This is a genomic window from Pseudomonas simiae (genome assembly GCF_900111895.1).
Lineage (GTDB): Bacteria > Pseudomonadota > Gammaproteobacteria > Pseudomonadales > Pseudomonadaceae > Aquipseudomonas > Aquipseudomonas simiae.
Map to the genome: position 1 here is coordinate 1 of NZ_FOKB01000006.1, position 57,671 is coordinate 57,671.

The 57,671-nt window shown below is 60.7% G+C and carries 40 protein-coding genes and 1 rRNA gene (1 of these 41 running past the window's edge); 32 read left to right on the forward strand and 9 right to left on the reverse strand.

The window, feature by feature from the left end; translation table 11 throughout:
* Together rrf and BMZ57_RS18860 are read left to right on the forward strand one after the other, a co-directional pair.
* A 5S ribosomal RNA gene (gene rrf / locus BMZ57_RS18855) occupies positions 1–93 on the forward strand; the annotation flags it as partial.
* Positions 94–377: 284 nt separating this feature from the next.
* Positions 378–2,258 carry a methyl-accepting chemotaxis protein gene (locus BMZ57_RS18860; RefSeq protein WP_010214278.1) on the forward strand — a complete coding sequence of 627 codons (1,881 nt, stop codon included), beginning with the start codon at positions 378–380 and terminating at the stop codon, positions 2,256–2,258.
* A 45-nt stretch (positions 2,259–2,303) separates the two neighbouring features.
* On the opposite strand, the gene BMZ57_RS18865 is transcribed toward BMZ57_RS18860, so the two are convergent.
* The 5 genes from BMZ57_RS18865 to BMZ57_RS18885 all read right to left on the reverse strand — a co-directional run bounded on the left by BMZ57_RS18865 (position 2,304) and on the right by BMZ57_RS18885 (position 8,898).
* Positions 2,304–2,762 carry an SRPBCC family protein gene (locus BMZ57_RS18865; RefSeq protein ID WP_045791453.1) on the reverse strand — a complete coding sequence of 153 codons (459 nt, stop codon included), beginning with the start codon at positions 2,760–2,762 and terminating at the stop codon, positions 2,304–2,306.
* Between the two features lie 18 nt (positions 2,763–2,780).
* A complete protein-coding gene (locus BMZ57_RS18870; RefSeq protein ID WP_069672888.1) occupies positions 2,781–6,158 on the reverse strand; it encodes an amino acid adenylation domain-containing protein in 3,378 nt (1,125 codons plus the stop codon).
* Positions 6,155–7,102 carry a diiron oxygenase gene (locus BMZ57_RS18875; protein WP_069672887.1) on the reverse strand — a complete coding sequence of 316 codons (948 nt, stop codon included), beginning with the start codon at positions 7,100–7,102 and terminating at the stop codon, positions 6,155–6,157. The genes BMZ57_RS18870 and BMZ57_RS18875 overlap by 4 nt, the downstream gene beginning before the upstream one ends.
* The gene (locus tag BMZ57_RS18880) at positions 7,099–7,857 is read right to left on the reverse strand and encodes a DUF3050 domain-containing protein (RefSeq protein WP_029529282.1); all 759 of its coding nucleotides are present in this window, start codon (positions 7,855–7,857) and stop codon (positions 7,099–7,101) included. Before BMZ57_RS18880 ends, BMZ57_RS18875 begins: the two co-directional genes overlap by 4 nt.
* A gap of 330 nt (positions 7,858–8,187) precedes the next feature.
* A complete protein-coding gene (locus BMZ57_RS18885; protein ID WP_010214271.1) occupies positions 8,188–8,898 on the reverse strand; it encodes a GntR family transcriptional regulator in 711 nt (236 codons plus the stop codon).
* Between the two features lie 366 nt (positions 8,899–9,264).
* On the opposite strand from BMZ57_RS18885, the gene BMZ57_RS18890 reads away from it, so the two are divergent.
* The 12 genes from BMZ57_RS18890 to BMZ57_RS18945 all read left to right on the forward strand — a co-directional run bounded on the left by BMZ57_RS18890 (position 9,265) and on the right by BMZ57_RS18945 (position 22,841).
* On the forward strand, positions 9,265–10,158 hold the full coding sequence (locus tag BMZ57_RS18890) for a TauD/TfdA dioxygenase family protein (protein ID WP_021491675.1): 894 nt from the start codon (positions 9,265–9,267) through the stop codon (positions 10,156–10,158).
* Between the two features lie 14 nt (positions 10,159–10,172).
* Positions 10,173–11,198 carry an ABC transporter substrate-binding protein gene (locus BMZ57_RS18895; protein WP_069672886.1) on the forward strand — a complete coding sequence of 342 codons (1,026 nt, stop codon included), beginning with the start codon at positions 10,173–10,175 and terminating at the stop codon, positions 11,196–11,198.
* Between the two features lies 1 nt (position 11,199).
* Positions 11,200–12,051, forward strand: coding sequence for an ABC transporter ATP-binding protein (locus tag BMZ57_RS18900; RefSeq protein ID WP_069672885.1), 852 nt, complete (start codon positions 11,200–11,202; stop codon positions 12,049–12,051).
* Positions 12,052–12,062: 11 nt separating this feature from the next.
* Positions 12,063–12,911: an ABC transporter permease gene (locus tag BMZ57_RS18905; protein ID WP_010214267.1), complete on the forward strand. Its 849-nt coding sequence runs from the start codon at positions 12,063–12,065 to the stop codon at positions 12,909–12,911.
* A gap of 99 nt (positions 12,912–13,010) precedes the next feature.
* Complete coding sequence (locus tag BMZ57_RS18910) at positions 13,011–13,637, forward strand: TonB family protein (protein WP_069672884.1); 627 nt, start codon at positions 13,011–13,013, stop codon at positions 13,635–13,637.
* 52 nt (positions 13,638–13,689) lie between these two features.
* Positions 13,690–14,610 (forward strand): LysR family transcriptional regulator, encoded by a 921-nt coding sequence (locus tag BMZ57_RS18915; protein WP_010214263.1) that lies wholly within the window; start codon positions 13,690–13,692, stop codon positions 14,608–14,610.
* A 102-nt stretch (positions 14,611–14,712) separates the two neighbouring features.
* Positions 14,713–16,248, forward strand: a complete 1,536-nt coding sequence (locus BMZ57_RS18920; RefSeq protein WP_010214262.1) for an MFS transporter — start codon at positions 14,713–14,715, stop codon at positions 16,246–16,248.
* A 15-nt stretch (positions 16,249–16,263) separates the two neighbouring features.
* Positions 16,264–17,322 (forward strand): HlyD family secretion protein, encoded by a 1,059-nt coding sequence (locus BMZ57_RS18925; RefSeq protein WP_010214261.1) that lies wholly within the window; start codon positions 16,264–16,266, stop codon positions 17,320–17,322.
* Positions 17,319–18,764 (forward strand): efflux transporter outer membrane subunit, encoded by a 1,446-nt coding sequence (locus BMZ57_RS18930; RefSeq protein ID WP_010214260.1) that lies wholly within the window; start codon positions 17,319–17,321, stop codon positions 18,762–18,764. The genes BMZ57_RS18925 and BMZ57_RS18930 overlap by 4 nt, the downstream gene beginning before the upstream one ends.
* Positions 18,765–18,838: 74 nt before the next feature.
* The gene (locus tag BMZ57_RS18935) at positions 18,839–19,348 is read left to right on the forward strand and encodes a sigma-70 family RNA polymerase sigma factor (RefSeq protein ID WP_069672883.1); all 510 of its coding nucleotides are present in this window, start codon (positions 18,839–18,841) and stop codon (positions 19,346–19,348) included.
* Complete coding sequence (locus BMZ57_RS18940; protein WP_069672882.1) at positions 19,345–20,295, forward strand: FecR domain-containing protein; 951 nt, start codon at positions 19,345–19,347, stop codon at positions 20,293–20,295. The genes BMZ57_RS18935 and BMZ57_RS18940 overlap by 4 nt, the downstream gene beginning before the upstream one ends.
* A gap of 92 nt (positions 20,296–20,387) precedes the next feature.
* The gene (locus tag BMZ57_RS18945) at positions 20,388–22,841 is read left to right on the forward strand and encodes a TonB-dependent siderophore receptor (protein WP_069672881.1); all 2,454 of its coding nucleotides are present in this window, start codon (positions 20,388–20,390) and stop codon (positions 22,839–22,841) included.
* A 130-nt stretch (positions 22,842–22,971) separates the two neighbouring features.
* On the opposite strand, the gene BMZ57_RS18950 is transcribed toward BMZ57_RS18945, so the two are convergent.
* Both BMZ57_RS18950 and BMZ57_RS18955 read right to left on the reverse strand, forming a co-directional pair.
* Entirely contained in the window at positions 22,972–23,676 is a 705-nt protein-coding gene (locus BMZ57_RS18950; RefSeq protein WP_045791445.1) for a DUF3142 domain-containing protein, read from the reverse strand.
* Positions 23,673–25,841, reverse strand: a complete 2,169-nt coding sequence (locus BMZ57_RS18955; RefSeq protein ID WP_069672880.1) for a PA5441 family protein — start codon at positions 25,839–25,841, stop codon at positions 23,673–23,675. The genes BMZ57_RS18950 and BMZ57_RS18955 overlap by 4 nt, the downstream gene beginning before the upstream one ends.
* Before the next feature lie 168 nt (positions 25,842–26,009).
* Between BMZ57_RS18955 and BMZ57_RS18960 the strand changes: the two genes are divergently transcribed.
* From BMZ57_RS18960 to BMZ57_RS19040, 16 genes are all read left to right on the forward strand, one after another.
* A complete protein-coding gene (locus BMZ57_RS18960; RefSeq protein WP_044286430.1) occupies positions 26,010–27,614 on the forward strand; it encodes a glycosyltransferase family 39 protein in 1,605 nt (534 codons plus the stop codon).
* Positions 27,615–27,647: 33 nt separating this feature from the next.
* On the forward strand, positions 27,648–27,893 hold the full coding sequence (locus tag BMZ57_RS18965) for a DUF2789 domain-containing protein (RefSeq protein WP_010214250.1): 246 nt from the start codon (positions 27,648–27,650) through the stop codon (positions 27,891–27,893).
* A 237-nt stretch (positions 27,894–28,130) separates the two neighbouring features.
* On the forward strand, positions 28,131–28,541 hold the full coding sequence (locus tag BMZ57_RS18970; protein ID WP_010214249.1) for a MarR family winged helix-turn-helix transcriptional regulator: 411 nt from the start codon (positions 28,131–28,133) through the stop codon (positions 28,539–28,541).
* Positions 28,538–30,616 carry an FUSC family protein gene (locus BMZ57_RS18975; RefSeq protein ID WP_010214248.1) on the forward strand — a complete coding sequence of 693 codons (2,079 nt, stop codon included), beginning with the start codon at positions 28,538–28,540 and terminating at the stop codon, positions 30,614–30,616. The genes BMZ57_RS18970 and BMZ57_RS18975 overlap by 4 nt, the downstream gene beginning before the upstream one ends.
* On the forward strand, positions 30,613–30,822 hold the full coding sequence (locus tag BMZ57_RS18980) for a DUF1656 domain-containing protein (protein ID WP_010214247.1): 210 nt from the start codon (positions 30,613–30,615) through the stop codon (positions 30,820–30,822). Before BMZ57_RS18975 ends, BMZ57_RS18980 begins: the two co-directional genes overlap by 4 nt.
* Positions 30,819–31,709 carry an efflux RND transporter periplasmic adaptor subunit gene (locus BMZ57_RS18985; RefSeq protein WP_010214245.1) on the forward strand — a complete coding sequence of 297 codons (891 nt, stop codon included), beginning with the start codon at positions 30,819–30,821 and terminating at the stop codon, positions 31,707–31,709. Before BMZ57_RS18980 ends, BMZ57_RS18985 begins: the two co-directional genes overlap by 4 nt.
* Positions 31,706–33,148, forward strand: a complete 1,443-nt coding sequence (locus tag BMZ57_RS18990; protein ID WP_010214243.1) for an efflux transporter outer membrane subunit — start codon at positions 31,706–31,708, stop codon at positions 33,146–33,148. Before BMZ57_RS18985 ends, BMZ57_RS18990 begins: the two co-directional genes overlap by 4 nt.
* Before the next feature lie 81 nt (positions 33,149–33,229).
* On the forward strand, positions 33,230–33,862 hold the full coding sequence (locus tag BMZ57_RS18995) for a hypothetical protein (protein WP_010214242.1): 633 nt from the start codon (positions 33,230–33,232) through the stop codon (positions 33,860–33,862).
* 147 nt (positions 33,863–34,009) lie between these two features.
* Positions 34,010–35,506: a YdgA family protein gene (locus BMZ57_RS19000; RefSeq protein ID WP_010214241.1), complete on the forward strand. Its 1,497-nt coding sequence runs from the start codon at positions 34,010–34,012 to the stop codon at positions 35,504–35,506.
* A 300-nt stretch (positions 35,507–35,806) separates the two neighbouring features.
* Positions 35,807–38,287 (forward strand): poly-beta-1,6 N-acetyl-D-glucosamine export porin PgaA, encoded by a 2,481-nt coding sequence (gene pgaA / locus BMZ57_RS19005; RefSeq protein WP_069672879.1) that lies wholly within the window; start codon positions 35,807–35,809, stop codon positions 38,285–38,287.
* A 12-nt stretch (positions 38,288–38,299) separates the two neighbouring features.
* Positions 38,300–40,297 carry a poly-beta-1,6-N-acetyl-D-glucosamine N-deacetylase PgaB gene (pgaB, locus tag BMZ57_RS19010; protein WP_069672878.1) on the forward strand — a complete coding sequence of 666 codons (1,998 nt, stop codon included), beginning with the start codon at positions 38,300–38,302 and terminating at the stop codon, positions 40,295–40,297.
* A 2-nt stretch (positions 40,298–40,299) separates the two neighbouring features.
* Positions 40,300–41,640: a poly-beta-1,6-N-acetyl-D-glucosamine synthase gene (gene pgaC, locus BMZ57_RS19015; protein WP_010214237.1), complete on the forward strand. Its 1,341-nt coding sequence runs from the start codon at positions 40,300–40,302 to the stop codon at positions 41,638–41,640.
* 2 nt (positions 41,641–41,642) lie between these two features.
* Complete coding sequence (gene pgaD / locus BMZ57_RS19020) at positions 41,643–42,125, forward strand: poly-beta-1,6-N-acetyl-D-glucosamine biosynthesis protein PgaD (protein WP_010214236.1); 483 nt, start codon at positions 41,643–41,645, stop codon at positions 42,123–42,125.
* Positions 42,126–42,491: 366 nt separating this feature from the next.
* Entirely contained in the window at positions 42,492–44,213 is a 1,722-nt protein-coding gene (locus BMZ57_RS19025) for a ShlB/FhaC/HecB family hemolysin secretion/activation protein (RefSeq protein ID WP_044286434.1), read from the forward strand.
* A gap of 31 nt (positions 44,214–44,244) precedes the next feature.
* Positions 44,245–51,513 (forward strand): two-partner secretion domain-containing protein, encoded by a 7,269-nt coding sequence (locus BMZ57_RS19030; RefSeq protein WP_069672877.1) that lies wholly within the window; start codon positions 44,245–44,247, stop codon positions 51,511–51,513.
* A gap of 904 nt (positions 51,514–52,417) precedes the next feature.
* The gene (locus BMZ57_RS19040) at positions 52,418–55,006 is read left to right on the forward strand and encodes an autotransporter family protein (protein WP_069672876.1); all 2,589 of its coding nucleotides are present in this window, start codon (positions 52,418–52,420) and stop codon (positions 55,004–55,006) included.
* Between the two features lie 63 nt (positions 55,007–55,069).
* On the opposite strand, the gene BMZ57_RS19045 is transcribed toward BMZ57_RS19040, so the two are convergent.
* Together BMZ57_RS19045 and BMZ57_RS19050 are read right to left on the reverse strand one after the other, a co-directional pair.
* Positions 55,070–55,657, reverse strand: coding sequence for a hypothetical protein (locus BMZ57_RS19045; RefSeq protein WP_021491656.1), 588 nt, complete (start codon positions 55,655–55,657; stop codon positions 55,070–55,072).
* 15 nt (positions 55,658–55,672) lie between these two features.
* Positions 55,673–56,284: a hypothetical protein gene (locus tag BMZ57_RS19050; protein ID WP_069672875.1), complete on the reverse strand. Its 612-nt coding sequence runs from the start codon at positions 56,282–56,284 to the stop codon at positions 55,673–55,675.
* Between the two features lie 272 nt (positions 56,285–56,556).
* On the opposite strand from BMZ57_RS19050, the gene BMZ57_RS19055 reads away from it, so the two are divergent.
* Entirely contained in the window at positions 56,557–57,138 is a 582-nt protein-coding gene (locus BMZ57_RS19055) for a hypothetical protein (RefSeq protein WP_010214229.1), read from the forward strand.
* A gap of 40 nt (positions 57,139–57,178) precedes the next feature.
* Positions 57,179–57,671, forward strand: partial view of a CsgG/HfaB family protein gene (locus BMZ57_RS19060; protein WP_069672874.1) — the 5' portion only. Its footprint extends 188 nt past the window's final position; the window shows 493 of its 681 coding nt (coding positions 1–493); its start codon is at positions 57,179–57,181; the stop codon falls past the right edge of the window.

Sequence of the window (57,671 nt, forward strand, 5' to 3'; positions counted from 1 at the left end):
ACCACCTGATCCCATCCCGAACTCAGCAGTGAAACGATGCATCGCCGATGGTAGTGTGGGGTTTCCCCATGTGAGAGTAGGTCATCGTCAAGATTGAATTCCGAAACCCCTGTCTGCTAACGCAGACAGGGGTTTTGTCGTTTAGGGCCTTAAATCACCACGTTTCGTAACCCCCATCGCCTAGGTGTACCGCTGGTCTGTTTCCCACATAAAAACAGGAAATACCTCACAAATTCCTAAGATTTGCCAAGCGTTGGCCGAAAGCCTGACGAGCCATGCGTGCACCGAAATAGAGCGGCCGGAGAAGCTGCCTATACCGCTACATGGAATGTTCCACTCGGCACGCTCACCCCCCTTTGGCAAAAGAAGTCGATGAAATGAATCTTAAGTTCAGTCATAAAATTCTGTTGGCCGCGTCAGGCGTCGTGGTTTTGGCCTTCGCGTTGTTCACCCTCTATAACGACTACCTGCAACGCAGCACCATCAAGCAGAACCTGGAATCGTCCATCCAGCAATCCGGTGAGCTCACCGCCAGCAGTGTGCAGAACTGGCTCAGTGGGCGAATACTGGTACTCGAAAGCCTCACGCAAAACGTAGCCCACCAGGGCAGTGGTGCTGACCTTCCAGGTCTGGTCGATCAACCGGCATTCACCTCGAACTTCCAGTTCACCTACGTTGGCCAAACCAACGGCGTTTTCACTCAGCGTCCGGACGCAAAAATGCCCGATGGTTATGACCCTCGTCAGCGTCCCTGGTACAAGCAGGCAGTAGCCGCGGACAAACCCATGCTTACCCCGCCCTACATGGCCGCAGTAGGCGGGCAGATCGTGACCATCGCCATGCCGGTGAAGAAGAATGGTGAATTGCTCGGTGTAGTCGGTGGCGACCTGAGCCTGCAGACCCTGGTGAAGATTATCAATTCGGTGGACTTCGGCGGTATCGGCCATGCGTTCCTGGTCAGTAGCGACGGGCAAGTCATCGTCAGTCCTGAACAGGACCAGGTGATGAAGAACCTCAAGGACATCTACCCTGGCACCCAGGTGCGTATCGAGAAGGTCAGCCAGGATGTCGTCCTCAACGGTCAGGACCGCATCCTGTCCTTTACCCCTATCAGTGGCTTACCCGGCGCAGATTGGTATATCGGTCTGTCGATTGATAAAGACAAAGCCTACGCACCGCTGGGCAAGTTCCGTACTTCCGCCTTGATTGCCATGTTGATCGCCGTAGTCGCGATTGCGGTGCTCCTGAGCCTGTTGATTCAGGTCTTGCTGCGACCCCTCACCACCATGGGCGTGGCGATGCAGGACATTGCCCAAGGCGAAGGTGACCTAACCCGCCGCCTCGTTGTGACCAGCAAGGACGAGTTCGGCGAAGTCGGTAGCGCGTTCAATCAGTTTGTAGAACGTATCCACGCCTCGATTTCGGAGGTGTCTTCGGCAACCCGACAGGTGCACGATCTCTCCCAGCGTGTAATGGCCTCGTCCAATGCCTCTATCATCGGTTCCGATGAGCAAAGCGCGCGTACCAACAGCGTGGCAGCAGCGATCAACGAACTGGGCGCTGCTACCCAGGAAATCGCACGTAACGCCGCCGATGCTTCACAGCACGCCAGCGGCGCCAGTGAACAAGCCGACGATGGGCGCAAGGTGGTGGAGCAAACCATCCTTGCAATGTCGGAACTGTCGCAGAAGATCAGCCTGTCCTGCACTCAGATCGAGACCCTCAACGCCAGCACCGACAACATCGGCCACATTCTCGATGTGATCAAAGGCATCTCCCAGCAAACCAATCTGCTGGCACTCAACGCCGCCATCGAAGCGGCACGTGCTGGTGAGGCCGGTCGAGGCTTTGCAGTGGTCGCCGATGAGGTGCGTAACCTGGCTCACCGCACTCAGGAGTCGGCCGAAGAGATCCACAAAATGATCACGTCTCTGCAAGTGGGCTCGCGTGAAGCGGTGACCACCATGAACGCCAGCCAAACCTCCAGCGAAGAAAGTGTTGAGGTCGCGAACCAGGCTGGTGAGCGCTTGGTCAGCGTAACGCAGCGGATTGTCGAGATCGACGGCATGAACCAGTCCGTCGCCGCAGCCACAGAAGAACAGACGGCGGTGGTAGAAACGCTCAACGTCGACATCAATCAGATCAACCTGCTGAACCAGCAAGGCGTGGCCAATCTCAACGAAACCCTGAAGGATTGCGACGCGCTGTCGCAGCAGGCCAATCGATTGAAACAACTGGTCGATAGTTTCAAGATCTGACCCGCTGATTGATCGGGCAGGAGCGAGCCCTCTCGCCCCTGCCGCTTAGCCGACTATCCGACGAACATTTTCCAAGGCGCTATCGGCGAAGCTCTGCACAAATTGTTCAAATCCTGTGTTTGCACGGTCGATGGGCTCGGCAATGATCGTCCATGTTGCTTTGGAACAGTCTGCGCCAAGGGCCTCCACACGGATCGCCGCCCACAGCCTGGCTACACCGAGGGTGTTGTAGATTGTGGTCCAGGTCATGTGCATGGCCTGTTCGTCGCGGCTATTGAGTTGCTCCACCACACAATTACCATCGCGGAAGAATTTTGTTCGCAAGGCGCCCACGCCTGTGCCCGTCATTTCGATATGTGTCAGGTCAGGAATGAACGCATCGAAGCCTGCGAATTGCCCCACTATGTCCCACAGGCGAGTGGCATGGCAGTCGACCAAAACAGACGCAACTATCGGCCGGCCATTCGGGTTGCAAATCAATGTATCGGGTTGCAGCAGTTTCATAAGGTTATCCTGAGGCATTCAAAGAAAGCCGGTGGCCTTGAGGTAGTCGCAGCCTTTACTCAACAGCGCCGGGTCCTTTTCGGGGTACTGTGCGCCCATTTGCTGGACAGCCTGTCGCGCGTTGTCGTAGCGAATCATCGAGGTGTCGCCGATGTCTTCGTCGAGACGGCCGAGATAAAAACCCAGTACGCCAAACAGTGCATTGTCATGGCTGATCGTGTGTAGCGACTGTTGCCACTGCTCAACGCTGACCCGCTCGAAACGGTGACCCGCCTGGCTGAAGCCATCCAAGTAGTGGGCCCAGCTCAACGGCTGCGGATTGTGCAGGTTGAACACACTGCTACCGGCTTGAAAGCGGGTGCAGTGGAACGCGATGAAGCGCGCCAGGAAGTCCACCGGCATCAGGTCGAAGTTCAACGCCAACTTCGGGAGCAGGCCCATTTGCAGTGACCCCTTGAGCATCAGCATCAGCCGATTCTTTTGCGGCTGGCAAACGCCCGTGAGGCTGTTGAAACTGATGTTGCCGGGTCGATGGATATTCACCCAGGCCCCACGTTCCACCGCACGCGCCAGTTGCCGTTCGGCGACCCACTTGGACAAGTTGTAGCCATTCTTGATGTACAGCGGCAGCGTGGCCGCGGCGGGCGCTTCTAGGACATAGCCTTGAGTATCGACACTGCTCGACGCGGAGAGCGTCGAGACAAAATTGAGGACCTTCTTGCAGTGCGTCTCACACAGGCGTAGGCATTCGAGTACGGGGTCAACGTTGTCCCTGGTCAGCGACGCATAGTCCAATACATGGTTGACCCTGGCGGCGTTATGTACCAGCACACCGAACTCTTTGGCGAGGGTCTCATAGGCATTGCTGGTCAAACCCAGGCGAGGCAGGCTGACATCTGCGGCGAATACCTGCACCCGGCTCAGGTCCAGATGCTCCAGGCGATACTCGCGCAGCGCTTGGGTAAATCGCGCCATCGCCGACTGCCCCGGCTTCTCGCGCACCAGGCATGCTACTGCTGTAGCACCCTTGGCCAGCAGTGCCTCGACAATATGGACCCCTACAAAGCTGTTGGCCCCTGTAACGATCACTTTGTGCGGATCGCCCACGCAGTTTTCGGGGAGTGTGTTGTATATCCGCTCCCGATGCGCATCACGAACCGCTTGGCTGGCGGATGTATCGGGTCGTTCTCCTTGTTCCACCAATGTTGCGAGCGTACGAATCGTCGGCGCCTCGATGAAGTGGTTCAGCGAGAAACTACGGCCGAATTGTTCGCGAAAACGCAGCAAGAGGGTCGACAGCAAAATCGAATGGCCGCCGAGGTCGAAGAAGCTTTCATCGATAGACAACTCACCCGTGGGCAACGCCAGCAGTTCGATCCACAAGTGGGTCAATTGAGTCTGAAGCGGGGTTTGTGCCGCGCTGCAGGCTGTCGGCAACGTGGGCTGGATCGGCACTGCCAGCAACGCCGCACGGTCGATTTTGCCGTTGCTGGAACACGGTATGCGTGGCAGCTCATCCCAGACGCCGGGCTGCATGTAGTCCGGTAGCCACTGCCGTGCATGGTGTTGCAGCGCCGTCATGCTTGCTCCCGGTTCGGGTTGCGCGACAAAGCCACGGATCCTGCGATCACGGTCGATCACCACTGCCACCTGTCGATACAGCCGACTGCTGCGCAGGCACTGCTCAATCTCCAGGGGCTCTACCCGAAAACCACGGATCTTCACCTGATCATCTCGCCGTCCTCCCAGCACGATCCCGTCGGCAGTCCACTGCGCCAGGTCGCCAGTGCGATAGGCCCGCAGCGGCAGTTCGCCTGGCACTGCCAGCTCCACGAAAGAACTGGAAGCCTGTGATAGTGCGTTCACGTACCCCAGGCTCACTCCGGGGCCGACGATATACACCTCACCCATCACCCCTTCATCCACCGGTTGCAGGTGTTCATCGAGGATCAGCACCTGGCTGTTGGCGATGGGGCGGCCGACGTTGCGATTGCTGTCATTGGGGCGCAGCATCCGATGGGTGACCAACACCGTGGCCTCCGTCGGTCCATAGAGGTTATGGAACTGGCACTGCGTTGAAAGGCGTTCGATCACATGGGGTTCGCACACATCTCCACCGGTCAGCAGATGCGTGAGGCCCAGCGGTTGATCGAGCGGCAGGATACTCAGCAGCGCAGGCGGAAGAAAGGCATGGGTGATGCGTTGCCGGTGAAGCAGGTCCAGTAGCTGTTGAGGGTCTTGTCGTTGCTCTGTGCTGGGGACGATCAACTGAGCACCCGCTACCAAGGCGGGGAAAATATCGATCAGCGATGAATCGAAGCTCAATGGCGAGAACTGCAAGACGCGGCTCTGTTCATCCAGGTTTACACAGGACCTGAACCAGGCCGTGAAATGCGCCAGGTTGGCTTGGCTGAGCAACACGCCTTTGGGTTGCCCGGTGGTGCCCGAGGTAAAGAGCATCAGGCAGGGCGCATCGGCATGACGGTGGAGGCGCGCCAACGGCTGTGTGAGGTCGACGTCGTGTAGAGCGTGGTCGCTGACATCCAATGAGCTGAAACACGCTCTTAATGGATGCTGACCGGCGTCCAGCAATACCTGGGCTCCTGCGCTTTCGAGCATGGCCCGATGGCAGTGAGGCGGGTGGTCCGGATCCAACGGCAGGTACACCGCTCCACTGCCCAGCACGGCAAGGATACTGGCGTACAAGCCGATTGTTTTTTCCAGGCAGATCCCGACGACTGCGGGCGTTTGCCCCGTTACCAACAAGGGGTGCAAGCGCTGCTGGATTGCCAATGCTTGAGCATGCAGCTGACGATAGGTCACTTCGCTGGCACCGATATGCAATGCGGGCCGGTCGGCAAATGTATGAAAGCTTGCCTGCAACCGATTGATCAGTGGCACTCGGGCTGCCTCTATCACGTCAGGGTCGGCGGAGCGGTTGAACCGGTGGGTGAATGCCAGCGCCTCAAGCGCATCCAGGCAGTGTTCGGGCCAGCCATTGGCGACCGCATTCAATTCGAAGTATCCAGGGTCTCGCGAGAAGCCGCTGATGTGCAGCGCGGTCCATTCCACCAATTCGCGGATGACTCGCCGGCGCAGTCGTTGACCGTTACCACTGGGCTCGTCGGCGATGTCCAGTACGGCCAACAGCTTTCGGTCTGGCCTATAGGCGCGCAGTTGCAGCGCGGGCAACCCGTAGTCGGTGATTGGGCCGACGCCCAGGCGCAGGCTCAATGTTGGAATCGGGCGTGCGTTGCCCTGCACCGACTGATCGCCGTCATCGATGCACAGGTCGACGCCCTCGTTGCCCGTGATATGCCCATACTGTTCCAGTTCTTGCCTGACCGCCTCCAAGGCGCTGCTGGCGCCGGAAAATCCAATGCTCAGCCGCCTCATGTCACCCTCCCGGACACTGGCAGGTAATCGTTCAACGCATGCGCCACGCTCGGCGTTTGCAGCAAACCGCTGTGTTGCAGAAAGCCAAGGATATTGCCCATCAATGGATGTTGGCGGGTGATAGGGAAGGCCTGTGCCGCCACTTCAGCGCGTAACGCACCGCGTAGGCTGGCGCTGATGTCGAGGTGTTGGATCAAGTTCAAGTCGAAGTTTTTTTGCAGGTCGTTCGTCAGGTACTGAGCCAGGAAAACCGGCAGCACCTTGGCGATTTCATTGCGGTCCCCCTCGCTCGCGGTTTGCCAATACAGGCGTACGAGCCGTATCCAGAACTGGGCGTGGCGGCCCTCATCAAACAGGTGGTCGGCCATCAAGCCACGGATGGAAGCTTTCACGCTGGTGTCCTTGGAGAATGCCGCCACATCCTGGGTCACGGTGTTTTCAGCGATTGCCACGCCAATCAGCGCGACAGCATCGCGTAGATGAGCGGGCGCCAACGCCTGTGCCATGGGCAGCGCACGGCTCAGCTCTATTTCTGTGGGCAGTTCCAGCGGTTGTATGCCGGTCATGGCCACGGTTTGCTGCAGGAAATCCAGCGCAACCAATGCGTGGTAATCCTCGTCCACGACGACGGTCATCGCATCCACGCGGCAGGTCAGCGGGAAGGGCACAGCGAAGCGATTTTTGGCGATGCTGCGTGCAGTCTTGTCGACGATCTCGGTCTCGAATATCACCACGTCGTTGATGAACTTGTAAAAGCTCTGCACCAGTACAAAATCGCGCCACTGAGGGCAGTGCTCAAGAAATGCCGCGCAGAGCACCAGGGGCTGACGGCACAGCGGGTAGATCAGTTTGTCATCGCTCTCCAGCAAGCGCCGAGGCCGTGTGCGGATGGTTGCGCGGCGCTCCCAGTCATCGGCGATGGCTTGGTAGTCGCCGGTGTTCATGGGTGCACCTCTTGCAGCGAGGCCCGAAGCTCATCCCAGAACGCGACACGGCTGTGCATGGCCGCGAGTGCGGCGTCGTGGGCCTGTTGCGGATACGTAGGGTCTGCGCTGACCAGGCGATTGAGTAACTGCTCCGCCGCTGGCCCGTGTTCCTTGGCGTCCAATTCGATGTGGCGCTTGAGGTAAGCGCACAAGGTAGGCGCTTGACGATGAATGAACTCATCAGATTGCAGGATGCGTTCGAACATCCCCGGGATGACATGCTCGCGACCGTACAGGAATGTGGCCGCCACACAATGGGTAGGCGCATTCAATGCAAGGTGCAAGGTGGCGTTGACGAAGCGGCTCACGCCGGGAGGAGCCTCGACCTGGTGCAAGGCTGCCGTGGCTCCCAGGCCTTGGCGTAGCAGCGCAACAAAGTGGCTGATGGCCGAGGTGCTGGCGCCCACTTCCGCCATGGCTTCCAAATACAGTTCGAAATGGCTGCAATAGCCTTGCACGGGGTGTTCGTCTGACTCCTCACCCAGAATGATCTCATTGATCAGCCGCGCTGCCTGCGGGTCTTCAGCGGGTAGCCAGGGCAAGCGAGTGCAGGTCAGGTCCTGTTGCAGGCGCTTGGCGAGGGTCATGAAGTCCCAGACTGCAAACACATGACTTTCCATAAAAAGTTGTAACTTGCGCAGGGAAGTTATTTCTAAAAATAACGAATGGCTGCATAACTGCAGTTTTGCTGTTTCAAGTAAAGGTTGATGCATGGTTGATGCCTATAAGTTGTTGCGGCTGCTGTTGGGAAACAGCGATGAGTTTGTAATGGTCAGGGCGCGCGCAGGCATAAGCCGACTACCGGCGCGCAGAAATGCTCGACGATAGGCGCTGCAACGCCGAGCGGAGTGGTTTAGTAATAAAAGATGATAAGCGTATTAAATAGGTTGGCGCGCATACAAATATAATAGAAGTTTTTCTAAATAATATATGTTGTAAGTTGGTTGCTTGGGGCGTAGTGGGAAGTTTCTTTAGCGGGAGGCACTACACTGAGTGAGTGGCCCCCGTAATATTGGAAGGACGGGACAGGAGAACGCAATACTTTATGGCGTAACTTTCTTGCCGTGGGCATCCAAGCCATTCAGGTACGCCGTGATCACCTCCATGCCTCGCATCAAGTGATTGCGCAGCGTCAAGATGCTTTCCTGGGTTTTCTTCTGCGCTACCAAGTTCAACAGTTCGCGGTGGTCCTCCTGGGACGTTTCGCCCAGCCCCATGGCCTCAAGGTTGTAACGCAGGAATCGCTCTTCCTCGTTCAAACCGTGCTCCACCAGTTTAAGCAGCCGCTGGTTGGGGGCCTTGCCATAAAGCGCCATGTGGAACAGGCGATTGAGGCGTCCAATCTCGGTGTAGTCTTTTTCCTGTTCGAGGGCACAAATAAACGCCTCGGCTTCCTCGATATCGGCTTCGGTGAGCAAGGGAATCGACAGGCGCAGCGCTTCAGACTCCAGCAACATCCGCAGTTCATAGGTCTCGGCTGAATTGTCCTCGATCAACGGTGCAACCACGGCGCCCTTGTGGGTCACCACATGCAGCAGTGACTGGGCCTCCAGTTGGCGCAAGGCTTCACGCACCGGCATGCGACTGACCCCGAACAGGCTGGCCAACTCCTGTTGGCGCATGGCAGTACCGCAGGGCAACCGACCATCCAGGATGGCGTTGCGCAAGGTTTCTTCAATCACGGAGCGAGCGAGATGGGCGGGAATAGGTCCGCTGATCTTGATGCTGTTCAAAGGGGTCGGCTTCTGCGTCACGGTTACGCTATCCTCCTTATTAGAATGGGCGTGGCTAATTGGATCCAATGCACACTAGAGACTGCCCGTAAGCTTGTCAAACGGGCACAGTTTCGGCTTGTAAGCGTTTCAACATAGGGCTCCCAGCGCCCACAGCCTGCATTTATGGCGCCTTACACGGGCAGGTTCATCAAACCTGCTTCAAGCGCCGACAATGCAGCATCAAGTGTTATGGACTGAACACTTTACCGCTGTGGTTTATTGCCCTGAGCCAAGTGGCTTGGGGTTGAGCCGACACATTCCCGCATATCGTTATTCGTTAACGGTATTTAAATAGCCGTTCTTATATCTATAAAGTCAATCTCCTGTCTGACCGGGAGTGACCTCATGTCCGCCACCTCTACTGTTCCAACAGCGACCGCTACCGTCCAATCCTTCGAGATTCGTCCACTGCCCGGCAGCGTCGGCGCCGAGATCATTGGCCTGGACTTGTCGCGACCGGTCAACGACGAGGATTTTTCGCGCATTCACCGCGCGCACTTGGACCATCATGTCGTGGTGTTCCGTGACCAGCGCATCACCCCCGAGCAGCAGATCGCCTTCAGCCGTCGTTTCGGCGTGCTGCAGATCCATGTGCTCAAACAGTTCCTGCTGGCCAACCACCCGGAAATTCTGATCGTCTCCAACATCATTGAAAACGGTCAGTCCATCGGTCTGGGAGACGCGGGCAAATTCTGGCATTCGGACCTGTCCTATAAGGAACTGCCGAGCCTGGGTTCGATGCTGCACGCCCAGGAACTGCCCTCCGAAGGTGGCGACACCTTGTTCGCCGACATGCACAAAGCCTGGGACCAATTGCCCGAACACCTGCGCACGGCCGTTGAAGGCCGCAGTGCCGCGCATTCCTACACCGCGCGCTACAGCGAGACCAAATTCGAAGGCAACTGGCGCCCCACACTGACCCCAGAGCAGCTTGCCCAGGTTGCGGAAGTCGTGCACCCCATCGTGCGTACCCATCCGGAAAACGGCCGCAAAGCGCTGTTCGTGAGCGAAGGCTTCACCACTCGAATCGTCGGGCTGCCCGAAGACGAAAGCCGCGACGTGCTGGCCCAACTCTACGCCCACAGCGTGTTGCCGCAAAACATCTACCGCCATCAATGGCAGCCCCACGACTTGGTGTTCTGGGATAACCGCTCGCTGATTCACCTCGCTGCCGGTTGCCCAAGCCATCTACGCCGCAAGCTGTTTCGTACCACCATCCAGGGCGACGCGCCTTTCTGATTCGGAGCACAAGCATGTCCAGCAAAATTCCATTCGCACGGCTGGCCGCGACTGTCGGCCTGGGTGTCAGCCTGCTGGCTGGCAGCCTTGTTGCGCCGACAGCCGCGCAGGCCGAAGGCGAGATCCGCATCGCCGAACAGTTCGGCATCGTGTACCTGTTGCTCAACGTGGTGCGTGACCAGAACCTGATTGAAAAATACGGCAAGCAGCAAGGCATCGACATCAAGGTCGACTGGACACAATTGTCCGGCGGCGCCGCCGTCAACGACGCGCTGCTCTCCGGTTCCATCGACATCGCCGGCGCCGGTGTCGGCCCGCTGCTGACCATCTGGGACCGCACCCGCGGCAAGCAGAACGTCAAGGCCGTCGCGTCCCTGGGTAACTTCCCTTACTACCTGGTGAGCAACAATCCCAAGGTCAAGACCATCGCCGATTTCACCGAGCAGGACCGCATTGCCGTGCCGGCGGTGGGCGTGTCGGTGCAGTCGCGCTTCCTGCAATACGCCGCGGCCAAGCAATGGGGCGACAAGGAATTCAATCGCCTCGACAAGTACACCGTCGCCGTCCCGCACCCGGATGCCACTGCAGCGCTGATCGCTGGCGGTACCGAGCTGACCGGGCATTTTTCCAACCCGCCGTTCCAGGACCAGGCCCTGGCCAATCCGAACGTGCATGTGGTGCTGAACACCTACGACCTGCTTGGCCCGAACTCGCCGACCGTGCTGTTTGCCACCGAAAAATTCCGCAACGACAATCCAAAAACCTACACGGCGTTCGTGGAAGCGTTGACCGAAGCCGCGCAGTTCGCCCAGCACGATAAAGGTGCTGCGGCTGACACCTACATCCGCGTGACCAAGGCCAAGATCGACCGTGCCGAGCTGCTGAAAATCATCGACAACCCGCAATTCGAATTCAGCGTTACGCCAAAAAACACCTACCCGCTGGCGGAATTCCTCTACCGCGTCGGCGCCATCAAGAACAAGCCTGAATCGTGGAAGGACTACTTCTTCCAGGACGCCAAGCCCCTGCAAGGAAGTTGAGATGAACGCGCCCTTGCAAGGCCACACGGCCAGCAACCTGCACACCACCGCGCCGTTGCTGGCGGTGGATCACGTCAGCCTGGAATACCGCACCCCGGAGCGCGTTGTGCGGGCAACCCATCAAGTCAGTTTCGAGATCGATCCTGCCGACCGCTACGTGTTGCTCGGCCCTTCCGGTTGCGGCAAATCAACGTTGCTCAAGTCTATCGCCGGGTTTATCAAACCGTGCGAAGGCGAGATCCGTCTGTTGGGGCAAAAGGTCGACCAACCGGGCCCGGACCGCATCGTGGTGTTCCAGGAATTCGACCAACTGCCACCGTGGAAAACCGTAAAACAGAACGTGATGTTCCCATTGCTGGCCTCTAAAACCTTGAAGCGCGCCGAATCCGAAGAACGCGCGCTGCACTACCTCGACAAAGTCGGCCTCACGGCGTTTGCCGATGCCTATCCCCACACGCTTTCCGGCGGTATGAAAGCCCGTGTCGCCATCGCCCGCGCCTTGGCCATGCAGCCGAAAATCCTGCTGATGGACGAGCCCTTCGCTGCTCTCGATGCCCTGACCCGGCGCAAGATGCAGGAAGAATTGCTGCTGCTCTGGGAAGAGGTGCGTTTCACCCTGTTGTTCGTCACCCACTCCATCGAAGAAGCGCTGGTGGTGGGCAATCGCATTCTGTTGCTGTCGCCTCATCCGGGGCGCGTGCGCGCGGAAATCCACAGCCATCAATATGACCTGCACAGTCTCGGTGGCGTGGAGTTCCAGGCATCGGCGCGGCGTATCCATCGCTTGCTGTTCGATGAAGCGCCCGAGGCCGAACGTGAATTGGGTTTCGCTGATATCCGCATCGCGTATTAAGGGGAGCATCCATGCGCCAGGAATATGAAATCACCCTAGAACCGCTGATCAGCGTCCCCGTGGAGCGCGAACTGCCCCTGCGCCAACGCCTGTGGCAACAAGGTTGGCTGCGCAAGGGCCTGATCCTGGTGGTACTCGCGATCCTTTGGGAAGTCGTTGCGCGCTACCAGAATAATGACCTGTTGTTGCCGAGCTTCTTGCAGACCTTTCATGCGCTGTACGACGGCTTGCTCAGCGGCGAGTTGCTCAGCAAGGTCAGCATCTCGCTGGTGGTGCTGATCAAGGGTTACTTGATCGGCATCGTACTGGCGTTTGCCCTGACCACCTTGGCGGTATCGACCCAACTGGGCCGCGATCTGCTGAGCACCCTGACCTCGATGTTCAACCCGCTGCCGGCCATTGCATTGCTGCCGCTGGCGCTGCTGTGGTTTGGCTTGGGGCAGAACAGCCTGATCTTCGTGCTGGTGCATTCGGTGCTGTGGGCGCTGGCGCTCAACACGTATTCCGGGTTCCTCGGCGTGTCCGAAACCCTGCGTATGGCTGGGCGCAACTATGGCCTCAAGGGCATGCGTTTTGTGCTGTTCATCCTGATCCCGGCGGCGCTGCCGTCGATCCTCGCGGGCCTCAAGATCGGCTGGGCATTTGCCTGGCGCACCCTGATCGCCGCCGAGTTGGTGTTCGGTGCCACCAGCGGCAAGGGTGGCCTGGGGTGGTACATCTTCCAGAATCGTAACGAGCTGTACACCGACAAGGTGTTTGCCGGTCTGGCAGTCGTGATCCTGATCGGCCTGCTCGTGGAAAACCTGGTGTTTGACACCTTTGAGCGCCTGACCGTGAAGCGTTGGGGTATGCAGCGCTAAACACGAATGATTGCTCTTTGTCCGCCGTGAAGCCGATAATGCCGGCGGAATCTGGCGCCGCCCTGGCGTCAGGTGTGCCTCGTAAAAGGATTTACAACGATGCGGTTTTTTGTCTTGGCAGCGGCCTTGCTATTGTCGACCTCGGTTTTCGCGGAGTTCGTGCCCGAGCCGGTCAGCATGCCCAAGCCGCTTTACCCCAGCAACCTGACCTTCACCCAAGGGCATGCGCGTATCAGCCTGAATATTCACAACGACGGTACGGTCAGCGATGTCAAAGCGCTCAGCGCCACCAAGCCGGCGTTTGGTGCAGCCGCCGTCGCTGCGGCCACACTCTGGCGCTTCAAGCCTTGGACAGTAACTGCCGATCGGCCTGCGGTACTCGACGCGCAGAACGATATGATTTTCACGCCCGAAGCGCCAAGGAAGGAAACGATTCAACTGACCTTCACGCAAACCACTTACCAATCCTGCAGCGCACTGACCGAAGAAGTCAGCCAGTTCCGTCGCGACCATCCCACCCGCCCGTTGATCGCGATGAAGAGCTTTGCCATTACCCGGGTAGCGGTGATGTTCCCGGCGCTAAGCGGTAAAAGCGATTACAACGAAGGCCTGACCCGTGCCGACGAACTGGAAAACGCCCTGCCGGAAATCGTGCGTAAGTGCCAGGCTCATCCCAAAGCCACCTACGCGGACTACCTGCCCCGTAACCTGAAGCGCTACCTGTAAAGCCTGCTACGATTGCGCCCAGTTCACTCCCCATTGGTCACGAGTGCTTGGCATGCAATTACCGGACATGAACCTGCTGGTCGCCCTCGACGCCTTGCTCGACGAGGGCAGTGTGGTTGGCGCCGCGCGCCGCATGAACCTCAGCCCGGCGGCCATGAGCCGCACCCTCACGCGTATCCGCGAAGCCGTCGGCGACCCGATCCTGGTGCGCGCCGGTCGCGGCCTGGTGCCAACGCCCAAGGCTCTGCAGTTGCAAGGCCAGGTGCGCAACGTGGTGGAACAAGCGGCGCTGTTGTTCCGTTCCGCGGACCAAGTGGATTTGAGTACGTTGCGCCGTCGTTTCAGCGTGCGCGCCAACGACTTTTTCATCGGCGTGTACGGCGGTCGACTGTTCGACACCATGGAACGCATGGCGCCGCTGTGCGAGCTGTGCTTCGTGCCCGAAGGCGATACCGACGACGAGGCCCTGCGTGAAGGTCGCCTGGATTTGCGCGTGAGCAACACCATGCCGGTCACTCCCGAAGTGAAGGTGCAGAACCTGTTCTCCACCACCTTCGTCGGCCTGGCACGGGAAGACCATCCGTTGTTCGACGAAGACATCACCGCCGCACGCTTTGCCAGTTACTCCCATATCAGCATCTCGCGGCGCGGCATTGCCCGTGGGCCGATCGACACCGCGCTGAGTGCTCAGGGCTTGGAACGTCGTGTGGCAATGATCGCCCCAGGCTTTCACGGCGCGATGTTCATGCTGCCCGATTCCGACTTGCTGCTGCCGGTGCCCAAGGAAGCGCTGTTGAGCGCCAATCGCCTGAAACTGCCCCTGCGCTCGTTCGCCCTGCCGATCTCGTTGCCGACGCTGGTGCTTGCCCAATCCTGGCACCCGCGATTCGATAAAGACCCTGCTCACAAATGGCTGCGTGAAACCATGCGCGAGAGTTGTCACGCCACTTGGCTTGAAGCACAGCCTGTTTGATCGTTGCGTTTGGTGCACTTATACCCTTCCAACAAGTAACTTTTTGTCATGTGTGTGCCTGATTAAACTGCTCAGGTATTCAACATCCCGAGTTACCTGTTCATGACCTCCCTCGCTGCCCCCACCCTTGCGGCCGCAGCCAAACCCACCGCGATGACCCCACCCGTATTCGGCCCGCGCATCATCATCGGGCTGGTCGGCGTGTTGCTGGCGGTGCTGGTCTCTGGCCTCAACGAGATGGTCACCAAAGTGGCCCTCGCGGACATTCGCGGTGCGCTGTACATAGGCTTTGACGAAGGCACCTGGCTGGTCGCGGCGTACACCGCGACTTCCGTGGCGGCCATGGCGTTTGCGCCCTGGTGTTCGGTGACCTTTTCCCTGCGCCGTTTCACCTTGTGTGCCATCGGCCTGTTCACTGCGCTGGGCATCTTGTGTCCGTTCGCGCCGAACTACGAAAGCCTGTTGGTGCTGCGCACTGTGCAAGGCCTGGCCGGTGGTGCGTTGCCGCCGATGCTGATGACCGTGGCTCTGCGGTTCTTGCCGGCCAACGTCAAGCTGTACGGCTTGGCCGGCTACGCACTCACCGCCACCTTCGGCCCGAGCCTGGGCACGCCGCTGGCGGCGCTATGGACCGAGTATGTTGGCTGGCAGTGGGCGTTCTGGCAGATCGTCGCGCCGTGCCTGCTGGCCATGATCGCCGTGGCCTACGGACTGCCGCAGGATCCGATTCGGTTGGAGCGTTTCAAGCAGTTCAACTGGCGCGGCTTGCTGCTGGGTTTCCCGGCGATCTGCATGCTGGTCATCGGCATTCTGCAAGGCAACCGCCTGGACTGGTTCGAGTCGGGCCTGATCACCTTCCTGTTAGGGGGCGGTGGCGTGTTGCTGGTGCTGTTCATGGTGAATGAATGGTCGCAGCCCATCCCCTTCTTCAAGCTGCAGATGCTCGGTCTGCGCAACCTGTCGTTCGCCCTGATTGTGCTGGCGGGCGTACTGATGGTGCTGACCTCGGTGATCATCATCCCGTCGAGTTTTCTCGCTCAGGTCCAGGGCTACCGTCCGCTGCAAACCGCGCCCGTGATGCTGTTGATGGCGATACCGCAGTTGATTGCGCTGCCGCTGGTGGCGGCGCTGTGCAACCTGCGTTGGGTCGATTGCCGATGGGTGCTGGGGATCGGCCTGGGCATGCTGGTGCTGTGCTGTGTGGGCAGCGCGCACCTGACTTCGGAATGGATTCGCGACGATTTCTACGGCCTCTACCTGCTGCAGATCTTCGGGCAACCGATGGCCGTGTTGCCGTTGCTGATGCTTTCCACCGGCAGTATCCAGCCAATGGATGGTCCGTTCGCCTCAGCCTGGTTCAACACCATCAAGGGGCTGGCCGCCGTGATCGCCACTGGCGTGCTCGATACCTTGACCACCCAGCGCCTGCATTTTCACTCGACCATGTTGGTCGACCGCCTGGGCAATTCCCCCCTGGCCGACGGCGATGCGCCGGGCCTGGCGCACCGCCTGCATGAGCAGGCCGTGGTGCTGACCTCTTCGGATCTCTATTACGTCATGGCCGCGGTCGCGGTGGCGTTGATCCTGCTGATTTTCTGGATGCCCACGCGGATCTTTCCGCCTCGCGCACCGACTTGATAGAAAGGACTGTTCATGAAACGCAAAGACAAAATTGCCGTCTCCGTCATCGCCGTGTTTGCCGTCGGCGTGCTGGTGTACCTGGTCGCGCCGGGTGTGCTGGGCAGCAAGCGCCAGACCACCAACGACGCGTTCGTCGCCGCTGACTTCACCCTGGTGGCGCCGCGCGTGGCCGGCTTTATCAAGGAAGTGCTGGTGGAAGACAACCAGCGTGTCAAAGCCGGGCAACTGCTGGCATTGATCGACGACCGCGACTTCCGCGCTGCCGCCCAGGCGGCTGATGCCGATACGTTGGTGGCGCAGGCCCAGCTGAAAAATGCCACCGCCACCTTGGAACGCCAAAGCTCGGTCATCGCCCAGGCCCAGGCCACCGTCGCGGCGGATCGCGCCGAAATGGCCTTCGCCGAACACGAACTCAATCGCTACAACCACCTTGCCGGTGTCGGCGCGGGCACTGTGCAGAACGCCCAGCAAGCCAAGACCCGTATCGACCAGGCCACCGCGCGGCTGGCGAATGCCACGGCGGTGCTGGCGGCCGAACGCAAGCAAGTGGAAATCCTCACCGCCCAGCGCGATGCCGCCGAGGGCGGGCTCAAACGCGCCCAAGCCGCGCTGGAACTGGCCAGCTTTCAACTCTCGTACACGCGCATCGTCGCGCCGGTGGATGGCATGGTCGGCGAGCGTGCGGTGCGCGTGGGCGCGTATGTCACGCCGGGCAGCAAGATCCTCGCGGTCGTGCCGCTGGAAGAGGCGTACGTGGTGGCCAACTTCCAGGAAACCCAACTCTCCCATATGCGTGCCGGCCAAGCCGTGCAGGTGCGTGTTGACAGCCTCGACGGCGAATTGCTCAACGGTCATCTGGAGAGCCTTGCACCCGCGACGGGCGTGACGTTTGCCTCGGTCAAACCGGATAACGCCACCGGCAACTTCACCAAGGTGGTGCAGCGCATTCCGGTGAAAATCGTCCTCGAACCCAACCAGGCACACACCGAGCGCCTGCGGGTCGGCATGTCGGTGGAAGCCAGCGTCGACACCCAGTCGGTCGCGCAGACGCGTGAGGTAGCCCAGCAATGAAGCGAGTTGCCTGGCTCACGTTGAGCCTTATCAGCCTGAGTGCCTGCACGGTCGGTCCAGACTTCCAGAGGCCGCAGGGCCCGCAAGTGACGCAATGGAGCGAGCCCCAGGGCCGCCAGGCGGCCAGCCGTGCGGTCAACGATCCGTTGCAGGAACGTTGGTGGGATGTGTTCCACGACGAGCAACTCTCGGCCCTTACACGCCGTGCGCTCACCGATAACCTCGACCTGAAGTTGGCCAGCAGTCGCCTGCAACAAAGCCGGGCCGTACGCCAGGTGACCACGGCCGAGCGTTATCCCAACGTCAACGCCAACGGTGATTACCAGCGCAAACGCAACAGTGGCAAAGGCTTGAGCGACCCGTCCGGCAACAACGGCCGTTCGGCATTCAACCAGTGGGACATGGGTTTCTCCGCGTCCTGGGAGCTGGACTTCTGGGGCCGCGTCAAACGCGAAACCGAAGCCGCCGACGCCACCTTGCAAGTCGCCGAAAACGACCGCCGTGCCGTGCTGTTGTCAGTGTTGGCCGAGACCGCTCAGAACTACATCCAACTGCGCGGTGTACAAAACACCCGCGCGGTCACCGAGCAGAACCTCGACGTCGCCCGTCACAGCCTCAAGCTCTCGCAGTTGCGCCTGGCTGACGGTGTGGCGACCGACCTGGACGTCGCCGAAGCCGCCGCCCAGGTCGCCGCTATTGAAGCGCGACTGCCGGATCTGCAACAGCGTCAGGACCAACTCATCAACGCCCTCAGCCTGTTGATGGGCGAACCGCCGCAGGCGCTGCATGCGCAACTGTCCAAGGACGCCGCCGTGCCGCAAACCCAGCGCCAGGTCGCGATTGGCCTGCCGTCGGAGCTGGCTGAGCGCCGCCCGGATATCCGCCAGGCCGAGGCGCGTTTGCATGCCGCCACCGCGAGCATCGGCGTGGCCAAGGGCGATTTCTACCCGCGCATCACCTTATCCGGCAGCCTCGGTTCCCAGGCCATGCAACTCTCGGATTTCGGTTCCTGGGGCTCCCGTGCCTTTGCCTTCGGCCCGCAGTTCAGCCTGCCGCTGTTCAATGGCGGGCGCTTGCAAGGCATGTTGAACCTGCGCGAAGCCCAGCAACAGGAAGCGGCGCTAGCGTACCAGCAAACCGTGCTGCGTGCCTGGCATGAGATCGACGACCAATTGACCCGCTACAACGCCAGCCAACTGCGCCGCGACAGTCTCGCCGAAGCCGTGCGTCAGAACCAGATTGCCCTGCGCACCGCGCAGCAGCAATACGTGGAAGGCGTGGTGGATTTCGTCAACGTGCTCACCGTGCAAAGCGCGCTGCTGGCCACGCAGGAGCAGTGGGTGGACAGTTCGACCGGCGTGTCGCTGGCGATGGTTGGCCTGTACAAAGCGTTGGGCGGGGGCTGGGAATCGGTCTACCCGCTGCAAACCGTTGGGCGCTGATCGACAAAGAGTTTTTGTCAGTCGCGAAATAAGGTGTAATGATAATTGCTCTCAATAGTACGCCTGAGCTTTTCATGGACACCGCGACTGACGGCCAGCAACAGCTTCATCTCCTGTACCGCGACCATCACGGCTGGCTGCAAGGCTGGCTGCGCAGGCGCCTGGGCGACCGCGAGCACGCGGCTGACGTGGCGCAGGACACCTTCCTGCGCCTACTGGTGTCCGGACGATTCCCGGGTGACAAGGAAAGCCGCAGCTACCTGGCGCAGATCGCACGCAACTTGGTGATCGACCAATGGCGGCGTCTACGCATCGAGCGTGCCTATCTGGAAAGCATCACGCACCTGCCCGAGCCGGAATCGCCGTCCCTGGAAACCCGCGCGCTGATCCTCGAAACCCTGATGCAGATCGACGCCATGCTCGACCGCATGCCCGACAACGTGCGCCAGGCGTTTTTGCTGTCGCAGTTCGAAGGCCTGAGTTACGCACAGATCGCCGAACGCTTGGGGGTGACTGTCAGCTCGGTACAGAAGTACATGACCCGCGCGATTGTTGCCTGCTATCAGGTGGCCTACGAAGAATGAGACACGACGCCCCCATCGCCCCGGCGGTTGTCGAGCAGGCCAGCGAATGGCTGATGCTGCAATGGGGCGGCGCCCTGCAAGGCGAACAACGCCAGGCCTTTGCCCGCTGGCAGGCCGCCGACCCTGAGCATCGCCGTGCCTGGCAGCGTTTGCAGCAGCTGCAGCAAACCCTCGGCAGCGTGCCCGCCGACAGCGCCCGCGCCGTGTTGCGCGACACACCCGACACCCAACGCCGCGCTGCACTCAAGCTGCTCGGCCTGCTGTTGATGGCCGGCGGCAGTGGCTACCTGGTGCAACGCAGCGAGCCCTGGCAAGCCGCCTTCGCCGAATACCGCACCCGCACCGGCGAGATTCGCCACGTCACCCTCAGTGACGGCACGCGGCTTGACCTCAACAGCGACAGCGCAGTCGACCTGCGTTTCAGCCCCCGCGAGCGGCGTATCCGCCTGATCCGCGGCGAGATCCTGCTGACCAGCGGCCACGACCCCATCCGCCCGTTGATCGTCGAGACCCCAGCCGGCGTCGTGCAGGCGCTGGGCACCCGTTTTGCCGTGTGCGAACTGGCCGATGGCAGCCGTGTCGACCTGTACGAAGGCCGCCTCCGCGTAACGCCGACCCATGGCGCAGCCGTGCAGATGAAGGCCGGTGACAGCCTGTGGTTCGACGCGCGTCACAGCGCGTCGCTGGCGGCGGTGAGCGCCAACGCCAGCAGTTGGACCGAACACCGCCTGATCGCCGAGCGCCAGCCGCTGGGCGAGTTTGTTGCGCAACTGAGTCGCTATCGTCCGGGGCTGTTGCGGTGTGACCAGGCGGTGGCGGGTTTGCTGCTCACTGGCGTGTTTCCGCTGAACGATACCGATGCAATCCTAGCGGCACTGGAGCGCTCGCTACCGGTGCACGTACACGCGGTCACGCGCTACTGGGTGACGATCAAGGCGCGGGTCTGAACATTTTTTCATCCGTGCTTGTCGGTTTTTGCTTCCCGCTCGGGATACCTCTTGAAAGCCAATCAAGAAGCGTTCTCACGGGGAGTCCTGCAATGCCGCACCACCCAATTCAACCTTTGGCCCGCGCCCTGCGCCGTGGCTTGTTTGTCAGCCTGTTGGCAACGGTGCCGATGGTGCCGACGCTGGGCTATGCCGAAGAAAGTGCCGAGGCGCAGCGCAGCTACAACATCCCGGCCGGCAACCTCGACCAGGCACTGAACCGCTTTGCCAGCGCCTCTGGCATTTTGCTGTCGGTCGATGCCTCACTCACCGAAGGCAAGCGTAGCGCGGGCTTGCAGGGGCGCTATGGGGTCGAGTCGGGCCTGGAGCGGCTGCTGATGGGCAGCGGCCTGATGGCGATGCAATCCCAGGGCGGGTGGTCGTTGCAGGCGGTGTCCAATGGCGGGCCTTTGCAACTGGGCGCCACCCAGATCAGCGGCCAGCAAACCCAGGAAAGTGCCTGGGGCCCGGTGGACGGCATTGTGGCGACGCGCAGTGCCTCCGGCAGCAAGACGGACTCATCGCTGGTGGAAATCCCCCAGACCATCAACGTGATCACCGCCGCCGAGATCAAGGCGCGCGGCGCGCAAAGCGTCACCCAGGCGTTGCTTTACACCCCCGGCATGACGGCGGGTGGTTTCGCCGACCGGGTCAAGTTGTTCGATGAGCCGACGTCCCGGGGCTTCTCGCCTACGCCCCTGTACCTCGACGGTCTGCACTTGCCTTACGGCGGCGGCAGCACTGGCGGTGCGTTGCAGATCGAGCCCTACTCCCTGGAGCGTATCGAAGTGCTCAAAGGCCCGGCCTCGGTGCTGTACGGGCAGAATCAGCCCGGCGGCATCGTCAACATGGTCAGCAAGCGCCCCAGCGAAACAGCGATCCACCAAGTGGTACTGGAAGCGGGCACCTACGAGCACAAAAGCGCGGCCATCGACCTGGGCGGCCCGCTGGATGAGCAAGGGCAATTTCTGTATCGCCTCACCGGCCTGGCCAATGACGGCCAGGACGAAATCAATTACGTCGAAAACAAACGCCAGTTCATCGCTCCCAGTCTGACCTGGCGGCCTAGCGATGAAACCAGCGTGACGGTGTTTGCCCAATACCAGAAAGACAAAGGTGTACCCGAAGCCCAAGGCCTGCCGGCGTCCGGCACGCTGTGGGACAACCCGAACGGCAAGATCAAGCGTGACGTGTTTATCGGCGAACCGGGCGTCAACCAGTACAACCGCGAGCAATACGCACTGGGCTACGAGATTTCCCATCGCCTGAACGACACCTGGACCCTCAAGCAAAACGCGCGTTACGCCGAGGTCGACGACCGCTACACCGCGCCGCTGCACGGCTACCGTTTTGTCGCCAACCCGGTCTCCGGCGTGCAGGACCAACGCTACCTGCAACGCTTCGGCGTGGACTGGGCGCAGAACAACAAAGTGTTTGGCGTGGACAGCATCGCCCAGGCTGAATTCGACACGGGCGCGCTGTCTCACACGATGATCTTCGGCCTGGATTACTACCATTCCAACTCGCTGTTCCATGGCCTGTATGACCGCAACCCACCGATCATCGACCTGTTCAAGCCGGTCTACGGCCAGCGCCTGAACTTTGGCCAGCCGTACCGCTGGGACCGCACCATCACCCAGACCGGCCTGTACGTGCAGGACCAGATCAAGCTGGATAAATGGGCGTTGGTACTGGGCGGCCGCTATGACTGGGCCAATGTGGTGAACAAAGAGCCCTTGACCGACACCCGCTTCGCCAGCAAAGACCAGGCATTCACGGGGCGTGCGGGCCTGGTGTATCTGTTCGACAATGGCGTGGCCCCCTTCGTCAGCTACACCGAATCCTTCCTGCCGCTGGCTGGCACTGACGCCAACCAAAAGCCATTCAAGCCGTCGACGGGCAATCAATATGAAGTCGGCGTGAAGTACCAGCCGCCTGGCCAGAAGAGTTTCGTGCAGGTCTCGGTCTACCAGCTGGACCAGGAAAATGTGCTCACCACCAACCCGGTGGACACCACCTTCAGTACTCAAAGCGGCGCCATGCGCTCACGCGGTGTGGAGCTGGAAGCCAAGGCCGTTCTCAGCGATGCCTGGGACATCGTCGCTTCGGCCTCGCGCAATGACATCAAATACACCAAGGACAACGATGGCCGCGAAGGCCGTCACCCTGCCGGCATCTCACCGCTCACCGCGTCAATGTGGGTCAACTACAGCGTGCTCGGCGACACCCCGCTGGCCGGCCTCGGCGCAGGCCTGGGCGTGCGCTATGCGCGCCAAAGCCTGGGCGACTACTACGAGGGCGCCTTCAGTGTGCCGTCCTACAGTGTCTACGACGCCAGCCTGAGCTACGACCTGAGCCGTTCGCCACTCAAACTCAAGGGCGTGAAACTGGCGATGAACGTGCAGAACCTCACCAACAAGACCTACGTCTCGCAGTGCACCAGTAACCTGGATTGCTATTACGGCGAAGGGCGCACGGTGGTGTCGAGCCTGACCTACGACTGGTAACTGCCCGCATACGGTAGGAGCGAGCGTGCTCGCGAAAAACGCATGGAGCACGCGCCGCTACCTGATAGCGCTGCGTTATCGTTGACGTCTTTCGCGAGCAAGCTCGCTCCTGCAGGTCGTGGTTGAAGCCTTAAGGGTTCTGCAAGAACACCACATAACCCCGAAACCAATCACTCCCCTGTAAATACCCCGGTTCCTCCCACGTCCCACCCTGGATCAAGCCAATCTTGAACGGCAGCCCCAGCCGGTTCATCCGCGGCAAGTACGCCGCGTAATCTGGGATGCTGTGCCGTCCCTGATAGGTCTGCACCACGACTTCATCCACCACGCCCTTGAGTTGGGCGATGGCGGCTGGGTCGGCGTTGCTGCTCCAGTCCATCAGGCCGGTGATGCTCAGGCGCAGGTCGGCGGGCAGGCGTTGACGCAGGTCGCGCAGGAAGCTGGCGTATTCATGCAGGTATTGGGTGCGGGCGTCGAAGTCGATTTGGATGCCGACCACCGGGTTGCCCGCGTCGCGCCAGCGTTGCACCTGACCGAACAGTTGGCGGTAGACCTGCTCGGGCCAGTGCAGGGTGTGGGCGCGGTAGACGACCCAGATGTCGCCCTGGGTAAGGCGCGGCACACTGACGCCTTGGGCGATCATCTGCACGCCGCGCTGGGGCGCGCGGCGCGTGGAGTTGATCTGGCCCTGGAGGATGTACAGGGTTTTCGCCTGCTTGAGCACCGGCTGTGGCGTGACGCCGCTCCACAGCCAGAAAGCGTCATAGTCGCGGGCGTCGACGGCGCCGAAGGCCGGGCTTGCCAACAACAGCAAGCCTAACCATAGGTGCTTCACCAGTAGTACTGCAGCGATTTGCCCCATTGGGTGTCGGCGAAGCTGCTTTTCAGCTGGCGGAACCAGGCTTTGCGCACGGCAGGTTCAACGTCTTGCCCGCCGCAGCTGTTGTAGCCCGACGGTGCGTAACAGTTGATCGCACGGAACAGTGCGTAGGCCTTGTCATTTTTCGGCGCCTTGGCGTTGCCGATCACCTGTTTGTAGCCATCCAGCCGCGAGAAGGTTTCCCCCTTGAAGTCCGACGCGGTGCTGCCCAGGCTGCCGGCGGCGCGGGCCTGCTCCAACGGCATGCCGTCCAGGCCGTTGCGCAGGATGAACTCACCCAGGCAGTTCAGGCCCTGCGGGTTTTTCGCATCGGCCTGCAAGGTCGCGGCGGTTTGCGCGATGCTCGGGCAGGCGTAGCCGGACTCGGCTTTGTCGCCGTTCCACTGGAACAGCTTCAAGGTCTGGCTGGCGCTGTAGACGTAGCCCAGGCTGGTGCCCAGTTTGTCGTCCGGGGCGGTGGTCGGCAGTTGCTTGAGGTCGTCGGCGAACGTTGCGTACTGGCCGCGCAGCAGGTCTTTGTAGAGCAGCACGAATTGCGCAGTCTGGCGCTCCAGCGGGTCGCTGGCCTGGGCGATCTGCTGGCGCAGCAACTCGGGACCGGCGACGTTGCGCAGCAGGATGTAGCGCACCTGCTTGGCGCTGATCGGCGAATCGGCGGCAAACACCTTGGCCAATTGGCCGCTGCGCTCGTAGTTCATGGCCAGGGCCAATTCCAACTGATCGCGTTGCAGCGGTAACTTCGCCAGCGGCAGCAATTGCAGCCAGAGCGCTTCGGCGCCTTTCCAGTCCTGCTTGGCTTCCAGGGCCAGGGCGCGCAGGGTCTGTTGGCTGAAGGCGAAGTAATTGAGGCTCGACGGCACACTCTGGGGCAATTGCTTCAACGCGGCGTCCGGTTGCTGCTCGATGTACAGCGCGCACACCGCCAGCAGGTAGTCGTACAGTTCCGGCGCGCTGGCGAACGCTGCTTTTTGCTTCTCCAGGTCCGCGCGGGAAAGGGCGGGTTGGTTGCCGCCGCGCATCACCATCAGGTCGCTGACGAGCTGGATCATCGGCGTGGTGACGGTCTCGCTATTGACCATCAACAGCTTGAGGTCGGCTTCCTCCACCAGTTCATCCACCGACACATTGCGCTGCGCGTCTGTCGCTTCGGTCATCGACCAGGCGTAGGCCTCGGCGAGTTTGGTGTTATCTCCTGCCAACCAATAAACACGGCGCAACAGGCCACGGGCGGAGGCCAGGTATTCGCCTTGTGGATAAGTTTTCAGGTAGCCGAGAAAGCCTTCTTCGGCATCCCCCAGGGCGGACTTATCCACATGCTTGAGTTGCGGCATGCCGTATTCGTCAAAGGCTTCAGCCTGGGCCTGGTTCAAGGATGTACGCGCGGTCATGTACAGCGCGGTTTCCTTCAGCCAAGGCACCTGGCTGGAGCTGGCAGCGGCAAAACCGCGCTCAGCGTCACCGAAGCGACCGCTGTAGAAGTCGGCGGCGGCTTGCAGGTATGTACGGAACAGTTGGCCGTCGCTGGACTGGATCTGCTGGGCGTCCACCACCTGGCCGTCCCACGAACAGGCCGTGAGCAGTTGCAAGCGCGCCTTTATCAGCAGCTCACGCTCGGTCGCTGGCATGTCGGCCTTGATCACCTGGCTGATGAACGCAGTGGCGCTGTCATCATCGTTGCTGCGGCAACGGCTGCCCTCGCCATTCAGAAACGCTTCGCCTGCGGTCTTGTACTCGTCACGTTTGATGCCCAGCGGCTGTAGCAGCGTGTCGAGTTCGGCGGTGCGCGAGTCGTCCGGTTTGGTGTCGGGCTCGTCGCTGGTGGCGGGGACAGGCACCAGGCGATAGACCGGGAAGGGCACTGGGCCGAAGCCTTGGGCCAAATCGTCTTCACTCAAGGCATTGGGCGTAAGCGGTGCGGCCTTTTTGTCCGCCAGCAGCAGGCGCAGGTTCACGCGACTGTCGTTACCGGGGCTCAGGAAGGGCAGGTTGCTGCATGAATCGAGGCTGTCATGCGAGACGCGCCAATCGGGATAACACGAGTCGTCAGAGCTTGCCTGAGCGTGCTGGGTCATAGCCGCCAGCAATGTTAGTGCGAGGGGTGACAAAAAACCGATGCGCATGACGTGTCCTTGATCCTGAGTCCTTGGAGGAGGGCAATAATAGCGTGTTCCTGCATTTACTTCGGAGAGGCCCTGCACAAATTGCTGATTTGTCCGATTCCAGCAGCCAGCCTGGATCTTTTGTCCTAGAGTGGCGGTGTTTGCGCTTGGGCAATCAGGGGAATCGAGGTGCGTCGGTCTGTGGTAGAGCAAAACGAAAAGGTCGGGACGTTACCCGCACTTAACCGCCTCAGTTGGGAAGGTGCCGGTTGGATCAACCGTCTCTGGTGGGTGCCGATCCTGGCGCTGGCCATGGCCCTGCGCTTTCACCACCTGACGTCGGCGGCGATTTGGGGCGACGAGGGCTCAAGCCTGTTGCTCAGCGAATATGCTCTGGGCGACCTGTGGTTCCACGCCGCGCACGACGTGCACCCCCCGCTGTATTTTTTCCTGTTGCGCGGTTGGATCGAATTGTTCGGCGACAGCATCTGGTCGATTCGCGCCATGAGCGCCATTCCCGGCGTGATCGTCGTGGGCCTGGGCATCTGGCTCACGCGGCAATTGTCCACTCGTCGTGCGGCATTGCTGGCGGGGATCCTGCTGGCATTGTTGCCGACGGCGGTGCGCTACAGCCAGGAAGTGCGCATGTATTCGCTGCTGGGCGTGTGGTTGCTGGGCGCCACGCTGGCGCTGGTGTACTGGGTGCGTCACCCCGAGCGCTCGCGGTATCTGGCGGCGTACGGGGTGTTGATGAGTGCCGGCTTCTACACCCATTACTTCACCGCGCTGTGCGTGCTGGTGCATTGGGCCTACCTGGGCGTGCTGAGTGGCGCGATGCCGCGAGACCAACGGCTGATCACGCGCCCGGCCTGGTGGGTGGCCAACGCTGCGATTGTGTTGATGTACCTGCCGTGGTTGCCGAATCTGCTGGACCTGGTGCAGCACGTCGACCAGCTCAAGGTGGGCGGCGACATTGGTTGGGAAGAACCGGTCAACCTGTTCTCCCTGCCGTCGATGATCTGGCAGTTCGTGCTGCAGGATGAAGGCGTCGGCTTCTGGGCGCCGCTGTTCTGGTTGTTCCCGTTGCTGCTGGTAGCGGTCGTGGTCATCACGGCCTGGCGTGACCGCGAGCGCCATCGACCCGCCAGCCTGTTGGCGCTGCTTTTCCTGTTGCCACTGCTGCTGGTCTACGGCGTGTCGTTTATTTCCCCGGTGTTTATCGAACGTTACCTGACCGTATACGCCTTGAGCTTGCCGATCCTGCTGGCGATGGCCATCGACCGCTTGCCGTCGCGGTTTTCGCTGTTGGGGGCGGCGTTGTTCGTGCTGTTTGTCGGCGTGGAACTGGTGGGCTTGAAGAACAACTTCACCGTGGACGAACACGACCAGTTCAACGTGCCGGTGGAGTTCGTCAACCGCAATTACCAGGAAGACGACCGCATCGTCCTCAGCGACATGATGTGGTACCTCAGCTACGTGTATTACGACCAGACCGACGCCCAACTGCAGCTCTACACCCCGCCCAAACCTGATGGCACGCCCACCCGGCCGAATGCCTATGGCTTCGGTACCCTGGTGGACCAGGACGGCGGGCGTATTTACCTGGACCATCTGTCTGCACTGCCCGCCGACACCCGCCGCGTTTGGCTGATCAGCAGCAACGAAGCACCGGACGATTTCGCCCCGCTGCCTGAAGGCTGGCGCGAACTCAGTCGCCAGGATGGCGGCGGCGCGAGGGCGCGATTGTTTGTGGTCTGCAACGCACCGTCGGCGCAACCCGAGGGCTGCCGCTAGACTGGGTTAATTCATTTCTTTCAGGAGCCCGCCATGGAATCGCCCGTGCATAGCTTGCCGTCACTGTTCAAACAGCTGGGCCTGCCGGATGACCCGGTGAGTATCGAGAAATTTGTGGCGGTGCATTCGCCGCTCAAGCCGGAGTTGAAACTGGCGGATGCGTTTTTCTGGACGGACAGCCAGAAGGCGTTTTTGCGCGAGGAGATTTTGGAGGATGCAGATTGGGCTGAGGTGGTGGATGAGCTGAATTTGATGTTGCGGGGTGGGCGAGGGGCGTAAAAAATTTGGCAGAAAGGGCAAAAGCACCGCTTGGACGGGTCGGTCCATGATCGACCTGTGGGGGTGTTGGAATTCTGCAGCCGTTCCTAGACCCACTTATACTCAGCCATACCGCCTCCCACCCATCCGCTAAATTGTTTCAAAACTTGACGCATTTCGATCCATCCAGCATATTGATAGTTAGCAAACTAACTGTATGCGAACTATCCAGTGCCTCATTCTCCCGAACAACTCCAGATGAACCTCAGCAGCAGCATGGTGGTGGGCGCCCGTAACTGGCGCAAAATCTGCCAGACCACGTTGGTGAGCTATGGCATCTCCGAAGCCTGCGCCGTGCCGTTGTTGATGATCGGCCGCTTGGGCGATGGTGTGCACCAGGTCAAAGTTGCCCAGGCTTCAGGGATGGAAAGCCCGTCGCTGGTGCGCTTGCTCGACCGCCTGTGCACCGATGGTTACGTGTGCCGCACCGAAGACATCCATGACCGTCGCGCCAAGGCCCTGAGCCTGACCGAGCGCGGCCGCGAACTGGTGCAAGCGGTGGAAGGGCAGTTGGTGCGCCTGCGCAAGGAAGTGCTGGCAGACATTCCCCGGAGCGACATGGAAGCCGCGCTGCGTGTGCTGCGCGCCTTCGAGGCGGCTTCGCTTTGAACGGATTTTTTACCGGTTTCCCGCCCGCCCGTGATTGGTTCTATGGGGTGCGCACCTTTGCGGCCTCGATGATTGCCTTGTACATCGCCATGCTCATGCAAATGCCGCGTCCGTACTGGGCGATGGCCACGGTGTATATCGTTTCCAGCCCGTTTGTCGGTCCCACCAGTTCCAAGGCGTTGTACCGCGCCATCGGCACCTTCATGGGCGCGGCGGCGGCGGTGATTTTTGTGCCGATGTTCGTGCAATCGCCCTACATGCTGGTGGTGGTGATTGCCTTGTGGACGGGTACGTTGTTGTTTCTGTCCATGCACCTGCGCACCGCCAACAACTACGCGCTGATGCTGGCCGGCTACACCTTGCCGCTGATCGCGCTGCCGGTGGTGGATAACCCGTTGGCAGTGTGGGATGTGGCCGAGGCGCGCACCGAGGAAATCTTCCTTGGCATCGCGGTGGCAGCCGTGGTGGGCGCGATGTTCTGGCCGCGCCGGCTGATGCCGGTGTTTGATGGCTCGGTGGCCAAGTGGTTTGCCGATGCCCAGGTCTACAGCCAGCGCTTTCTGACGCGCAACGTTGAGCCTGACGAAATCAGCACGCTGCGCGGTGGCATGGTCGCCACCTTCAATACCCTTGAACTGATGATCGGCCAACTGCCCCACGAAGGCGCGCGCCCCCAGACGGTACGTAATACCAAGGAACTGCGCGGGCGTATGATTCACCTGTTGCCGGTGGTGGATGCGCTCGATGATGCGTTGTATGCCATCGAGCATCGCGCGCCGGAATTCCTCGATAAGATCACGCCGCTGCTGCAGGCGACCCGCCAATGGTTGGAAGGCACCCAAGACGCTGCGCCGATGGAAAGCTGGCGCGCCTTGCGCGATCAGGTCGATGCCTTGCAACCTCAAGGTGAAGCGCTGGACGATCGTCACACATTGCTGTTCTCCAACGCGCTGTACCGCCTGGGCGAATGGATCGACCTGTGGCAAGACTGCCGCAGCCTGCAAGCCGCCATCCAGTGCGAAAGCCAGGACACCTGGCGCGCCGTGTACCGCCATTGGCGCCTGGGCCGGCTCACGCCGTTCCTCGACCGTGGCCTGATGTTCTACTCGGCGTTTTCCACCGTCACCGCGATCATCGTTGCCTCGGTGCTGTGGATCCTGCTCGGTTGGACCGACGGCGGCAGCGCGGTGATCCTGGCCGCCGTCGCCTGCAGCTTTTTTGCCTCGATGGACGACCCGGCGCCACAGATCTACCGGTTCTTTTTCTGGACCGCCATGTCGGTGCTGTTCGCCAGTCTTTACCTGTTTTTGGTGCTGCCCAACCTGCATGACTTTCCGATGCTGGTGCTGGCGTTCGCCGTGCCGTTTATCTGCATCGGCACGCTCACGGTGCAGCCGCGTTTTTACCTGGGCATGCTGCTGACGCTGGTCAACACCTCGTCGTTTATCAGCATCCAGGGCGCCTATGACGCCGACTTCCTCAATTTCGCCAACGTCAACCTGGCGGGGCCGGTGGGCTTGCTGTTTGCCTTTGTGTGGACACTGATCGCGCGGCCCTTCGGTGCTGAACTGGCGGCCAAGCGCCTGACCCGTTTCAGTTGGCGCGACATCGTCAGCCTCACCGAGCCCGCGACCCTGGCCGAACACCGGCACATGGCTGCGCAGATGCTCGACCGTCTGATGCAGCACCTGCCGCGCCTGGCCCTGATCAACCAAGACACCGGCACCGCCCTGCGCGATTTGCGCGTGGCGCTGAATCTGCTCGATCTGCTGGCCTACTCGCCGCGCATCCTCGGTGTGCCACGGGTGTTGCTCAACCAAGTCGTCGAAGGCGTAGGCGGTTACTTCAAGGCGTGCCTCAAGGCCGGTGAACGCTTGCCTGCGCCGAGCGGTCTGCTGATGACCCTGGACCGCACCCGCCGCGCCCTCAACGGCCAGGGCCTGCAAGACGAAGACGACACTCGCCTGCACCTTTTGCACGCGCTGGCTGGCTTGCGCCTGTCACTGCTACCGGGCGTGGAATTTATTGGCGGCACCGAGATGGAAGCGCCGCTGCCTGATGGAGCGCCTTTATGATCGGTGATCTGGATATCAGCGGGGTCTTCCTGCCCACGCTGCTGGTGCTGATGGGCATTACGTACGTGTTGTTCCTGGTGGTGCACGGGTTGTTGACCCGGCTCCACTTCTATCGCCTGGTCTGGCACCGGGCATTGTTCAATGTGGGGCTCTACGCGCTGTTGCTGGGCGCGGTGGACTCACTCAGTCGATACCTGATGACATGAAAAAACCTTTTTTGACCATCGGCCGTGTCGTCCTGACCCTGTTGATCGTGACGTTTGCGGTCGTCGTGGTGTGGCGCATGGTCATGTACTACATGTTTGCCCCCTGGACCCGTGACGGCCACATCCGTGCCGACATCGTGCAGATCGCCCCGGACGTGTCCGGGCTGATCCAGCGCGTGGACGTGCGCGATAACCAGTTGGTGACCAAGGGCCAGGTGCTCTTTGCCGTCGACCAGGACCGCTTCAAACTGGCGTTGCGCCAAGCCCAGGCCGCCGTGGCCGACCGCCAGGAAACCCTGGCCCAGGCCCAGCGCGAGTACAAGCGTAACCGCGGCCTTGGCAACCTGGTGCCCAGCGAACAACTGGAAGAAAGTCAGTCCCGCGTGGCCCGTGCCCAGTCGGCCCTGGCCGAGGCTCAGGTGACGGTGGATTCTGCCCAGCTCAACCTCGATCGCTCGGTAATCCGCAGCCCCGTGGACGGTTACGTCAACGACCGTGCGCCGCGTACCCAGGAGTTTGTCACCGCCGGGCGCCCGGTGTTGTCGGTGGTGGACAGCAACTCTTTCCATATCGATGGTTATTTCGAAGAGACCAAACTCGACGGCATCCACGTCGGCATGGGTGTGGACATCCGTGTGATTGGTGACAACGCCCGTCTGCACGGCCATGTGCAGAGCATCGTCGCCGGTATCGAAGACCGCGACCGCAGCAGCGGCTCCAACCTGTTGCCCAACGTCAACCCGGCATTCAGCTGGGTGCGCCTGGCCCAGCGGATTCCGGTGCGCATCGCTTTTGATGATGTGCCGGCCGACTTCCGCATGATCGCCGGCCGTACAGCCACCGTCTCGATCATCGGCGATAAGGTTAAAGACGGAGACAAACCATGAAGCAGCTGTTGGCCACCGCTGCGTTGGGGTTGTTGCTGTCGGCCTGCCAAGTGGTGGGGCCGGATTACTCGCTGCCAGATAAAGCCGCCATCAACCGTGGCGACCTGCAAGGGCACATTGCGGGCGAGGGCAATAACGTAGTGTCGGCGCCGGTGCCGGCCGATTGGTGGAAGTTGTACAAAGACCCGCGCCTGGATGAGCTGGTGCGCCAGGCCATGGCCTCGAACACTGACTTGCGCGTGGCCGCCGCGAACTTGCAGCGTGCGCGCTATCAGACCCAGCAAGCTGAATCCGCAGGCGGCTGGAGCCTCGGCGCGAAGGCGGAGGCCCAGCGCCTGCAAGAGTCCGGCGAAGCGTTTTTGCTGGCCGACAAAGTCCCGGTGGGCAACATCGGCAGTGTGGGGATCACCACCTCGTATCAATTCGATCTGTTCGGCACCTTGCAGCGCGGCATCGAGAGCGCCCAGGCCAGCGCCGATGCGGCCCAGGCCGCTGCCGATATCGCCCGCATCACGCTGGTGGCCGATGTCGTGCGCTCCTACACCCAAGTGTGTGCGGCAAACGAAGAACTGGCGATTGCCAACGAGTCCCTCGACTTGCAAGCCCAGAGCACCCAACTGACCCAACGCCTGCGTGACGCCGGGCGTGGTGATGAAACCCAGGTGACCCGTTCGCAAACCCAATACAAATCCTTGCGCGCCGACATGCCGCGCTACGAAGCGCTGCGCCAAGCTGGTTTGTTCCGCTTGTCGATGCTGCTGGCCAAGCCGGTTGACCAACTGCCGGCGGGCACCGGCACCTGCGCTGAATTACCCCATATCGCCCAACTGTTGCCGGTCGGCGATGGTGCGACACTGCTCAAACGCCGTCCCGATGTGCGCCAGGCCGAACGTCAACTGGCCGCAGCCACCGCACGTATCGGTGTGGCCACTGGCGCGCTTTACCCGGATATCAGCATCGGCGCCACCGTGGGCACCGTTGGCCTGCTCGACAACCTTGGTCAGCCTGCAACCAACCGTTGGGGCTTTGGCCCGATGATCAGTTGGACTGTACCGACCAACGGCGCCCGCGCGCGCGTCCACGAGGCCGAAGCCGCAACCCAGGGCGCCCTGGCGCACTTTGACGGGGTGGTGCTCAATGCCATCCGCGAAACCCAGACCGGCCTTGCGCAATACACCGCGCAACTGCAACGCCGCGATGCCTTGGCCGAAGCCGGCGAGTCGGCCAAGGAAGCAGCAGGGCAGACTCACCGTTTCTTCCAGGCGGGACGCGCCTCATTCCTGGCCGACCTGCAAGCCACCCGCACGTACACCGATGTGCGCGCGCAACTGGCCGCGGCCAACACTCAGGTTGCCATGAGCCAGATCGATCTGTTCCTGGCCCTGGGCGGTGGTTGGGAAAGCGGACGAACGCAAGCGTCTCAGCCCAGCAAACCCTGAGCGAATGACTATGCTTTGACAGGTGGAGAGCCGTGACGCTCTGCCTGTCACTGTTCGCGTTTGCTCATGGGGATTCCAATAATGAAAAACCCTTATGCTCCCGCTTTCTGGTGCGTGTGTTTCGCACTGGTATTGTTGTCGGCTACCTACTTCTACGGCGTCATGCTGGCTCACCAACTCGACAAGGCGATGGTGTTTCTCGACAGCGCCTGCCTGGTGATCGGCACCCTGTCCATCGGCGTAGTGGCTTGGGCCTCTTACCAGAATCAACGGGTGAAGAAAAAACTCCTCGAACAAGGCAAGACCCGCGTGGCGATCTGGGACACCAAGGTCGCGCTGCGTCGGGTCGAGACCGTGTTCGACCGCTATTTCTGGGGCAGCTATTGGCAGCCGGGGCGGACCTTCCAGGAGGTGATGGGTGACCTCACTGGCACACCCCTGGAAAAAAGCCTCGAAGTCCTGAAGAAACAGTGCGTGGCCCTCGACCGGCAAGTGGCCGACGGAAGGCACTGGCTGAACAACGCGCGGGAATTGTCCGACGTGGCCACGCAAATGGCCCGCGAACGCTACCAACTGGACTTCTGCGACCCCAAGGCCGACACCCCCGGCAATGCCGTGATACACCGCGAGTTTGAGGTGCTGGTGTACACCTGGACGGCGCGCCTGAAGAGTTTCGACCACCAGTTGGATGAAATAGAGCTGGAGTATTCCTGAACCAGTCCTGAACTGAGGCCTCTGAAAAGCTGGGCCGTTCGCAGCCGCCAGTGCTAATCTTCCCCCGTTTTCGGCGGGCTTGAGCCAATCCCCCTTGGGGTTCAAGGAAGACAGCCCACTTCTCACAGGATTTGATCAGGTCACTTCATGAATAAGCCAGCCGTAGTTCTCTTGGGTTTCGTTGTCGCCGTGGGCGTCGTCAGTGCAGGCGGTGCCTGGTACACCGGCAAGCAGTTGGAGCCGGTGCTGCAAACGGCCGTGCAGGATGCCAACAAGGAACTGCAACGTTCCATGGCCGGCGTCGACGGCACCGTTAACCTGGAGCTGGTGTCCCTGGAACGTGGCCTGTTCAGCAGCACCGCGCACTATCGCCTCAAGGGGCAAGGCTCGTTCTTCGGCGAGCAGAACCCGAACCCTGAGCTGCTGTTTGTCGACCATATCGAACACGGCCCGCTGCCGTTCTCGCGCCTGGTGTCGTTGAAGTGGCTGCCGGTCATGGCCACCAGTCACTATGCGCTGGAAAAAAACCCCACCACCGAAAAATGGTTCGCCGCCGCCAAAGACGTGCCGCCGCTCAAAGGCGTGGCCAATATCGGCTACAGCCGTTCGGTCACCGGCAACCTCGAATTGCTGCCGCTGGAATTCAAGGACGAGACATCCTCGGTGAGCTTCTCCGGTGTGAACCTGGATTTCGACAGCACCGCGGAGGGCAAGAAGGTCAAGGTTGAAGGCTATATGAACAGCCTCAAGCTGGACGTAGTCGACGCCAATGGCGCGCCGTTCAACGTCGAACTCGCCGGTCTGACCGTGGCCAGCAACCTGGAGAAATCCACCTTCGGCTTCTACACCGGGCAGAACACCGTAGAGCTGAGCGACACCAAGCTCACCTTCGGCCCGCAGAAAGCCGTGATGACCCTCAAGGGCTTCGAGCAGAAAGACACCAGCGAAATCAAGGACAACAACATGTCCGGCCGCGTCGACTACAAGATCGACGAGATTGGCTACCAGGGCAAGCCGGTCGGCTCTGCTGCCATGGCCCTGAGCTTGAAGAACATCGATGTGCCGTCCGGTCTGGTGCTGACCAAGCTGTATCAGGACAAGATGCAGCCGGTACAAGCCGCTGCCGCTGCCGGCCAACCAGTGCCTGAGCTGCAACTGACCGAAGCCGAGCAAACCCTTGCTGAAGCCAACGTCAACCAATTGCTGGCTGCCAAGCCGCACCTGGCGCTGGAAAACCTGTCCCTGAAAACCACCCACGGCGAAAGCAAGTTCAATCTGGTAGTGGACCTGGCCAAGCCGACCTCCATGGAGCTGCCTCCGGTTGAATTGGGCAAGCAAATGGTCTCGCTGCTGGACGCCAACCTGACCCTGTCCAAGCCGATGATCGCCGACGTTGCCGCCCTGCAGGCGCAGGTCGGTGGTGTGACCGACCCTAAAGCCATCGAGCAGCAATCCCAGATGGCGAGCGAAATGGTCAGTGGCATGGCCGTAGGCACGCAGCTGGCAACCCTGGTCGGCAGCGACGTAGTGTCCAAGCTGCATTACGCCAACAATGAAGTGACCTTCAACGGCCAGAAGATGACCGTCGAGCAATTCATTGGCTTCGTGATGTCCAAAATGGGGGCGGTGGGCGGCGCGCAGTAAATATTTCGCCATCGCCCAGAAATAAATAATGGGGGAGCGGGGTTGCCCGCGATAGGGGTCAAACGGTCGGCGCGTGTGTTGGCCGGTACCCCCTTATCGCCGGCAAGCCCGCTCCCCCATTGGTATTTCAGATTTGATGGGCAATTCTGAACAATTGTTATTGATTGCCCTTTTTCATCGGCGCGTCGGGGATAGTTCATACAGGAAAGCTAGGTCGGGTCACGAGACGCCGACACCCTGATGCAGATTGCTCAGGACCACCTATCGTTACAGCTTTCCGTGTGTAAGGAAGCTCACGATATGCTGCGACACATTCCACTCAGTGCCTCAGGCCGGTTACGGCTGCTCATCGGGGTAACCTTGTGCAGCCAGTTGCTGATGCCCACCTTCGCCATGGCCGACCCGGCCTATGACGCCCTGATCATCCAGGCGCGCAACGGCAACTTCACACCCGCCCTGACTCAACTTCGCCAATTGCCCGCCGAGCGCCAGACGCCGGGGCAGATCAGCGATCACCTGGTGATCGCCGGTTGGGCCGGCCAGGATGCCGAAGTGCTGAAGGTGTACGAGGCACAGGGTCAGAATCGCAACTTGACCGCCCAGGCGCTGGCGACGGTCGCGCGCACCTATCGCAACCAGAAGCAGTGGGCGCGGGCCGAGGCGGTCTATCGCAAAGCGCTGCTGCGTGAGCCGAACAATGTTGACCTGCAACTGGGCCTGGCACTGACCCAGACTGACGGCGGCAAAACCAACGAAGCGGTGCAACGCGCTCGTGCGCTGGTGGCCGGCAAACCGGATGATCCCAATCGACGCATGGCCCTGGGTTATGCGCTGACCCGTGCGGGTTTGCAGTACGACGCACTGCACGAATTCGACCAGGCGTTTATCCGCGCCGGCGACAAACCGGAAGTGGCTCGCGAATACATCGTCGCCTTGCAAAAAGCGCGTCTGCCCGAGCCCGCACTGCGCCTGTCCGCCCAGCGTCCCGGTCTTGTCGACCCCGTGACCCAGCGTCGTCTCGAAGGCGACCTGGCCGCCGAGCGCGTGCGCATGGCCGAGTTCGCCACGCGTACCGAGAAAGAGCGTTATGTCATCGCTGATCGCGCTTTGCAGGGCTACGATCAACTCCTCGCCCGCTGGACCCCGGACCCCACGGCCAAAGACGATGTGGTGCGTTGGCGCATCGACCGCCTGGGTGCGCTCAAGGCGCGGGCGCGTACCGCCGAGGTGATCCGCGAGTACGAAACCCTCCAAGCCGAAGGTGTGCAGTTGCCCACCTATGCGGTGCGTTGGGTGGCCGCGTCCTACCTCGACCAGCGCCTGCCGGAAAAGGCTGCGCCCTTGTATCGCCAAGCGCTGAGCGCTCCCGATGCGGATGTGGGCGATCGTGTTGAAGACAGCACCGCACTGTTCTACGCCTTGCTCGAAAACGATCAGGTGGACGAAGCGCGGGCGGTCGCCAAGAACTTGGCCGACAGCCAGAAACCTCGTGTTGAACTGAAGGGGCTACCGATCGGCAACCCAAACGACGAGTGGATGGACGCCCAACAATTGGCCGCCCAGGCCGGCACCTATGGTTCCGACCTGCCGTCCAGCGAAAAAGCCCTGGAAGAACTGGTCGGCAAGGCGCCTGGCAGCATCGGCCTGCGCCTGGCGCAAGCCGAGATGTACCGAGCCCGCGACTGGCCACGGCGCGCCGAGCGCTCACTCAAGGAAACCGAAACGCAAAGCCCGCGTGACATCGGCCTGGAGATGTCCCAAGGCTTCACGGCCCTGGACCTGCAGGAATGGCGTCAACTCGACATCCTCACCGACGATGTGGTCGCCCGTAACCCAGACAACCGCCAGGTGCAGCGTCTCAAACGCCTGCGTGATGTGCATGATATGGCCGAGCTGCGGGTCGAGGCCTACACCGGTAAAAGCTTTGGCGGTGGTAACAACGGCGATGCCGGTGCCGTCTCGGGTAGCCGGGATTGGGGCATTGAAAGCCGCCTCTACACGCCGCCGATCGACGAAGACTGGCGCCTGTTCGCCGGTGCCGGTTATGCGACGGCCGACTTTGAAGAAGGCACTGGCCATCACCGTTGGCAAGTGGTCGGCGTGGAGCGGCGTACCCGTGACATGACCATTGAAGCCGAGGTCTCCAACCATTCCTACGGCGATGGCTCAAAACAAGGTGCCGCCGTGTCGATTGCGCGCGACATCAACGACAACTGGCAGTACGGCGGTAGCCTCGGCTACCTCCTGTCCACCACGCCATTGCGCGCGTTGAATGACGGGATCACCGCCAACGGCGGCAGCGGTTTCATCCGCTGGCGCGCCAATGAAAGCCGCGAGTGGAAACTGACCCTCAGCCCCTCCCATTTCAGCGACGGCAACGACCGATTCGAAGCTTTGCTCAGCGGCCGCGAAGGCCTCTACAGCTCGCCGAAAGTGCAAGTGGACCTGGGCCTGGAAGTCGGCGCCAGCCGTAACAGCAAGGAAGATACGGTCTACTTCAACCCGAAGTCGGACTTCACCGTGTTGCCTGTCCTCAACATCAACCATGTGCTCTATCACCGCTACGAGACCCAGTGGAGTCAGCAGTTCCAGGTCGGTGCGGGTACGTATAGCCAGCAGGATTATTCCACCGGTGGCATTGGTCTGGTCGGCTACGGCCAACGCTATCGCTGGAACGATGTCCTGGAAGCCGGCGCCAACCTGAGCCTGATCAGCCGACCTTACGACGGCGATCGCGAACGCGATCTGCGTCTGCTCGTCGACCTCACTTACCGTTTCTAGAAGAGCCTGACCATGACCGTCCTCAGCCGTTGCTTGTTGATCCTGGGCGTAATGCTGGCCAGTGCCTGTGCCCAGCAACCCGCGCCCTTCACTCCACCCGCCGAGCGGCCGACCCCGGCCAACGAAGCGCCGTGGCCGAAAAACCATTTCCTTGGCATTGCCTATCACGACGTCGAGGATCGCGACCCCGATCAGGCGGTGGTGGCGGTGCGTACCGAGCGTTTGATCGAGCAGTTGGCCTGGCTGCGCGAGAACGGCTACAAGGCGGTCAGCGTTGACCAGATCCTGGCGGCTCGCAACGGTGGGCCTGAGTTGCCGCCCAAAGCGATCATGCTCAGCTTCGATGATGGCTATTCCAGCTTCTACACGCGGGTGATGCCGATCCTGCGTGCCTATCACTGGCCGGCCTTGCTGGCGCCGGTGGGCTATTGGATCGATACGCCCATGAACCAGCCGGTGGACTTTGCCGGCCAGCCACGGCCGCGCGGTGAATTCCTGACCTGGCAGCAGATTCGCGAAGTGTCCCAGTCGGGCCTGGTGGAAATCGCCGCGCACACCGACAACAGCCACAAAGGCATCCTGGCCAACCCCCAGGGCAATCTGGAGCCGGCGGCGACCTCGCTGCGTTTTGATCCGGCCACCGGACGCTATGAAACCCAGGCGCAGTTCGAGGCGCGCATGCGTGCTGACGTTGCAGCGATTTCCAACAAGATCCAAACGATCACCGGCAAGAAACCACGCGTGTGGGTATGGCCTTACGGTGCAGCCAAAGGCACCTCGCTGGCGATCATTGGCGAGCAGGGCTACCAGATGGCCCTGACCCTGGAAGATGGCCTCGACAGTTCCAGTGACCTGATGAACAGCCCACGCTTCCTGGTGGCCTCCGATCCGGACGGCGAGCATTTCGCCAACAGCATGGTCGCGGTGCAAGCCAAGGCGCCGATGCGCGTACTGCACGTGGACCTGGATAACGTCTACGACCCCGACCCGGCCCAACAGGCCCGCAACCTCGACCAACTCGTGCAGCGGGTGGTGGACATGGGGGCAGGCACGGTATTCCTGCAAGCCTTCGCCGACCCCAAGGGTGACGGCCTGGTGCATGAACTGTACTTCCCCAACCGTCACTTGCCGGTGCGCGCCGACCTGTTCAACCGCGTCTCCTGGCAGCTGCACACCCGTGCCCATGCCAGCGTGTATGCGTGGATGCCGGTACTCAGTTTCGCCCTCGACCCCAAGCTGCCGCGCGTCACACGGTGGGACCCGGAAACCGGCAAGGTCGGCCTCGACCCTGACCAGTACAAACGCCTGTCGCCGTTTGACCCGCAAGTGCGCAAGATTATCGGTGAGATCTACGAGGACCTGGCGCGCAACAATGCCATCGACGGCGTGCTGTACCACGACGATGCGGTGTTCAACGATTTTGAAGATGCTAGCCCCGCCGCGCTCAAGGCTTACGCCGCCGCCGGCCTGCCGGCTACGATCGAGGCCCTGCGTGCCGACCCCGCCGTGATGCAGCGCTGGACCCGTTTCAAGAGCCGCTACCTGATCGACTTCACCAAAGAGTTGACCGCCAAGGTCCGCGCCATCGGTGGGCCGCAGGTGCAGACGGCGCGCAATATCTTCGCCGAGCCCATGCTCAACCCAGGCAGCGAAGCCTGGTTCGCGCAGAATCTCGACGATTTCCTCCAGACCTACGACTGGACCGCGCCCATGGCCATGCCGTTGATGGAAGGCCAGGAGTACAGCAACTCCAATGCCTGGCTGGAGAAGCTGGTCGCCACGGTCAAGGCGCGTCCCGGCGCCATGGAGCGCACGGTATTCGAACTGCAAGCCAAAGACTGGCGCACCCAGGCCGCGCCGGATATCGACAGCGCGCAGATGGCTGAATGGATGGGTGTGCTCAAGCGCCAGGGTGTCACGAGTTTTGGCTACTACCCGGACAACTTCCTGGAAAACTCCCCGGACCTGAAAACGGTGCGTCCGGCCCTTTCCAACCAATGGAACCCTTGACCATGTTCGACAGACTCCTGGCTTTATTCGTACTGGCATTGGTATTGGGTGTGCCCCTGGGCCTGATCTTCCTGGTCACCGGGCAGTTCCTGATGGACTTTGTGTTTTTCTACCCGCTGTTCATGTCGGCGCTGTGGATCGCAGGCGGCCTGTATTTCTGGCTGCACTGGGAACGCCACTGGCCGTGGGAAGAGGACACTCCGGCGCCCACCTTGGCCGGCAACCCGCTGATCTCGATCATCATCCCTTGCTACAACGAAGGGGATAACGCCGCCGATACCATGCAGGCGGCGCTGGGTCAGTTGTATCCGAACATTGAGGTGATCGCGGTAAACGACGGCTCCACAGACAACACCGCCGCAGTGCTCGATGCGTTGGCACTGGAGCACCCGCGTCTGCGTGTGTTGCACCTGGCGCAGAACCAGGGCAAGGCGGTGGCCTTGCGCATGGGCGCCGTGGCGGCGCGCAGTGAGTACCTGGTGTGCATCGACGGCGACGCGTTGCTGGATAAAAACGCGGCGGCCTACATGGTCGCGCCGATGCTGGATAACCCGCGCCTGGGGGCGGTGACCGGCAACCCGCGCATCCGCACGCGTTCGACCCTGATCGGCCGCGTGCAGGTCGGCGAGTTCTCTTCGATCATCGGCTTGATCAAGCGCACGCAACGGGTATTCGGCCGGATCTTTACGGTGTCGGGTGTGGTGGTCGCGTTCCGTAAAAAGGCGCTGGACCGTATCGACTACTGGAGCACCGACATGATCACCGAGGACATCGATGTCAGTTGGAAGCTGCAACTCGATCACTGGAGCATCTTCTACGAGCCCCGTGCCCTGTGCTGGATTCTGATGCCCGAGACGGTCGGCGGCCTGTGGAAGCAGCGCCTGCGCTGGGCTCAGGGTGGCGCTGAGGTGCTGTTCAAGAATATCCGGGGCATCTGGCAATGGCGTCATCGTTACCTGTGGCCGCTGTTGTTCGAATACTGCCTGTCCACCGGTTGGGCGTTTACCTTCCTGCTGTCGGTGATTTTCTACGTGCTTGGCAAGTTCATGGTGTTGCCACCGGCGATCACGGTGGACTCCCTGGTTCCGCCCGCGTTTACCGGCCTGGTGTTGGCCATGGTGTGTCTGGTGCAGTTTGCAGTGAGCATCATGATCGACCGCCGCTACGAGAAGGACCTGTGGAAGACCCTGTTCTGGACCGTGTGGTACCCGATGGTGTTCTGGCTGGTCAGCCTGTTCACCACCCTGGTCAGTTTTCCCAAGGTGCTGTTCAACCAGCACCGGAAGCGGGCGCGCTGGGTCAGCCCGGATCGCGGCATCAAACCTACTGAAGAGGAGGCGTGATCATGAAACTGGTCAGAACCCGCCAACGTATGGTGATGTGGATCATTGACGTGCTGCTGACCCTGATGGCCTGGGCCGGCTTGATCTGGCTGCTGGCACGTGGGATCAACTCGATGCTGGAGACCCACGGTGGCCCTCGGATTGAGGCGCCGATCTTTGCAGCGCTCAACACCCTGCAGATCTACCTGTGGATCGCCCTGTTCAACGCCCTGATCCTGATCAGCTGGGCGCGCTACCAGCAGCGCCGGGGCCGCAAGTTCGCCCAGCGTCGCGCCGAGGCCAAGGCCTTGAGCGACCAGAACCTGAGCGAGAGTTTCAGCCTAGGCGAAGGGGATCTGGAGCAGCTGCGTCGGCCTGGGGTGCTGGTGATCCATAACGACGAGGAGGGTGGCGTGGCGGAAGTCAAATCCCATGTCTCCCGCGATGTGGAGAAGCCAGGGCTGACGCTGGTGCCCGGCAAGGATCAGAACAAAGACGCGAGCTAAGGAAGCGCTTTGCAAGATCGTTCCCATGCAACGTGGGGACGATCGGGCTTAATCCCGACAAATGGGATCCAATTCACAAAAATGCCGCGAACTTTTCTGCTATTTCCGATACTAAGTTATCTCGGTAAGAAATTGATGGCCAATTAATGGCTATCTGTAAGTTCTCCGATGAATCGCCATCAAGGGTGCTGCCGCTGGTCGGAATAAAAATTCCATGATCAGAAGGCTTCTACCTATGATGATTTTTAGTTGTTATAAATCAATGCGTTGCGTGAAAAATTAGTACTAAGTTCCAACTAGCTCGGCTTTTTGAGTTGTAGGAAGTTAGGTGTTAGTTTGCGCCACTTGATTTTCGATGGATCGAATATGTCTTTGTTATTGCCACGGACTCGGTTATTGCTGTGCACTTTCATGCTCGCTTATTTGGGCCTGAACAGTGCCACCGCCGCCCCTACGCCCGGGGATCAGGACCTGATCCGCGATCGGCAGAACCGCCTGCTTGAAGAGCAGCGCCGGCGCCTCGAAGAACTCAAGGACCTGCCCGGTAAAGAAGCCAGGCCCACGGCCCCGGCGACGCCTGCCGACACACGTTGCTTCCCGATCAAAGACATCGAACTCAAGGGCGCTGACAGTCTGTCTGCCGACGACCGCGCTGGCTTGCTCAAACCCTACACAGGCCAGTGCCTGGGCGTTTCACAGCTCAATGAACTGCTCAAGGTCATCACGGACTTCTACCTCTCCAAAGGCCGCGTCACCAGCCGTGCCTATCTGCCGCAGCAAGACCTTTCCAGCGGCCACCTGCAAGTGTTGGTGGTGGAAGGCAAGCTCGAAGCCTTGAAAAGCGCCCCAGGCAGTACCGTCACCGACCGTGAGTTGTCGATGGCCTTTCCCGGCAAGGTGGGCGAGGCACTCAACCTGCGTGAAGTCGAGCAACTGGTGGACCAGCTCAACCGTTTGCCCTCCAAGCAGGCGCAGATGGAACTGACCCCCGGTACGCAGATCGGCGGCAGTGAAGTGGTGGTCAAGAACACCCCGCAAAAACCCTGGCGCGCCAGCCTGTCGCGCAATAACGATGGGCAGAAAAGCACCGGCGAACAGCAGTGGGGGGCAGGCCTTGAGTGGGACAGCCCCCTGGGCCTGGCCGATCACCTGGTACTGCGCGGCGGCCACGACGCCGTGAGTGACCACCAGAAAACCTCGAAAAACAGCATGCTCTACTACAACGTGCCGTGGGGCTGGTGGAACTTCAGCTACACCTACAGCGAAAGCGACTACCGTACCTATGGCATGCTCAACGACTTCAAATTCAAACAGAACGGCGACAACCAGAACCACCAACTGCGCGCTGAGCGGGTGGTCCACCGTGACGACGTGAGCAAGACATCGGTGAACGTGGGCCTTGCGCACCTGCGCACCAATAACTACATCCTCGACACCCGTACAAGCACAAGCAGCAACCGCCTCAGCGAACTGCAACTGGGCATCAACCACGGGCGCCGTATCGGCAACGCATTCGTCAACGTCGACCTGGGCATGCAGAACGGCATCGGCATGTTCGACGCACAATCTCAAGAGGAGCGCGACCCGTTCGGTAATCGCCAACCCAATTCACGCTACCGCAAATACACCGCCACCGTCAGCTACCTGCAGCCGTTCGCCCTGTGGGGCGAGTCGTTCAGTTTCTCCAGCCTCGCCACCGGCCAACGCAGTGAAGACATTCTGTTCAGCCCGCAGCGCATGAGCCTGGGTGGTTCTGCCTCGGTGCGTGGTTTCAAGGATCAGCAGTTGATCGGCGATAGCGGCGGCTACTGGCGCAACGAAGTGCGCTGGGCCCGTGCGGTGACCGTCGACTGGCTGCGCCCGGCTTTTGCTGAATACGGCGCCAGCGTCGGCTATGACCAAGGCGTGATCAGCAATGATCGCTATAACGACCGTGTGCACGGCCGGGTTTCGAGCAACTCCCTGGAGCTGTTCGCCCGTGGCAAGAACCTGAGCACCAGTGTGACCTTTGCGCATTCTTTGGAACGCCCGGCAGTGATGAGCGAGCGCGAAGCGCCGATCTACTTCCGTATGGATTTCTTCCTGTAATTAAACGCCCCGCAGCAACGAGAATCTGAAAATGGATGTTCGCCAATTTGCCTTTCTGGCCCGCCAACCTTCCGCGGCATTGATGCCGCGTAACTCGTTCCTCGGCCTGCCCAAGCGCGGGCTGGTGCTGATACTGGCCAACGCGTTGTTCTGGCAGCCGCTGCTGGCCCGGGCCGACGGCATCGTGGTCAGTGCGCCGGGGACCACCGTTGGCGCGGCGGGTAATGGCGTGCCCGTGGTGAACATCGCGACGCCTAACGGCAGTGGCCTGTCCCACAACCAGTTCAAGGACTACAACGTGGGTCCCAACGGCGTGATCCTCAACAATGCCAACGGTGCGGTGACCAACACCCAGTTGGGCGGCTATATCGTCGGCAACCCCAACCTCAAGGGCGGCGCAGCCAGCGTCATCCTCAACGAAGTCAACGGCGGCAGCCCCAGCCAGCTGCGCGGCTACACCGAAGTGGCGGGGCAATCGGCCAAGGTCATCGTGGCCAACCCCTACGGCGTCACTTGCAGCGGCTGTGGTTTCATCAACACGCCAAACGTCACCCTGACCACTGGTAAACCGGTGCTCGACGCGAACGGCCAGTTGCAGCGCTACCAGGTCGATGGCGGCGCCGTGACCATCGATGGCCAGGGCTTGAACGCGAGCAACGTCGACCGCTTCGAAATCATCACCCGCTCGGCCAAGATCAACGCGCAGATCAACGCGCGCGAACTGACGGTGATCGCCGGTCGCAATGACGTGGACGCGCGAACGCTGAACGCCACCCCACGCGCCGATGACGGCAGCACCAAGCCTGAGCTGGCCATTGATTCGTCGGCCTTGGGCGGTATGTATGCCGGCGCGATCAAGCTGGTGGGTACCGAAGCCGGTGTGGGCGTGAAACTCGACGGCACGCTCGCGGCCAGCGGCGGCGATATCCAGATCGATGCCAATGGACGCCTGAGCATGGCGCAAACGCAGGCCACCGGTAACGTCAAAGTCACGGCGCAGAACGTCGACCTTACCGACAAGGTCTACGCCGCCGGCAACGTACAAGTGACCAGCGCCCAGGCACTGGTCAACCAGAAGAGTGTGGCCGCCGGCCAACGCATCGAAATCAAGGCGACCACGGTCACCAACCCAGGCATCATCGAAGCGGGTGTCGCGCCCGATAACAGTCGAAACACCACCGGCGACCTGGTCGTCGATGCGCAAACCGTCAACACCACTGGCAACTTGCTGGCCAGCCGAGCCCTGGCGATCACCGCCGCGCAAGCGCTGACCAACCAGGGCGCAATCATCCAGGCCAAGAACGTCAGCGTCAGCAGCGCCAAACTGACCAACCAGGGTGCCACAGCACGTCTTTTCGGCGAGCAGGCCCTGACCGTCGACGCACCGGCCATTGTCAACCTCGGCGGTTTGATCCGCTTTGGTGACGGCCAGGCCGCCACGCTGACCAGTGCCTCCCTGGACAACCGCCAAGGCCGCATCGAAATGGCCGGCGGCAGCCTGGTGCTCGACAGCCGCGAGCTGAACAACAACGGTGGGCAGGTCGTCGCCAACCAACTGACGGTCAACGCGGGCAACCTGAACAACCAGAACGGCGTGCTGCTGGCTGGCGTGACGACAGTCAACGCCACCAACCTTGATAACAGCCTTAAAGGCTTGATCCAGGCCGACAATGGCGCGTTGAATCTCACCGTCGCCAACGCCTTCAACAACAACCAGGGTTTCGCCCAGGCCAGCACCGACCTCAGCCTCAACGCCGGCACCCTTAGCAGCAACGCCAATGGTGTGCTGAGCGCCAACACCGGCAAGCTCACTCTCGTGACTGCCCAACAGCTCAACAACGCTCAAGGCCGCTTGCAGGCCGGGCAGGGCAATGTCGAGCTGCACGCTGCGAACCTGGATAACCAGAGCGGCGTGATCGTCGGCAAGCAGCTGCTGCTCGACGTCAACGCAGGGGACATCGACAACCGCGCCGGCCGTGTGCTCGGCGACAAGCTCGACGTACGCGCCTCCGGCCTCGATAACCGCAACGCCGGCCTGCTGGCCGGTGGTGCCGAAGGCGTCAGCCTGCTGCTCAAAGGCCCGGGCCAGTTGCTCAATGCCCAAGGCCGCATCCAGAGCGAAGGCCTCTTGCAACTGCAAGGCGAGCGCCTGGACAACAGCGCCGGCATCCTGCTCGGCCAAACGGTCGACGTGACCGCCCAGCGCTTCACCAACAGCAACAAGGGCGCGCTGGTCAGCGATGGCGGCGACATCACCTTCAACGTCAGTGACCTGCTGACCAACGTCGATGGCGTGATCGACGCCGGCGAGCGCAACCTGCTGGTCAAGGCCCTCACCACCCTCAACAACGACGGCGGCACCCTGCGCGGCAAGCGTCTGGACATCGCCGCCCAGTATTTGAACAACGACAACGGCCAACTGCTGGCCGGCAACCTGGGCCTGGGCTACAGCGGCCAGAGTGTGACCAACCGCAAAGGCCTGATCCTCAGCGGCGGCGCGCACACCGAACTGGACACCGCAAGCCTGGATAACCAGGGCGGCACTGTGCAAGGCGATACCTTGACCGTCACCGCCGACAAGGCCGACAACGGCAGCGGTGGCCTGATGGCGAGCTTGCTGGGCGACCTGCAACTGACGGTCGAAGCCCTGACCAACCGTGGCGGCAAACTGTTCGGTAAAGAACAGGTCACCGTCAGCGGCGCGACCCTCGACAACAGCGCCAGCGGCCAGATCAGCGGCAATGTGCTCAACCTGACCTCACGCGCTACCCTCACCAACCAGGGGGGCCTGATCGAAGCCAACCAAGGCCTGACCCTCGTCGGCGGCAACCTCGACAACAGTGCCGGCGGCCAAGTGCGTGCATTGGGCGGCGCCAACAGCAGCCTCGACTTCAGCGACCAGCTAAACAACCAGAACGGTACGTTGGAGTTCGCTAGCCAGGCCTTGCGCCTCGACACCGCGAACCTCAACAACCAGGGCGGTATGTTGCAGCACGCCGGCAGTGGCCTGTTCCATATCAACACTGCCGGCCTTACTGGCAGCCAAGGCAATATCCAGGGCATGGGCACCGCTGACTGGGCATTCGGTAAAGTCGTCAGCCTCGGCCGTGTACAACTCAACGAAGTCCTTACCTACAAAAGCGCCCAGGGCCTGACCCTCAAGGCCGGCGACCGCATGGCCAGTGGCAAGGGGTTGATCCTCGACGTAGCCAGCCTCGACAACGGCGGCGAATTGCTCAGCGATGGTGATTTGAGCATCACCACCACCGGCGACATCACCAACAGTGGTCGTGTGTCGGCCTTGCAAAAACTCAGCGTGACGGCGAATAACCTCAGCCAGAACGGCGGACGCCTGGCGGGCAGCCACACTCAACTGAACCTGGGCGGTACGCTGGATAACCTTGGTTTTCTTACCGCACGTCAGCAACTGGACATTGCGGCGACCCAGATCAATAACCGAGGAACCCTGGGCGCCCAGGGTGCCGTGAACCTGCTGGCGTCGAACGGTTTCACCAATGCTGCCGATTCGCTGCTGTTCAGTGGCGGCAATATGATTTTGCGTGGCAACAACTTCAGCAATACCTACGGTGACGTGTACAGCCAGGGCAACCTCAGCTTTGCCGCCATTGATGGCGGGCCTGCCGCCGGTTTCAGCAACCTTTCCGGCACCGTCGAAAGTACCGGCAATATCAGCATCAATGCGGCGTTTGTGGAAAACGCCAAGGCCGAATTCGAACTCGGGCAAACCCTGCAGGGTGGGCGTGTGGAGTGGTTATGTGGCCAGCATTGCGACGGGCATGATTCGTTCAAACGTGGCCAAATCAACATCTACCAGACCTACCTCGAATCAGCGGTCAAGGACTCGGCACCCGCTCGCCTTGTAGCAGGCAAGGATCTGCTGATCCAGGCGAATATGGTGCAGAACCGCTACAGCCTGATGGCCGCCAATGGCAACCTGGGCATCGTCGCCAATGACCTGCTCAACCAGGGCGCGGGTACGCGCACCGGTCAAAACACCATCGTCATCGGTACGCCGTACAGGATCGACCTTGGCTATTGGGACCAGATGGAGTACGTCGATATCCCGGCGTTCAACGCCGCGGTCGCGGCCGGTAACTTTGACCTGGCGCGTTTCGAAGCACTCAAGGCGCGTTCTTCGGATGCCCGTTTCGCTGAGGTCAGTAACGTCACCACCTGGACCGACAACACCGGCCCAGGCTATGGCGCCACCCTGCAAGCCGGCGGCACCGTCAACCTCAACGTCGCCCGCACCCTGCAAAACGGCACGTTGCACGAAAACACCCTGGCGCAATTGACCGGCACCTTGGGCGATGACCAGACCGGCATCCCTGTCGGTGGCATCAACATCAACCTGAGCAAGCACGCCAACGACGTCAGCGCCCAGTCGCCCGGCACCGTGCTGCCAGTGGCCGGTGTCGCACCCGGCGGCGGATTCGTGCCTGTGGATTACACGGGCACGCCGTTCGCGCCGGTCGACCCCACCACCGCGCCCAACTTCCAGTTGCCCAAGGGCGAATACGGTCTGTTCGTTAAAAACGCCGACCCTACCAGCCATTACTTGATCGAAACCAACCCCGAGTTCACCTCGTTAGAGGGCTTCTTCAGCTCCGACTACATGCTCGGCAAACTCGGCTACAGCGCCGACAACGCCTGGCGTCGCCTCGGTGACGGCCAGTACGAAACCCGCCTGATCCGCGACGCGGTGCTCGCCCAGACCGGCCAACGCTTCCTCGCTGGCGGCCTGTACAGCGACGCCGACCAATTCCGCTACCTGATGGACAACGCCCTCGCGAGCAAAGACGCCCTGCGTCTGAGTGTCGGTGTCACGCTGACCAGCCAGCAGGTCGGCGCCTTGACCCACGACATTGTGTGGATGGAAAACCGCGTAGTCGACGGCCAGACAGTCCTCGTCCCGGTGCTGTACCTGGCCCAGGCCGAATCGCGCAACGTACGCGGCAACAGCCTGATTCAGGGGCGCGACCTGAACTTGGTCACCGGCGGCGACCTGGTCAACGTCGGCACCCTGCGCGCCAGCAACAATCTCTCTGCCGCCAGCACGGGCGGTAGCATTTACACCGGCGGCCTGATCGAAGCCGGCAACAACCTGAGCCTGCTGGCCGACGACAGCATCCGCAACGCCATGGCCGGCGAAATTCGCGGCAAGCAAGTCAGCCTCGCCACGCTCAAAGGCGACATCACCAACGACACCACCGCCATCCAGGTGCGTGACGGCGCCGGCATGCGCACCCTCAGGGACAGCGGCGCCGGCACCATCGTCGCCCGCGAAAACCTGGCCATGGACGCCCACCGCGACCTCACCAACCGCGGCGCCCTGGTCGCCGGTAACGACGCCAGCCTCGTCGCCGGCCGCGACCTCAACCTTGTTGCCGCCAGCGATACCAGCGTCAAGCATGAATTCAGCGACGGCGGCCACAAATCCAGCATCACCACCGACGTCAAAAACCTTGCCGCCACCGTCACGGCGGGGGGCAACCTGAACATGAAGGCTGGGCAGGACGTCAATATCATCGGCAGCAACGCTACCGCTGGCAAAGACATGAACGTGCAGGCTGTACGCGATTTCAACGTTGTCTCCGTTGGTGATACGCACAACGTCGAGGGCCGGGAAAAGGATGGCAAGAAACGCATCAAGACCTCGGACGAGCAAACCACGCAAGTCGCGAGTGTGTTGACAGCTGGCAGGGACTTTACCAGCCAGGCCGGGCGTGACACGACGCTCGTCGCCAGCAAGATCAGTGCGGGGAATGAGGCGTACCTGTACAGCGATCGGCGCTTGGGCCTGCTGGCGGGGCAAAACAGCGCCTACACACTCTATGACATGAAGAAAAATAGTGGCTGGGGGAGTAAACAAACCCGCCGCGATGAAGTGACCCGCGTGACGCACGTCGGCAGTGAAATCAATGCAGGTGGCGATATCGGCTTGATCAGTGGCAGTGACCAACTCTACCAGCGCGCCAAATTGACGAGTGGCAAAGACGTCAACATCCTCAGTGGTGGATCGGTGACGTTCGAGGCGGTCAAAGACCTGCATCAAGAAAGCCATACCAAGAGCAAAAGCGATTTGGCCTGGACGAGCTCATCAGGGCGCGGCAACACCGACGAAACCCTTCGCCAGACTCAAATCGTTGCACAGGGCAAGTTCGCGATCCAGGCCGTCGATGGCTTGAAGGTTGATATCAACCATATCGACCAGAAAACGGTTGCCCAGACCATTGATGTGATGGTCAAGGCGGACCCGCAGTTGGCGTGGTTGAAGGATGCCGAGAAACGCGGCGATGTCGACTGGCGCCAGGTTCAAGAGGTGCATGACTCCTTTAAGTACAGCCATTCGAGTCTGGGCCAGGGCGCGATGCTGGCCATCATTATTGTCGTGACGGCGCTGACCGCGGGAGCTGCAAGCGGCCCACTGGGTGCTGCGGCCGGAGCCAGTGCCGGGTCGGGTACGGCAATGGCGGCGGCGGGCAGTTCTGCGATGGTGACGGCGGGCACAGCGTCAGGTGTGGCGGCGGCAGGCTGGGGTAACGTGATGATTACAACGGCACTCTCTTCAATGGCAGGCACGGCGGCTGCAAGCACGATCAATAACAAGGGTAATCTTGGAAAGGTGTTTGACGATGTGACCAGCGCAGATGCGCTGAAAGGCTACGCCACGGGCGCGGCGATTGCCGGTTTTGGTGCGGCCTTCACCAACGGTTGGGGGCGTGAATTAACATCGGACGGTAACTACAAGACGGTGAGTTATGCCGAGCGGGTCAAGGCTTATACCGCGAATACCGCACTGAAAGGCGTGTTGAGTGGCAAAGATAAAAAGTCTTGGCTGACCATCGCGGGCACGGGGGCGCTGACCGAAGTGTATGAATACTCTGCTGGCCGTGGGCCGGATGTAAGACCAGGCGTGGACAGAGACGGAGGGGCAAAATATGACCCGCTCAGCGGCGGCTATGTCCCACAAGTTGATGAGGGTGGCGTGATAAGAGAGGGGAAAAATATTGGTCTTAACCGTACAACAGACTGTGGTAGCTTTTATTCTGTTTGTCACGGTACTCCAGTCAGCAATATATTAAATCAAGTTCCAGGGTTTAATGGGTTTGCTACATTGCACGATGGCTGGATGATTAATTTGGAAGCCTACAAAAAAGCGGATATGTCGCTTTTTGAAAATTTGGGCAGCATGCCGCCTGCTCTGATTGTGAATTATGGAGCCCTGTACGATAAGTACCGCCCAGCCATTGAATCGGAGAAAAAGCGTGAAAATTAATAAATGGCTTTTAATCGTATTATTGTCGGCCTTGGCGGGGTGCGCACCTTCCCATTCCAATTGGGAAAATGGAATGAATCTCTGGGTAGGTACTCATTTTGATTCCCATCTTTACAAGGACTGCACGCGAGGCTGTGGCGACTCATATTGGTCGCCTGTAAATGAGAACAAGACGTTTGATAAGGTTGTTGATGAAAGCGGAGGCAAACGCTATTACATAACTTGGATTAGAGATTGTCGATATTCGGTTTTTGTCGCTGCGGATCGGATAATAAAGTCATGGAGATACGAAACGTCTAACGTAAAAGGATGTTATGTTTTTTAACGGCTGTCTTAAGCGGAGAGAAAGCATATAGGTTTATTGAGTGATTAATGGCCGGTCAGCGCCAAGCCTAAATAAATCCGTCCCCATTTTCTATATAGGCGGTTCGTCAGAAATTCTTGGAAGCAGTCTGCGCCTACGGTTCTGAAGTTATTAGCGGCGTTATAACCACTGGGTGCTCCAGCCAATAAAGCCAACTCCAGTTGCTACCTGTTTTAGAAAAAAGTCGGACACACAGGTGTGGTGTGATGGCGACGCGCGTAGATATTGATTTCTGTGCTCGACTACGGATCTTGCCGATACAGCCCCGAACCTTTTCGTAGATCCCAATGTCTTTACCCCGCCCAACCCCATCCGGTTGGGCTGCATGGACTGCAACGTTTTCAACAGCATTAAGGATTAATGTGAGCCTTTCCCCCCTATTCCCTGCCTCGTCACTGCCTTTCGCGGTGCGAAGGGTTGCACCTGCGCATCCGGCACGCGCGACAAGGGTATGCACTCGGATCCTTTGATCCTTCGCTCAGTACACCTGCGGCCGCCGGGCCTATTGGCGGCTTTGATCTGTAGTTCATGGAGTTAGAAATGAAGCGCAAGCAGTTCCAGAAAAGCCTGTTGGCAGTCATGGTCGGCGCAATCAGCACCCAGGTGCTGGCGGTGGATGTCGACCTTGGCGCAGGCAAAACGATGTTCATCAGCGAAACCTACAATGAGTCGTTGGTGCTCACCGGGCAGACCACCCAGGTGGTCGATCAGAACAGCACGGCCGCTGCGGGGCTGGGGGTCGCCAATACCCACATCCAGGGCTCGTTGATCAACCGCGCGGACATTACGCTGAATGCCGATGGCCGTACCATCCGTGGCATTGCGCTGGACCCGATGTACTGGACCGGTCCTCAGAACCTGAGCCCCGGTTCTGTCACGGGTAACGTCGAGCAGGCCGGTATCATTTCGATGAACAATGGCGGCGACGAAGGCATGGAGATCGGCAAGACGGTCATTGGCGGCAGTGTGATCAACTCCGGCACGATCCGTTCGACACCCCCTTCGACACCGGCACCGTTTCCCTCCTTCATCGGTGGGGGCGAGGGTATTTACCTGCATGGCACCACCATCGCCGGGGATGTTTCCAACACTGGCCTGATCGACATGGCGGGTGAAGGCGCGATCGGCATCATTCTGGACCGTGACAACAATACCCCGACCACCATCGGCGGCAAGATCCTCAACTCCGGCACCGTCAAGGCGACGGGCGAAGGCGCCTGGGGCATCGAAGTTGAAACCGAGACCAGCCCGCTGCGTATCGAAAACAGTGGCCTGGTCTCGGCCAATGGTCTGGGCGCTCGTGGCATGTTGGTGTACCAGGGCACCTTCGATTACATCCTCAATACCGGCACCATCGAAGGCGTGGGCACCGATGCGGGGGCGTTCGAATTCTCCGGTGCCGACTTTGTGCAAAACAGCGCGGCGGGCTCACGCGGTATCGTCAACCGCGGGATCATCCGCGCTGACGGCACAGCCATCAGTGTCAACCCGGCCGACCAGGTCTCGACGTTTGAAATCAACCAGCAGGCCGGCGAGATTCGCAGCAATTCCGGTACCGCGATTGATGCAGCCAACCTCGCGACGTTGAATTGGACAGGTGGCAACATCATCGGTGATGTGCTGAACCTGAACGCGGTGAACATCGACGGCCAGGCGGGTTTCACGGGCAGCCGCATCATCGCGCCGGTGTCGATCAACTCAGGTTCACTGAACCTCTCCGCGCCAGGCACTGCCATTACCGGCAACCTCAACGTGGCCAGCGGCGCCGGCATTGATATGCACCTTTCCGACAGCGTGGTGCCGACCACGCCGTACCTGACCGTCAACGGTGCCGCCAACTTTGCCCAAGCCTCGAAGCTGACGGTAAGTGCCAACCCAGGTGATTTCGCCAGCACCAACAGCGGCACTCAATACACCCTGCTGCAAGCCACCAGCGTGCAAGATAACGGCCTGTCGGTGGCCAGTTCTTCGGCGCTGCTGAACGTGCTCAGCTACTCGGCCGACGCGCAGACAGTCAAGGCCGTGGTGGCGGTCAAAGATAATCAGCAAGTCCAGCAAGCGCTGGCCGGAGTGGGCGCCAGCGCGGCTTCAGCCACAGCGGTCAACACCTTCAAGAATGGCGTACTGAGCCAGCTCAGCCAAAACGATCAGGTGTTCCAGGCCCTGGCCAACGCCGGTACGGCGCAGCAACTGGCCCAGATCAGTGACCAGCTCAAGCCGGACGTCAACCGTGGCGCCCTGGATGTGGCGTTGTCCGGGCAAACCGTGATCAACGGCGCGATCTTCAATCGCCTCACTGACCAACGCGAAAGCCGCCAGGCCGGTGGCGTGTGGGTGCAGGGTCTGAGCAGCAACATGGACCAGGACGGCCGTGGCGGTGACAACGGTTACTCGGCCAACAGCAGCGGCATGGCGGTGGGTGTGGACAGTCGTGTGAACGACACCACCACCTTGGGCGTGGCGTACAGCTACCTCAATTCCAACATCCATTCCGACCTCGGCAACAAGACCGATGTCGAGGGTCATGCGCTGTCGCTGTACGGCAATTGGTCGCTGCAGAACTGGTTTGTCGACGGCAGTCTCAGCTACGGCCATAACGACAACGACAGCAAGCGCCATATCGCAGGCACTACGGCCAAGGGCAGTTACGACAGCAACGTATTGTCGGCCAGCGTGATCGGCGGCTACAGCTTCAAGCCGTCCCAGGCCGTCGTGATCGAGCCTCGTGTGGCTGCGCGCTACTCCAACGTGCGCATGGAGGGCTACGACGAGAAAGGGTCGTCGGCCGCCCTGAGCACAGGTTCGCAGCGTTATGAAGTGGGCGAGTTGGGCGCTGGCGTGCGTCTGGCTGGCAACCTGCCAATGGGCGCAGGCAGCCTGCAGCCGGAAGCGACGTTGATGGCGTATCACGACCTGATGGGCGATCGCGTGGCGCAAACTTCCAGCTACATGCTCGGCGGTTCGGCATTCACTGTGACCGGCGCGTCAGTGGCACGGGATAGCTATGAAGCCAGTGTGGGTGTGAACTACCAGGTTGCTGACTTCACCGTGGGCGCCAGTTACACCCGTCAGGCGCGCAGTGGGTTTGACGCCGATGGCGTGATGCTCAAGGCGCGCTATGCGTTTTAAGCACAGTTAAGGTCATACGCTTTGCCTGTGGCGAGGGAGCCCGCTCCGTCGCCACAGGTTTCATCAGAACAACTTGCGCTGCACCGCTTCATCCAGGGTACTGCGCGTCAGCGCCTCCACCACTTCCCGCGTGTCCGCCTGGAACGGGATGCCCACGATCAGCACCAGGTGCATCCAGGTGCGTACCGATTCGCTCTTCTTCACACGGGCCAACTCCTTGCCATCCTTGTCCTTGAATACCGTTTCCAGGGTGAAGGTGTTTTTTGCCGTGCTCGGAATGAGGAACAGCGTAAAGCCGGTGATGAACGCCGACACCGGGCTGTACTCTTCGTTGTTGTGCAGCGTGGCATCCACGTAGATGTCCGAGTCGACTTTGTCAGTGCTCACCCGTGAAAAACGATTGGACTGGCGCAACGAGTCAGCCACGGCTTTTTCCCACACCACCACCGGGGCACCGACGGCAGCATTGCCCGGACCGCCGTTTACGTGGTTTTGCGCGGTGGTATGCACATACGCCGTCGGTTTTTGCGCCGGCACGTTAGCTGTCGGAGGCCAGGTCTGCACCGCTGGCAGTTCGTGTTGTGAGTAGGACACGCAGCCGGTCAGCAAGACTGCCGCGAGTACCAGGCAGTGTTTGATCAATCCTTTCATGTGTTGCTCCTGAAACTAGGGTTTCGCCAGGTTGGCGGTAGCGGTGTCGAGCAGTTGCGCGACCAGTTTGGTCAGTTGCTGGCCGCCCATCGAAGGCGCCCAATATTGGCCGCTGTACAACCCGACGTTATGTTCGAACTTGATCGACTCCTTCGCCGACGCCAGCTCCTTGCCATCGCGATCGACGATGACCAGTTCGCCGGCGACGTCAAAGCTGTCCACGTAGATCGGTCCGTTGACCCAGATCCAAATGGTCAACGTCAGCAGCGCCCCCGGCACGTACGCCGGGTGCGGGGCGCGATGACCCTTGAGGGAAGTCATATTGAATTTGAGGGTGACGTCGTGCTCGCCCAGGCGTACCGGATACTCGGTCACCTGCTTGAAATAGCCCGCCGTGCGCACGTACTGGGTGATCTGGGCCGTCAGGGAGCTGCTGATCGCCGTTTTGTTGGCTTCATTGACGTCGGTGGCACTCACCGTCACATCGGCGACTTGCGCGCTGCGCGGGCTGCTGGTGGAAGCCGGATGGAGCGGGGCGCCGATGGGGCCGGTGACGGTGTATGACACACAGCCGGTCATCGATAACGCGGCGACGAGCGTTGCCGCCCGGAGGAGGGTTTTCAACACGCAATATCCCTATAAATGAATGAACCAAGCCACTGTCTCGTCTTTCAGGGGCATAACTTGAGCGGAGGTTTTTTATCTGCCGGGTGAAGGCTATTAGCCATCACTCTTTTTGGTTGACTGACAACGCCTTAGCGCACGGCGACCGGATGTTTGCACGTAAGCGTCAGTAAAGCGACGCCACACGGGCTTCAAAACAACTTGAGAACGGCTTTCAACTCCGTAAAATGCCGCGACTGTTTAAAGCACGATACTTTTCAGGGACGAATTCAGACATGCGCGTGTTTGCCGTATTTCTCGCGGCGTGCCTTATGGCGGGCTGTGCCTCCAAGCCGGATTACTACATCTCCCCGGCGCCGGTGACCATTCCCAAGACCGCTACCTACTGGCTCGACACCTTCGATGTTGAGGTGGTGGGCAAGAACGAACGCTTCCTGTCGGATGACAAAGTGCGCCAGCAGCTCGGTGTCGATTTGATCGACCGCCTGCTCAAGGCCAAGCGCTACGCCAGCAGCAAGGACAAGGCCGATTACCTGCTGGATGTGAACGTCATCTATACCCGGCGGATACAAGACACCCAAGGCGGTTTCATGACGGCCATCGTCGATGACAAGACCATCCTCGCCAGTGTCGACTTCAACTACCAGGTCAAGGTCAAGAAAGCCGGCGCCGAAGTGCTGCATTTCTCTCAGGCTCGCCAAGGGCTGATGCCAGGCGGCTACAAGGGCGACTGGCAGAACATGAAAACGATGGCCGGGGTGCTGACCAACTCTGGCAACTCCAGTGTCGAGACCTTCTACACCGGTTTATTGAGCCGATTCATCGTTGACGATTTGCGCGACATTCCGTCCCGCTAGCGTCAGCGGGCGCACCCGATTTCCCACTTAGGAGCACCCTGTGAAAACACTGTCCAAAATCCTGCTGTTCGGCCTCACCGCCGCAGCGCTGCTGACCGTGGCCGGTTGCGCCACGGAGAGCAATCGCGCCATGCCGGTGGAACAAGTCGCCAGCGCCAACGTCGCCTATTCCGGTGTGCGGGTACCGATTGCAGTCGGTAAGTTCGACAACCGCTCCAGCTACATGCGCGGCATCTTCTCCGACGGCGTTGATCGCCTCGGTGGCCAGGCCAAGACCATCCTGATCACCCACCTGCAGCAGACCAACCGCTTCAGCGTGCTGGACCGCGACAACATGGGCGAGATCTCCCAGGAAGCCGCGATCAAAGGCACTGTGCAGAAGCTCAAGGGCGCTGACTACGTCGTGACCGGCGACGTGACCGAGTTTGGCCGCAAAGAAACCGGCGACCGCCAGCTGTTCGGCATCCTCGGGCGTGGCAAGACCCAAGTGGCTTATGCCAAAGTCGCGTTGAACATCGTCAACATCAGCACCT

Excerpts from the sequence above, each read along its gene's own strand:
- BMZ57_RS18860 (WP_010214278.1), top strand. The coding sequence starts at position 378 with ATGAATCTTAAGTTCAGTCATAAAATTCTGTTGGCCGCGTCAGGCGTC.
- BMZ57_RS18865 (WP_045791453.1), bottom strand. The coding sequence starts at position 2,762 with ATGAAACTGCTGCAACCCGATACATTGATTTGCAACCCGAATGGCCGG.
- BMZ57_RS18870 (WP_069672888.1), bottom strand. The coding sequence starts at position 6,158 with ATGAGGCGGCTGAGCATTGGATTTTCCGGCGCCAGCAGCGCCTTGGAG.
- BMZ57_RS18875 (WP_069672887.1), bottom strand. The coding sequence starts at position 7,102 with ATGAACACCGGCGACTACCAAGCCATCGCCGATGACTGGGAGCGCCGC.
- BMZ57_RS18880 (WP_029529282.1), bottom strand. The coding sequence starts at position 7,857 with ATGCATCAACCTTTACTTGAAACAGCAAAACTGCAGTTATGCAGCCAT.
- BMZ57_RS18890 (WP_021491675.1), top strand. The coding sequence starts at position 9,265 with ATGTCCGCCACCTCTACTGTTCCAACAGCGACCGCTACCGTCCAATCC.
- BMZ57_RS18895 (WP_069672886.1), top strand. The coding sequence starts at position 10,173 with ATGTCCAGCAAAATTCCATTCGCACGGCTGGCCGCGACTGTCGGCCTG.
- BMZ57_RS18900 (WP_069672885.1), top strand. The coding sequence starts at position 11,200 with ATGAACGCGCCCTTGCAAGGCCACACGGCCAGCAACCTGCACACCACC.
- BMZ57_RS18905 (WP_010214267.1), top strand. The coding sequence starts at position 12,063 with ATGCGCCAGGAATATGAAATCACCCTAGAACCGCTGATCAGCGTCCCC.
- BMZ57_RS18910 (WP_069672884.1), top strand. The coding sequence starts at position 13,011 with ATGCGGTTTTTTGTCTTGGCAGCGGCCTTGCTATTGTCGACCTCGGTT.
- BMZ57_RS18915 (WP_010214263.1), top strand. The coding sequence starts at position 13,690 with ATGCAATTACCGGACATGAACCTGCTGGTCGCCCTCGACGCCTTGCTC.
- BMZ57_RS18920 (WP_010214262.1), top strand. The coding sequence starts at position 14,713 with ATGACCTCCCTCGCTGCCCCCACCCTTGCGGCCGCAGCCAAACCCACC.
- BMZ57_RS18925 (WP_010214261.1), top strand. The coding sequence starts at position 16,264 with ATGAAACGCAAAGACAAAATTGCCGTCTCCGTCATCGCCGTGTTTGCC.
- BMZ57_RS18930 (WP_010214260.1), top strand. The coding sequence starts at position 17,319 with ATGAAGCGAGTTGCCTGGCTCACGTTGAGCCTTATCAGCCTGAGTGCC.
- BMZ57_RS18935 (WP_069672883.1), top strand. The coding sequence starts at position 18,839 with ATGGACACCGCGACTGACGGCCAGCAACAGCTTCATCTCCTGTACCGC.
- BMZ57_RS18940 (WP_069672882.1), top strand. The coding sequence starts at position 19,345 with ATGAGACACGACGCCCCCATCGCCCCGGCGGTTGTCGAGCAGGCCAGC.
- BMZ57_RS18945 (WP_069672881.1), top strand. The coding sequence starts at position 20,388 with ATGCCGCACCACCCAATTCAACCTTTGGCCCGCGCCCTGCGCCGTGGC.
- BMZ57_RS18955 (WP_069672880.1), bottom strand. The coding sequence starts at position 25,841 with ATGCGCATCGGTTTTTTGTCACCCCTCGCACTAACATTGCTGGCGGCT.
- BMZ57_RS18965 (WP_010214250.1), top strand. The coding sequence starts at position 27,648 with ATGGAATCGCCCGTGCATAGCTTGCCGTCACTGTTCAAACAGCTGGGC.
- BMZ57_RS18970 (WP_010214249.1), top strand. The coding sequence starts at position 28,131 with ATGAACCTCAGCAGCAGCATGGTGGTGGGCGCCCGTAACTGGCGCAAA.
- BMZ57_RS18980 (WP_010214247.1), top strand. The coding sequence starts at position 30,613 with ATGATCGGTGATCTGGATATCAGCGGGGTCTTCCTGCCCACGCTGCTG.
- BMZ57_RS18985 (WP_010214245.1), top strand. The coding sequence starts at position 30,819 with ATGAAAAAACCTTTTTTGACCATCGGCCGTGTCGTCCTGACCCTGTTG.
- BMZ57_RS18990 (WP_010214243.1), top strand. The coding sequence starts at position 31,706 with ATGAAGCAGCTGTTGGCCACCGCTGCGTTGGGGTTGTTGCTGTCGGCC.
- BMZ57_RS18995 (WP_010214242.1), top strand. The coding sequence starts at position 33,230 with ATGAAAAACCCTTATGCTCCCGCTTTCTGGTGCGTGTGTTTCGCACTG.
- BMZ57_RS19000 (WP_010214241.1), top strand. The coding sequence starts at position 34,010 with ATGAATAAGCCAGCCGTAGTTCTCTTGGGTTTCGTTGTCGCCGTGGGC.
- pgaA (WP_069672879.1), top strand. The coding sequence starts at position 35,807 with ATGCTGCGACACATTCCACTCAGTGCCTCAGGCCGGTTACGGCTGCTC.
- pgaB (WP_069672878.1), top strand. The coding sequence starts at position 38,300 with ATGACCGTCCTCAGCCGTTGCTTGTTGATCCTGGGCGTAATGCTGGCC.
- pgaC (WP_010214237.1), top strand. The coding sequence starts at position 40,300 with ATGTTCGACAGACTCCTGGCTTTATTCGTACTGGCATTGGTATTGGGT.
- pgaD (WP_010214236.1), top strand. The coding sequence starts at position 41,643 with ATGAAACTGGTCAGAACCCGCCAACGTATGGTGATGTGGATCATTGAC.
- BMZ57_RS19025 (WP_044286434.1), top strand. The coding sequence starts at position 42,492 with ATGTCTTTGTTATTGCCACGGACTCGGTTATTGCTGTGCACTTTCATG.
- BMZ57_RS19030 (WP_069672877.1), top strand. The coding sequence starts at position 44,245 with ATGGATGTTCGCCAATTTGCCTTTCTGGCCCGCCAACCTTCCGCGGCA.
- BMZ57_RS19040 (WP_069672876.1), top strand. The coding sequence starts at position 52,418 with ATGAAGCGCAAGCAGTTCCAGAAAAGCCTGTTGGCAGTCATGGTCGGC.
- BMZ57_RS19045 (WP_021491656.1), bottom strand. The coding sequence starts at position 55,657 with ATGAAAGGATTGATCAAACACTGCCTGGTACTCGCGGCAGTCTTGCTG.
- BMZ57_RS19055 (WP_010214229.1), top strand. The coding sequence starts at position 56,557 with ATGCGCGTGTTTGCCGTATTTCTCGCGGCGTGCCTTATGGCGGGCTGT.